Below are 57,671 nucleotides of genomic sequence, written 5' to 3' on the forward strand. Positions count from 1 at the left end.
TCATCCTCTGGACCCGCGTGACGCCGCCCCAGGGCCATTCCAGCGACATCGAGGTGGAGTGGGAGCTGGCCTCGGACGCCGACTTCAAGACCATCGTGACCTCGGGCAAGGCCATGGCGCGCGCCACCCAGGACTTCACCTTCAAGGCCGACGCCACGGGCCTCAAGCCCGCCACGCGCTACCACTACCGCTTTCGCTGCCAGGGCATGACCAGCGCCACGGGCCGCACGCGCACCCTGCCCGTGGGCGCGGTGCAGCAGGTCAAGCTGGCCGTGTTCTCCTGTGCCAACTACCCGGCCGGCTACTTCAATGTCTACGCGCATGCGGCGCGCCAGGGCGACCTGGATGCCACCGTGCACCTGGGCGACTACATCTATGAATACGCACGCGGAGGCTATGCCAATGGCAAGGCCGAAGCCATGCAGCGCCAGAGCCTGCCTGCCAACGAAATCGTCAGCCTGGCCGACTACCGCCAGCGCCATGCCCAGTACAAGAGCGATGCCGACCTGCAGGCCCTGCATGCGGCGGCGCCCATGATCGCCGTCTGGGACGACCACGAAATCTCCAACGACACCTGGATGCACGGCGCCGAAAACCACCAGCCGGCCACCGAGGGCGATTTCGAACTGCGCAAGGTAGCGGCGCTCAAGGCCTACCACGAGTGGATGCCCACGCGCAACGCGCAGCCCGAGATCATCTACCGCAGCTTCGCCTTCGGCGACCTGCTGGCGCTGCACATGCTGGACACGCGTGTCATCGGCCGCGACGAACAGCTGGACTATGCCGACTACTTCACCGCCCAGGGCCTGGACGCGGCACGCTTCACCTCCGACATGGCCAATCCTGCGCGCCAGCTCATGGGCGCCACCCAGACCCAGTGGCTGGGCCAGCAACTGGCGGCCTCCCAGGCCACCTGGCAGGTGCTGGGCCAGCAGGTGCTGATGGGGCGCATGGAGCTGCCGGCCCCCTTGCTGATGGACATCCTCAGCCCCGGCAGCGGTGTCTCGCTGCCGGCCTACGCGGCGCTGCTGGCCAAGGCGCAGGCCAACCCGGCCAGCCTGACGGCGGCGGAAAAGGCCATCCTGGCCCAGCCCAGCATTCCCTACAACCTCGATGCATGGGACGGCTACGCCGTGGCACGCGAGACCGTGCTGGCCACGGCGCGCAGCCTGGGCAGGAACCTGGTCGTGCTGGCGGGCGACACCCACAATGCCTGGGCCAGCGAACTGCGTGACCGCAGCGGGCAGGCCGTGGGCGTGGAGTTCGCCACCTCGTCCGTCAGCTCGCCGGGTTTCGAGGAATACCTGTCGGGCCAGGACCCGGCCCAGCTGCGTGGCGCACTGCTGCAATTCATCTCCACGCTCAAGTACTGCGATACCTCGCGCCGTGGCTACATGATCGTCACGGCCACGCCGCAGGCCTGCCAGGCCGAGTGGATCTACGTGGACACCGTGTTCAGCCGCCAATACCAGGCTGTGCGCGATGCGGCCTGGAAGGTGCTGCCCGGCCAGCCGGGCAAGCTGGTCCAGGCCTGAGTGCAGACTGGGGTACAGACCTGCGGGTCCGGGCAGGCCTCGGTAGTTTCCGCCATGGCAGCGGTGCCATGGCTGCGATAACTTTGGACCCGCTGATCCAGGAGGTCCAGGCATGCAGGCATCCCCCGCTCGCGAGAAAGCTTCCGACAACCCGGCGGGCACGCTGCAGGTGCAGCTGCTGCGCATGGGCGACCCCTGGCACTGGCTGGCCCTGGGCTGGCGCGATCTGCGGCGTGCGCCCGGCGTGGCGCTGTTCTACGGCCTGTGCTTCTGGGCCATGGCCCTGCTGATCGGCTGGGTGTTCCGCGCCAGCCCGGAATACAGCATGGCCATGGCCAGCGGCTGCCTGCTCATCGGCCCCTTCCTGGCCATGGGCCTGTACGACACCAGCCGCAGGCTGGAGCGGGGCTTGCCGCCCCAACTGAGCAACTCGCTGACCTGCTGGGACACGCAGATGGGCAGCATGGGCATGCTGGTCATGGTGCTGCTGGTGCTGGAGATGCTCTGGGCGCGCGCCTCCATGGTGGTCTTTGCCGTGTTCTTCGATACCGGCATGCCCACCACGGCCGGCATGCTGCAGGCCGTGGCGCGGCCCGAGAACTGGGAATTCCTGGCCATCTACCTGCTGGTTGGCGGCGCATTCGCGGCCCTGGTGTTCGCCAGCATGGTGGTGGCGCTGCCGGCCATGCTGGATCGGGGCAGCGACGCGCTCACGGCCTGCATCACGAGCATGCGCGTGGTCGGCCTGAACCTGGTCGTCATGCTGCAGTGGGCCGCGATCATCACCGTGCTGGTGGCGGTTGCCCTGTGGTGGTACGGCGCGGGCCTGCTGCTGGTGGGGCCTTTGCTGGGCTGTGCCAGTTGGCATGCATACCGCTGCAGCGTGGGCGATTCTGCCGAAGCTGCATCCCCTCCATCCTGAGGTTTTCCTGGCAGGCCCCGTCTTGCGGCTACAGTGGGGCTTGCAACAACAGAGGAGTCCACCTGTGGCGACACCCAATTACGCCTATGAAAAACGCCAGCGCGAACTGGCGAAGAAGCAGAAAAAGCTTGAAAAGGAGAAGGCCAAGGCCGAAAGAAAGCCCGACGACCATGAGGGCGGCGGCATAGCGGCGGAGGACCAGGCCTCTCCCGCAGCGGCGCATCCCGGCGGGGAAGGCCGCAGCAACTGACAGCCTGCCTGCCCTGTGCTCAGGGCAGCAGCCGGCTGAGCTGGGGCCAGACGTTGTCCAGCATGCGCGGCTGGGCCTTGGCCGTGGGGTGGATGCGGTCGGCCTGGAACCACTGGGCCGAATCGGCCGCGTCACCGATGCCGGCCAGCAGGAAGGGCACCAGCGGCACCTTCTGCTCCTGCGCCACCTTGGCAAACAACTGCTCGAACTGGCGCGTATAGCCGTTGCCATAGTTGGGCGGCACCTGCATGCCCACCAGCAGCACCTTGGCTCCGGCATCCCGGGCCGCGCGGACCATGGCGTCCAGATTGCCCTGCGTGCTTTGCAGCGGCAGACCCCGCAGCGCATCGTTGCCACCCAATTCGATCACCACCACCGATGGCTTGTGCTGCTTGAGCAAGGCAGGCAGGCGAGAGCGGCCGCCCGAGGTGGTCTCGCCGCTCACGCTGGCATTGACAAGCGGCACATTCTTTTGGCTCTCCTGCAGGCGCTTTTGCAGCAGTGCCACCCATCCCGTGCCACGGGCCAGCCCGTACTCGGCACTCAGCGAGTCGCCCAGCACCAGCAGCGGGCCCGCCTCGGCTGCCCATGCAGGCGTGGCCGTCCAAGTACCCAGCAGGCCGAAGGCCAAGCCGGCCGATATAAAGTGGCGGCGTCGGCGCATTGCGCGCAGCTTGTCTTGCATCGTCTTCCCATCCTCCATGTCACAAAGCACTGCCCAGCCCCTGATCGAAGTCGAGCATGTCTTCAAGTCGGTCAGCGATTCGACCGGAACACTGGATATTCTGCGGGATATCGATCTGCGTTTTGCCGCAAGGGAAACCGTGGCCATCGTCGGTGCCTCGGGCTCGGGCAAAAGCACGCTGCTGTCCATTCTTGCCGGCCTGGATACGCCCACGCGCGGCACGGTGCGGCTGCAGGGCCAGGACATGTTCGCGCTGGATGAGGATGCACGCGCCGCCGTGCGCGCGCAAAAGCTGGGCTTTGTGTTCCAGAGCTTCCAGCTGCTGGGCAATCTGACGGCGCTGGAGAACGTGATGCTGCCGCTGGAGCTGGCGGGCAGCCGCGAGGCCCGCCGCCGCGCCACCGAGATGCTGGAGCGCGTGGGCCTGGGCCAGCGCCTGGGCCACTATCCCAAGCTGCTGTCGGGCGGCGAGCAGCAGCGCGTGGCGCTGGCCCGTGCCTTCGTGGTCGAGCCCGCCGTGCTGCTGGCCGACGAGCCCACGGGCAGCCTGGACTTTGCGACCGGCGAAACCATCATGGAGCTGATGTTCGCGCTCAACCGCGAGCGCGGGACCACCCTGGTCATGGTCACCCATGACCGCGCCATTGCTGCGCGCTGCGAGCGTCGCGTGACCATCGAGGCCGGCCGCGTCGCCCGCATCGAAGAGGGACAGGCGCTGGCGGCCTGATCGGACGCCGGCATGGGGTGAAGCTCAGGCCGCCACGGCCTCACGGCGCCCGGCTGCCTCGCAGGCAGCTGCCGTGAAGATCACGTCGGTCGAGGAGTTCAGCGCGGTTTCGGCCGAGTCCTGGATCACGCCGATGACAAAGCCCACGCCCACCACCTGCATGGCCAGATCGTTGGAGATGCCGAACAGGCTGCAGGCCAGCGGAATCAGCAGCAGCGAGCCGCCGGCCACGCCCGAGGCGCCGCAGGCGCAGACCGCGGACACCACGCACAGCAAGATGGCGGTCAGCAGATCGACCTCGATGCCCAGCGTATGGGCCGCAGCCAGCGAGAGCACGCTGATGGTGACGGCGGCGCCGGCCATGTTGATGGTCGCGCCCAGGGGGATGGAGACGCTGTAGGTGTCCTCATCCAGGCCCAGGCGCTTGGCCAGCGCCAGGTTCACCGGAATGTTGGCGGCCGAGCTGCGCGTGAAGAAGGCCGTTACCGCGCTCTCGCGCAGGCAGGTCAGCACCAGCGGATAGGGATTGCGGCGCGTCTGCGTCCAGACGATGAACGGATTGACCACCAGGGCCACGAAGAGCATGCAGCCCAGCAGCACGGCCAGCAGGTGCGCGTAGTCCAGCAGCTTTTCCAGGCCCGACTGGGCAAAGGTGCCGGCCACCAGGCCGAAGATACCCAGCGGCGCCAGACGGATCACGCCCTGGATCACGCGGGTGATGGCCTGGCCCAGGTCCTGCATCACGGTGCGCGTGGACTCCGAGGCATGGCGCAGGGCCATGCCCATGGCCAGTGCCCAGGCGAGGATGCCGATGTAGTTGGCATTCATCAGCGCACGCACGGGGTTGTCGAAGGCGCTTTGCACCAGGGCCATCAGCACTTCGCCAATGCGCCCGGGCGCGCCCTGGGCCGGGGCGGCATCCTTGAACTGGATGGTGGAAGGGAAGGCCATGCTGGCCGCCACGGCGACCACGGCCGCCGCAAAGGTGCCCAGCACATACAGCCACAGGATGGGGCGGATCTGCGTGGCCTGGCCAGGCCGGTGGTTGCTGGTGGCCGAGACCACCAGCAGCAGCACCAGCACGGGCGCCACGGCCTTGAGGGCGGAGATGAACAGCGTGCCCAGCAGGGACACGGACCGGGCGGCCTCGGGCCAGAGCCAGGCCAGCAGGCCGCCAGCGACCAGGCTGATGGCGATCTGGCCGACCAGACTGGTGCGGGCAAGCCGGGCGAAGAGGGCTTTGAGCATGATGGTTGGCAAAGAAAAGGAAAAAACCCAAGCGATGGAAAAATGCAAAGCGGCATGCCCGTGGCTACGGTGCATGCCGCAATGTGCAGGGCTGCTGGAAGGCGGCCAAGCCGCGCAGTGTAGCGGCTACGTAAAAACCACAGGAGCCGTTGCGCGCAGACGGGCTTCGCAAGGCGGGGACCGGGGCACCGCTCAATTGGCGGGATAATTGCGCCCCATGTCGTCCCCCAAAGTTCTCTTCGGCTTCCACGCCGTCGGCGTGCGCATGAAGACCGCGCCCCAATCCATCATCGAGGTCTACTACGAGGCCACGCGCCGCGATGCGCGCATGCGCCAGTTCCTCGACCGCGCCAAGTCGGCCGGCGTCCGGCTGATCGAGGCCGACGGCGAACGCCTTGCCAAGCTGGCCGGCAGCCATGGCCACCAGGGCGTGGCCGCTCGCGTGGAGGCGGTGGCCCAGGTGCATTCGCTGGACGAATTGCTGGAGCAGCTGGAGGCTGACGGCATCAGCAAGCCGCTGCTGCTGGTGCTGGACGGCGTGACCGATCCGCACAACCTGGGGGCCTGCCTGCGCGTGGCCGATGGCGCCGGCGCCCATGCGGTGATTGCGCCCAAGGACCATGCGGTGGGCGTGAACGCCACCGTGGCCAAGGTGGCCAGCGGCGCGGCCGAGACCGTTCCCTATTTCATGGTCACCAACCTGGCGCGCACGCTCAATGAGCTCAAGGAGCGCGACATCTGGATCATCGGCACCAGCGACGATGCGCCCAAGACCCTGTACGAGGTGGACCTCACGGGCCCCACCGCCCTGGTGCTGGGCGCCGAAGGCGACGGCATGCGCCAGCTCACGCGCAAGACCTGCGACGAGCTGATCGGCATCCCCATGATGGGCGCCGTCTCCAGCCTCAACGTGTCCGTGGCCAGCGGCGTGTGCCTGTACGAAGCGCTGCGCCAGCGCGGCCAGGGCACCACGCCTGCCGTGTCTGCCGCCCCGGCTGACCAGATCTAGGCCGGCGCGCCGCTGGCGCCCGCACTTGCACCCTCGCCCGTGCCCAGTTCCACCACGCTCTCGAAGCCGCCCCAGAACATGCGTTTGGCGTCGAAGGGCATGGTGGCCGGGTCCATGGAGGCAATGCGCGGGTCCTTCATGACGGCGGCATTGATGCGGTCGCGCTCCGCGCGCGACGCATAGATGATCCATGAGAAGAACACGATCTCGCCTTCCTTGAGCTGCACGGCCTGGGGAAACGAGGTCAGCTTGCCCATGGGCACGTCATCGCCCGCGCATTCCCAGTACTGCAGCGCGCCGTATTCCATCCATACCTGGCCGGCGGCATGCGCCACCTCGCGGTAGGCCTGCAGGTTGGCCCGGGGCACGGGCAGTACGAATCCGTCGATGTAGTGCATGGCTCTCTCCTGGTGAAATCCGGCTTCAGAGCCGGGTCGCGAGTTCGGCCAGCTGGTCCGTGCACTGGCCCCAGCCGGTGTGAAAACCCATGGCTTCATGCCGGGCGCGGTCGGCAGCGCTCCAATGGCGCACCCGGGCGGTATAGCGGGTCTGGCCGCCTTCGGGGTCGAAACTGACGATGCCCGTCATGAAGGGCTTGTCGGCAGGCACCCAGCCTTGGGTGAAGGCGTCGGTGAAGACCAGGCGGCGATTGGGAATGACTTCCAGATAGACGCCGCTGCCGGGCATCTCCTGGCCTTCAGGGCTGCGCATGACGATGAGGCTGTGGCCGCCGGGCCGCACATCGTTGTCCACGCGGGATACGCTCCAGGGGCTGGGCGCGAACCATTGCTGGATCAGCGCGGGTTCGGTCCAGCAGCGGTAGAGCCTGTCGGCGGGAATGTCCAGCAGGCGCGTGAGCACCAGGTCGTTGGCGTGATCGGGAAGGTCTTGTGCTGTCATGGCGCTCCTCATTGCATGGAATGCAGGCCGATTCGGTTGCCCTCGGTGTCCACCACGACGGCGCAGTGCCCGTGGGGGCCTATGGAGAATTTGGCCTGCTCGATGCGCCCGCCTGCGGCCTCGACGCGGCCCTGTTCGATGGCACAGTCCTCGCAGCCGAAATAGACCAGGGTGCCGCCGCCGCCGGAAGGTGCGCCGTCCATCCGCACCAGCATTCCGCCCGCGCCGGGGCCTGTCATGTCCATCGGAAAGGACAGCATCTCCTGGCTGTCGGAGCCATCTGGCGCCGGCAGATGCTCCAGCTTTCCCTGGAAGACGGTTTCATAGAACCGGCGCGCACGCGCCATGTCCTGCACATGGATCTCGAACCAGACGACGGGATTGGCGTTCATGAAGACTCCTTCTTGGGTGACAGAGGCAATGTGTCGGCCGGCCTTGTTCAGGCCTCGCCCTTGACGTTGACCATCCAGGGTGTGTTGAAGCGGTCCGTCACCATGCCAAAGCCCGGCGACCAGAACGTGGCCTGGAAGGGCATGGTCACCTTGCCGCCTTCGGCCAGCGCGTTGAAGATGCGGCCGCCTTCGGTGGCATCGTCCACGCCGATCGAGATCCACATGCCCTGGGCCTGCTGGTAGCCTCCGCCACCGCAGTTGTCGGTGGCGTCCGAGGCCATCAGCGCCTGGTCCTTGATCTGCAGGTGGGCATGCATGATGAGCCCCTTGGCGGAATCGGGCATCTGCTCCATGCCCGGTGTCTCGCCGAAGGTGCTCTGGTGCACGATGGTGCCGCCGAACAGCCTGGCGTAGAAGGCAAAGGCTTCGGCGCAGTTGCCGTTGAAGTTCAGATAGGGGATGAATTGCATGGAACGCTCCTGAAGCGGATGGTGGCGAGGGGAGGGGGAGAGGAGTGGGAGGATGGGCGCAGGAGGCCTCAGTGGCCGTCATGTGCGCGCTCAAGAGCGGCGATGTCCAGCTTTTGCATGCCCAGCAGGGCCTGCATCACGCGCTGGGCGGCGGCCATGTCGGGGCCCCCCATCCAGCCCGCCATCTGGGCCGGGACGATTTGCCACGACAGGCCATGGCGGTCCTTGAGCCAGCCGCATTGACGCGCCGCCGGGTCGCCGTCCTCGGACAGGGCGCCCCAGTAGTGGTCTATCTCGTCCTGCGTATCGCAACTGACCATCAGCGAGACGGCCTCGTTGAAGCGGAACATCGGGCCGCCGTTGAGCGCCAGAAAGGGCTGGCCGTCCAGCTCGAATTGCACTGTCATCACGCTGCCGGCTGGCCTGCCGTGGATGTCGTGGCCGGCTTCGCCATAGCGGGCAATGGCCGTGATGCGGGAATCGGGAAAGACTTCCGTATAGAAGCGCGCCGCCTGCTCGCCCTGGTTGTCAAACCAGAGGCAGGGCTGGATGCGGCCGGTGTGCAAAGCCATGCTTGTCTCCTTGGTGACGGTGAAAACCGCTTTTTGCCGTTCGATGCCGGCTTTTTATCGATTTCTGCCCGGCGTGTGTACGCCGTTCACATATGCTAGGGACTAAAATGGACGCTGTCCACATCAGGTGCTGTCAGCTTCGGTGTCAAGCTGTAAATCGGCGGGGCAGGGCTGTCGTCCCTTGCGTTTGACGTGGTCATGCAGAAAAAAAAGGAACCAAAACAGTGACGCAGCGACGTGTCAGGCGTGAGTCATACCACCACGGCGACCTGCGCCAGGCCCTTGTCGAGGCTGGCCTGGCGCTGGCGCGTGAAGGTGGTCCCCAGGCCATCGTGCTGCGCGAGGCCACGCGGCGGGCGGGCGTGGCGCCGAATGCGGCCTATCGTCACTTTGCCAATCGCCAGGCCTTGTTTGACGCGGTGCGCGCTGCCGCGCTGGGCGCGCTGGCCGTGGCCATCGAGGCCGAAATGGCCCAGGCCCGTGCCTTGCCCGATGCGCTGCTGCGCTCGCGCGCCTTGCTGGCTGCCGTGGGCCGGGGCTACTTGGGCTTTGCCCAGACGGAGACCGGCTGGTTCCGCACGGCCTTTGCCTCCGTCGAGTACGACGTGGACCTGCCGCCCGACAACACGCGTGCGGCGGCCATGGGCCTGAACCCGTTCGAGCTGCTGGGCTACGCGCTGGACAGCATGGCCGAGGCCGGCGTGCTGCCGCCCGAGCGCCGGCCCCAGGCCGAGTTCCTGGCCTGGTCGGCCGTGCATGGCATGGCCTTGCTGGTGATCGATGGCCCACTGCGCCGTGCCACGCCCGAGCAGCGGCGGGCGCTGGCGCTGCGCCTGCTGGAGATGGTGGAAAAAGGCATTTGATGCGCCCTGGTGCGGCACTGCCGCACAATGGCCTGCTTTTTTTCCTTCGCCCTCCGATGCCCGACGAACCTTCCCCCACTGCGCTGCCTTCTACCGCTACTGAACTGCCCGGCCAGGGCGAGCTGCGCGAGCGCATTGCAGGTGCAGCGCACATGGCCGTGCTCACGGGCGCAGGCGTCAGTGCCGAATCCGGCGTGCCCACGTTCCGCGATGACAAGAACAGCTACTGGGCACAGTTCAACCCGCAGGACATGGCCAGCGAGGCGGGCTTTCGCGCCCACCCACGGCGCGTGTGGCAGTGGTATGCGCACCGGCGCGAGGCCGTGGCGGCAGTGCAGCCCAATGCAGGCCACCATGCGCTGGCGCAGTGGGCCTTGCAGCGCCCGGGCCGCATGACCCTGGTCACGCAGAACGTGGATGGCCTGCACCAGCGCGCGGGCAGCCCCGGCGTGCTGTGCCTGCATGGCGAGTTGATGCGCGACCGCTGGCTGGAGCGGCCCCGCGCCTGCTGCGACCTGGCCGGGCAGAACCCTGGCGAGCCTCCGCAATGCCCTGTTTGCGGCAACCTGGTGCGCCCGGGCGTGGTCTGGTTCGGCGAGTCCCTGCCCATGGGCGTATGGCAGGCCGCCGAGGCTGCCGTGCAGCGCTGCGATGTGCTGCTGGTGGTCGGCACCTCGGGCGCCGTGTATCCGGCCGCGGGGCTGGCTCGGATGGCGCGCCAGGCCGGCGCGCACGTGGCCGTCATCAACCCGGCACCTTCCGAGCTGGATGACGCAGCGCACCAGTGCCTGCGCGGCCCATCGGCCCGGATCCTGCCCGCGCTGCTGGCGGGCTGAGAGGCCCCGGGCCAGGGCGGGCAGGCTGCCCTGGCCTGCGCAGGTCAGTCCCTTGCGCCTTCTTCCTGACTGGCCTGGTTGAGCTCGGCCACGTCCTGAGCCGACAGCTGCAGGCGCGTGGCCTGCACCAGTTGCTGCAACTGGGCCAGCGAGGTCGCGCTTGCTATGGGCGAGGTCACAAACGGGCGCTGCATCTGCCAGGCCAGTGCCACGCACGCGGGCTGGCTGTCCAGGCGCGCGGCCACTGTGTCCAGGGCTTGCACAATGCGCAGGCCGCGTGGATTCAGGTAGGTGGCCACGGTCTTGCCACCGCGCGCACTCTTGGCTGCGTCTTCGCTGCTGCGGTACTTGCCTGTCAGAAAACCCGCCGCCAGCGCATAGAAGTTGATGATGCCCACCTGCTCGGCCGCGCACAGCGGCGCCAGATCGCGCTCCAGCACGGCGCGGTCGTACAGGTTGTACAGCGGCTGCAGGCTTTCGTAGCGCGGCAGGCCCAACTCGGCGCTGGTGCGCAGGGCCTCGGCCAGGCGCGGTGCACTGTGATTGGAGGCGCCAATGGCCCGCACCTTGCCTGCGGCAATCAGGTCGGCAAAGGCGCCCAGGGTGTCGGCCAGCGACACGTTGGCGTCATCGTCATGCGACTGGTACAGGTCGATGTAGTCCGTCTGCAGGCGCTGCAGCGAGGCATCCACGGCCTGGCGTATGTACTCGGGGCGCAGGCCCACCCGGCCCTCGCCCATGTCCTTGCCGACCTTGGTGGCCAGCACGATGTCGGCGCGCCGTCCGCTGCGCTTGAGCCATTTGCCGATCACGGACTCGGACTCGCCGCCCGCATGGCCCAGCGCCCAGCGCGAGTACACGTCGGCCGTGTCGATGAAGTTCATGCCGGCATCCAGCCAGGCGTCGAGCAGCGAGAACGACGTGGCCTCGTCCACGGTCCAGCCGAAGACATTGCCGCCAAAGCACAGCGGCGAGACCTGCAGGCCGCTGCGGCCCAGGGAACGAAGGGAAGGGGCTTGCGCCATGTACGGCTCCTTTTGACGAAAAAACCAGGGTAGTCCTCAGGACCTCTCAGATCCAGCCCAGCGCACCCAGCAACGCGCCCGCGCCCAGCAGCCACAGCAGGTGGATGCGCGTGCGCCACACCAGCAGGGCGCAGGCCAGGGTCAGCAGCCACAGGCGCCAGTCCTGGGCGGGGCGGCCGCTGGCGCTGCCCAGCAGCCAGCCCGTGGCCAGCAGCAGCCCGATGACCAGCGGCCCCATGCCCTGCTTGAAGGCACGCACGCCGCGCCGGTTCTTGTTGCGCTGGCCCCAGCGCGAGGCCTGCCAGGCCAGCAGGGAGCTGGGCAGCAGGATGCCGACCATGCAAATGGTCACGCCCAGCGCGCCAAAGGCCCATGCCAGCGGCCCGGTGCCCCCACCCGCATTCAGGCCCAGGTTCCAGCCCAGCAGGGCGATGAACAGCACATTGGGCCCGGGCGCTGCCTGGGCGATGGCGATGGAACTGCTGAACTGCGCCTCGCTGAGCCAGCCGTGGCCATCGACCAGGAAGCGGTGCATGTCGGGCGCCGTGGCAATGGCGCCGCCCACGGCCATCAGCGACAGCGTCAGGAAATACAGCAGCAACTGCAGCCAGTCGGCGGGCTGCAGGTTCAGGGCGATCTGGTGGGCGGCGTTCATGGGGCGAGCTTTCTCCAGGTCAGCACGCAGCCGGCACCGCCGACCACCAGCAGCACCCAGGCCAGCGGCACGCGCAGCACGGCCATGGCAATGAACGAGGCCAGCGCCAGGGCCGCGCTGCACCAGCGCCCCAGCGGGTGGCGGCTCAGCGTGCTGGTCAGCTTCAGCCCCATGCCCGCCACCAGGCCGGCCGCGACGGCACCCATGCCGCGCAGCGCCCCGGCCATGGCGGGGTGGCCGGCCAGCTGCGAATAGATCACGGTCAGCGTCAGCACCAGCAGCATGGGAAAGCACAGCATCCCGCACACGGCCACCACGGCGCCACGCCAGCCGAAGTAGCGCTCGCCAATGGTGATGGACAGGTTGACCACATTGGGCCCGGGCATGATCTGGGCCACGGCCCAGTCCTCCACGAACTCGTCGTTGGTCAGCCAGCGCTTTTTCTCGACCAGCTCGCGCTGCACCACGGCCAGCACGCCGCCAAAGCCCTGCAGGGCCAGCCAGGTGAAGGACCAGAACAGGTCGCGCAGGTTGGCGGGGGCAGGGCGCTGGGCAGGCGCATCGGCGGTGTCGTGTGGCGGGGAAGCCGGTGGCGGCGATGCGGGCATGTTCTGGCTTGTGTCTGGGCCGCCCGGGGCAGGGCCCGGGGACGGCATCGCTGTTGTCATGGGGTGGAACCGTGCGGGCCGATCCTGTCTCCGTGCGTGCCGCAGGGGCGGCACGCACGGCATATTAATCCTGCGCAGTGGCCTTGTCGGCAGCGGCCCCATCGGCAACGGCGATGGGGGCATTGCAAGCGCAGATGGCTTGCCGCCTGCGCGTGCCATGCCCTGTCCGCCGGCGTGCCTGAACAGGAGTAGATTCTTCCCACCCACAAAAACCAAGGATCTCCGACATGGACATGGATTGGAGCAAGGCGCTGCAGGAAAGCCTGGCCTGGCTGGCGGCGGCCTCAGTGATCACCGTCGTGGCCTTCGCGGCCGTGGCGCTGCTGCTGGTTCGATTCACCCGCTGGGGTCGGCAGTTCTGGCAGCTGGCCGGCCCGTTCCTGCACCCCAGAAACAGCTGGTGGCCGCTTCTGGTGTTCACCCTGCTGCTGGTGCTGGCCTTGATCTCGGTGCGCATGAACGTGCTGTTCTCCTATTGGTACAACGGCTTCTACAGCGCGCTGCAGGAGCTGGACCAGAAAGGCTTCTGGCGATTCCTGGGCATCTTCGCGGTGCTGGCCACCATCCATGTGATGCGCGAGCTGTTCAACTACTACGTGAACCAGGCGTTCCGCATCCGCTGGCGGGTCTGGCTCAATGAGCGCTTGACCACCGACTGGATGCGCGGCGATGCCTACTACCGCAGCCATTTCCTGGACGAGCCGGTGGACAACCCCGACCAGCGCATCGAGCTGGATGTGAACACCTTTGTCTCGAACTCGCTGACCCTGGCGCTGGGTGCCGTCAGCGCCGTCGTCTCGCTGGTGGCCTTCACGGGCATTCTCTGGGGGCTGTCCGCGCCCATTGCCGTGGCGGGCGTGGAGGTTCCGCGGGCCATGGTCTTTGCGGTCTACGTCTACGTGATCATCGCCACGCTGATCGCCTTTCGCCTGGGCCAGCCGCTGATCCGGCTGAACTTCCTGAACGAGAGGCTGACCGCCAACTTCCGCTACGCCCTGGTGCGCGTGCGCGAATACGCGGAGAACATCGCCTTCTACCAGGGTGCGGGCATCGAGCGCAACACGCTTTTGACGCGCTTCTCTGCATTGATCGCCAATGTCTGGGCCCTGGTCTACCGCAGCCTGAAGTTCGACGGCTTCAACCTCACCGTCAACCAGGTAGCCGTGGTCTTTCCATTTTTGCTGCAGGCACCGCGCTTTTTCAGCGGTGCCATCAAGCTCGGCGACGTCATGCAGACCTCGCAGGCCTTTGGCCAGGTGCAGGATGCGCTGTCCTTCTTCCGCACCTCCTACGACACCTTTGCCCAGTACCGCGCTGCCCTGGACCGCCTGTGCGGCTTTCTGGATGCCAATGCCCAGACCCGCGAACTGCCCCAGGTGGTCCACCGGGAGCAGCCCGGCGCCCTGGACATCGAGGGCCTGCAGGTCAGCCGCCCGGACGGCCACCACCTGCTCAACGGCCTGCAACTGACGCTCCTGCCCGGCCAGGCGCTGCTGATCAAGGGCCCCTCGGGCAGCGGCAAGACCACCTTGCTGCGGTCCATTGCCGGCCTGTGGCCGCACGCCGAAGGCACGGTGGGCCGCCCGGGCGGCCACCAGGCGCTGTTCCTGTCGCAGCGCCCGTATCTGCCGCTGGGCGACCTGCGCACGGCCATTGCCTATCCCATGGACGCCTCGCCGAAGGACGACGGCCGCCTTCAGCAGGCGCTGCGTCAGGTCAGCCTGGCCCATCTGGCCGACAAGCTCGATGTCAACCAGGACTGGTCCCGCATCCTGTCGATTGGCGAGCAGCAGCGCCTGGCCTTTGCCCGCGTGCTGTTCAATCGGCCCGCCATCGTCTTTCTCGATGAATCCACCTCGGCCATGGATGAGGGCCTGGAGCATGCGCTGTACACGCTGCTGCGCGAGCAGATGCGCTCGACCATGCTGGTGAGCGTGGGCCACCGCAGCACGCTGGCGGGTTTCCATACCCACGCGCTGGCGGTCGATGGCAATGGCGGGTGGGCGCTGTCGGAAGGAAGTGCACCGCAAAGCGCGCCTCGGGCTTGATCCGCGTGCGGCCCTGTGCCGCGCGCGATCAATCATCCATGGGCAAGGGGCCGCAGTTGCCCAGGTCGGACGGCGGCTGCTCGGGCAACTGGCGTACCGCATCGCGCAGGGCGGTGCGCAGGCCCTCTTCGAGCACGGGGTGGTAGAAGGGCGCACGCAGCAACTCGTGCAAGGTCAGCTGCTGCTGCACGGCCAGGGCCAGCAGATGGGCCAGATGCTCGCCGCCCGGCGCGCACATTTCCGCGCCCAGCAGCAGGCCGCTGGCCGGGTCCGCATAGACATGGAGGAGGCCCGCGTTGCGCTGCGCAGCGCGTGCACGCCCCTGGTGTGCGAAATCCACCCGGCCCACCACGAAGTCCTGCCCCAGCAGCGCTTTCATGGGCTGGCCCACGACGGCCGCGTTGGGCGAGCTGAAGACGATGGACAGCGGCGCGCGCCGCTCAAAGCAGGCCAAGTTCTCTGCCATGGCGTTGGTGCCGGCGATATGGCCTTCGTCCACGGCCTCGTGCAGCAAGGGGCGGTCGCCGTTGGCGTCGCCAGCCAGGAACAGCGGCAGCTCGCCGACCTGCAGTGTCTCGCGGCTCACGGGCGGCTGCCCATGCTCGTCCAGCTCAAGCCCCAGCGTCTCCAGCCCCAGGCCTTCCAGCTGCGGGCGCCGGCCCATGGCGGCCACCACGTGGTCCACGACGATGCGGGTGTCGCCTGCACGCACGACGATGCTGCTGTCCGGGCCCTTGCTCAACTGCACTTCATGGTCGGTGATCACCGTCATCTCTTTCTCAAGCAGATGCCGCAATGCGTCGGTGACATTCGGGTCGGACAGGCCCGCCAGCTTCGGGCCGCGTCCCAGTGCGGTGACCTCCAGTCCCAGCCGCGCCAGCGCCTGTGCAATCTCCACGCCCAGCGGACCCAGGCCGACGACGGCCACGCGCGGGCCCAGTGTCTTGCGTTCGAACAAGGTGTCGGTGGTCAGGATGCGCTTGCCAAAGCGCTTCCATTCCTCCGGCACCACGGGGCTGGAGCCTGGAGCGAGGATGAGCTTGCGCGCAGCCAGCACCTTGCCGTTGACCTCGATGCGATTGGCCGCCAGCAGCCGGGCACGCCCGTCAACGGCCCGCCAGCCCAGGCCCTCCGTAGCCTCGATCGTGCTCGCCACGAACTCGTCGCGCAGCTTGCGCACGCGGCGCAGCACGGCGGGCAGGTCCAGCTGCAGTCCGCTCGCGCCGCGTATGCCGAAGGCCTCGAAGTGATGGCGGGCATGGAAGGCGTTGGCCGCCTCGATCAGCAACTTGGACGGCATGCAGCCTACCCGCGCGCAGGTCGTGCCCCAGGGGCCGTCGTTGACGATGGCGAAATGCTCAGTGTGCTTGCGCACCTCGCGCAGAGCCGACAGTCCGGCCGAGCCGGCGCCGACGATGATGACGTCCAGAGCGGTGGTGGGTGGGTTTTTCATGCGGTCATTCCTTTGATCGCGGTCCCCTGAAGGGCGCCGTTTCCATGCCCGGCCTAGTCTGCATTTGCCCGCTGCGGGTGTGCGTAGGTCAATCCCCGAAATCGCCGGCCCGCCGTCCGCAGCGTTTGCACCAGGTCGCAGCGGGTGACTCGCGCCTCCCATCGACTCTTCCATCAGCCCCCGCAAGGTGGCCAGCGCCGGTGCCTCGCTGCGCTGGCGCAGCGTGACCAGGCCGAAGCGCGCTACGCCAAGCTCACCCTCACCGGCGTGGGAGGGCACGGTGCCATGCCGCACGGCAGAACCCATCGTGGCGGCCGCCAGCATCGTCGTGGCCTTGCAGGCCATCGGTTCGCGCAACATGGATCCGCTGCAATGGGCGGTGGTGACCGTGGGAGCCATCCACGCAGGCAGGGCCGACAACGTGATTGCCCACAGTGCCGTGCTGGAGTTGAGCGTGCGTGCGTCGGATGCCGCCGTGCGCAGGCGGCTGCAGCAGCGCATTCGCGATCTGGCGAGTGTGCAGGCCGAGGGCTTCGGCGCGCAGGCGCAACTCGACTGGCCGCCCGGCTATGCCGTGTTGGTCAGCACGCCCAGGGAGACGGACTTCGCGCGCCAGATCGCGCTGGAGCTGCTGGGTCCGGAACATGTCACGCTGCAGGCGCAATGGCGAGGCAAGCGAGCAAGGCGCCTGCATGGTGCACAACCCGGGCTATGTCTTCAACGACGACAACATCGTCGTGGCCGCCGCCCATTGGGTGCTGCTGGCTGGTTGAACTGCTTCAGCCCGGCGTATTTCATTCGCCATGGTGGATTTCCATCCACCCCACGCGCCCCTGGCCACCGTCATTGAGGCGGCCTACAAAACCTTCGGCCTGCGACTGCGGCAGGCGCAGATCGAACTGCACCAGCGAGCCATGCTCGACCTGGATCAGTTCGGCGCCTGCCGCATCGATCTCGCGGCGCACCAGGCCTTCCAGCGCATAGGGCACGGCGCAGCGCAGCGATTGCATGCGCTGCAGTGTCACTTTCTCGGCGGTCAGCAGGGCCTGGGCCACGGCATCGGTGTAGGCGCGCACCAGGCCGCCCGCACCCAGCTTGACGCCGCCGAAATAGCGCACCACGGTGGCCAGCACGCCTTCCAGGTCCTGGTGGCGCAGCACGTCCAGCATGGGGCGGCCTGCCGTGCCGCTGGGCTCGCCGTCATCGACGGCAGCCGACTGGCCGCCTGCCAGCAGAGCCCAGCAGACATGGGCGGCGCCGGGGTGCTCGCGCCATAGCGCATCGACCACCGCCTGGGCGCTGGCGCGATCGGCCATGGGCTGCACGCAACCGATGAAGCGGCTTTTCTTGATGATGAGTTCGCTGTGCGCGGGCGCGCGGAGTGTCTGTGGCATGGAGGCCGGCAAGCTTACCCTATCGTCCCTGGGCCCGGGTTTGGTGCATGGATTCATTACGCCTTTATTACGAAGCGCTACACATTTGTGAGCATGCGTACCTTGTGTTATTTCAGCTTCAGAGGGTTGCATCCAGGTTTGTCCTACAGAAATCGTGAAGGATTCGCAGTAAGCTTTCTGTCAAGGAGGCGCAACCATGAACACCCCACCTTCCCGCGATCCCGTTCTCACCGAACACACCTTTGGCCGCGATCATTTCAGTCCCCCGCCCATGGCGCTGGAGCAAGCTGGTCAGGACCATGAAGCCGCTGGCGGCGGCATTCCTCTGGATCTGGACCAGCGCATACGCAACGTCGGCGAATGGTGATGGCAGGTGCCGCCTGGCCAAGGGCCTGCAGCGGCATCAGTGCTGTCAGTGCTGTCAGGTCCGGCTGGACCGTGCAGCGGCCCGCCGACAGGCGGTGACCATCAAGCGAACAGGCCGCGAACCAGGCGCAGCAGGCTCTTGCCTCGCTGCGCTGGATTTATCATTTCCACATACCCACCCAGGCCGGCTGCGCAAAGCGCCGGCCTTTTTGCATTCCTGCAGGAACCATGAGCATTGATACCGGCCGCAGCCATTGGCTGCTGGCGCCTGCCTCCGCCAGCGACGCCAGCCTGCCCGTGCCCCTGGGCGATGTGACGGCGCTGCTGGAGCAGGTGGGCCGCTCCAGCGGCAGTAGCGACGAGGTGGCCGGGCAGTTGCTGCATTTGCTGGGCCGGCACGTGCCGCTGGCGCAGTGCACCATCTTCTCGTTCCAGGGCCGATCGCGGCCGCGCATCGTGGGTTTTGGCGACCGGGCACGCACGGGGGCGCTGCCCATGATTTCGCAGGACTACAGCAAGCGCTTCTATCCGCTCGATGGCGCACAGCGCGTGATGCAGGCCGAGCTTGCGCGGCAGCAGCGCGACCCCCAGGCTCCCGCGCGCGTCTGGCTGCATCGCCAGCGCCCTGGCGATGTCAGCCATCCCGAATACCGCCATGTCTGCTACGGGTTGCCGCGCCTGGTGGAACGGCTCTCGCTGCTGACCCTGCAGCCTGGCGCACGGTGGCTGGCGGTGAACCTGTACCGGGGCGAGGAGCACGGCTGCCTTGATGCGCAGTCCATTGCACGCATCGAAGCCTTTGTGCCCCTGGTCATGCAGGCCATGCGCCTGCACTATGCGGGCCAGGCGCTGCAGGACGATTTGGCGGGGTTGGTGCTGGCGCGCCTGGCCGGGCGCTTTTCCCATCTCACGCAGCGTGATCTCGACGTGGTGCGCTGCGTGATCGAGGGGCTTGATGCCGAGCGGCTGGCGCAGCGCCTGGGCATCACCGTGTCCAGCGCGCGAACCTATCTCAAGCGGGTCTGCGCCAAACTGGGCGTGCAGGGGCAGCGTGAGCTGTTTGCCTTGTTGATGGCGCCCGAGGCGCTGTCCTGAGCCCAGGGGCAGGCGTCTCGGTATGTCCCCATCCGGGGACATCGCCATGGCCGGTGCTGCCTACACTGCGCCCTGAACAAGACGCACGACGGAGACCCCCATGCACCAGCCCCATGCCCAGCCCAGGCAGTCCATCTACTACCGGTACCAGGTGCATCGGCCCTGGCTGCCATCGGAGCATCCGGGGGTGCAGCGGCACCCTGTCGTCATCGTCGGAACGGGGCCGGTAGGCCTGACCACGGCACTGGAGCTGGCGCGCCACGGGCAGCGATGCGTGCTGCTGGAGTCCGAGCTGCAGGTATCCGAAGGCAGCCGCGCCATCGTCTTCACACGCCGCTCCATGGAGATCCTCCAGCAGGTGGGCGTGGCCGGGCGGGTCAACGACAGCGGGCTGCCATGGCGCTTTGGCAACTCCTTCTACCGGGGCCAGCGCGTGTTTCGCATGGAGGCACCGCACAGCGAGGACGACCGCTTCTTCCCCATGACCAACCTGCAGCAGCAGTTCCTGGAGGAGTACCTGGTCGATGCCGTGCTGGCCCATCCGCTGATCGAGTTGCGCTGGGGCAACCGCGTGGAGCGGGTGGAGCAGGCTGGCGAAGGCGCGGCTGCAAAAGCGCGGCTGCAGGTGGACACGCCCGAGGGGCCGTACGCGCTGGAAGCCGACTGGCTGGTCGCCGCCGATGGCGCACGCTCGGGCATACGCACGGCCATGGGCCTGGTCATGGAAGGGGCGTCGTACGAAGGCCGCTTCGTGATTGCCGACATCCGCATCGACCTGCCGCTGCCCACCGAGCGACTGGCCTTCTTCGATCCGGTGTGGAACCCCGGCAACACCATCCTCATGCACCGCGAGCCGCACGGCATCTGGCGCGTGGACTACCAGTTGCCTGCGGGCGAAGATCCGCAGCAGGCACTGCAGCCCGAATCGCTCAAGGCGCGCATCGACGCGCAACTGGAGATGATCGGCTTTGGCGGCACCCCCTGGGAGATGGACTGGAGCTCGGTCTACTCGGCACGCGCGCTGACCTTGCCGGACTATGTGCACGGCCGCGTGGTCTTCACGGGCGATGCGGCCCACCTGCTGCCCATCTTCGGGGTGCGCGGCGCCAACACCGGTTTCCAGGACGCCCAGGCCCTGGCCTGGCGCCTGGCCCTGGTGGCGCGCGGCGTGGCGCCGGCCCGGTTGCTGGACAGCTACAGCAGCGAGCGCGTGGGCGCGGCGCGCGAGATTGTCGAAGAGGCCGGCAAGAGCACGCGCTTCATGGCGCCGCCTTCGCGCGGCTTTCGGCTGCTGCGCGATGCCGTGCTGTCGCTGTCGCTCACCCAGGCCTTCGTGCGCCCGCTGTACCACTGGCGTACATCACGCCCCCATGAGTACGCCTGCTCGCCCCTCAACAGCAGGGACGACGACAACCATTTGTTCAAGGGCGGCCCCGCCCATGGCGCGCCGCCGCAGAACGTGTGCCTGGCGCCGGACGACTATTTGCTGGACCACCTGGGCGGCGGCTTCGACCTGCTGTATTTCACCGATGGCTCGGCCGTGCCGCCCGCGTTGAGCGAGGTTGCCCGCGTGGTGCGCGGCCGCGGCGTGGGCCTGCGCATCGTGGCCATCTCCAGCCAGGCGGAGCCGGAGCCGCAGCCAGTTCAGGGCGCCGACCTGACCCTTTCCGATGGTCAGGGCCGCTGCCGCGAACGCCATGGCGTGCCTGCCGATCCACCTTCTGGCGCCGCCTACCTGCTGCGGCCCGACCAGCATGTCTGCGCACGCTGGCTGGCGCTGGATGCACGGCGCCTGCAATCCGCACTCGACAACGCCACCTGCACGCAAGGAGCCCAGGCATGAGCCAAGCACCCACATCGCCCGACACGCTTGAATCGCCCGGCACCCTGGATATCGCCGGTCTGGAGGCCGTCTACGACCAACTGGCCACGGCCATTGATGCGGCAGGCCCGCAGCAATCCGAGCTGTTTCTGGTCAAGCTGGCGCTGCTGGCAGCCGAGCGGCTGGGCAGCGCCCAGCAGTTCTCCGAGCTGGTGCAGGCGGCGCAGCAGGATCTCCAGCCTAGGGTAAACCGCTAGCCCTGCGGGGTGGTTGCGTGGCCGGCGCTGGCTAACATCGGCCCGGAATCAAGGATGCCACGACCCCATGGATGTGCTGAGCGAAGTTCTCGATATTTGCCGGTCAGAGCGCGCCGTGACGGCGCGTTTTGCGCTGACCGCGCCGTGGAGCCTGAAGTCCACCGGCGTCACGGGCGCCATGATCCGCATGGCGCGCGGCGCGCCTTACTGGATACAGGTGGAGGGCATGCAGCCGCTGCGGGTCGAGCCCGGCGATCTGGTCATGCTGCCCATGGGTGCGGCACATGTGGTGGCCTCGGATCTGGGCATGGCCTGCGAGCTGTTCTCGCGGCTGATCTCCCGCCATGCCGAAGGCCCGCAGGACGAGAATCCGCTGGTCTTCAGCCATGGCGGCGGGGGCGAGGCGACCGACATGTTTTCGGCCCTGCTGTGGTTTTCAGCCTATTGCCGGCATTCGGTATTCCGCATCCTGCCGCCGCTGATCCACATCCGCGCAAGCGATCTGCCGCTGGCCGATTGCCTGGCCACCACCATGCAGTCGCTCACGCTGGAGACCCTGGCTCGGCGCCCGGGCTGGCGCCTGTCGGCCGCGCGCATGGGCGAGCTTTTGCTGGTCAACATCCTGCGCGAGCACCTGGCGCGCGAGGCTGCCGTGGGTGAAGGCTGGCTGCGAGGCCTGGGCGATGCCTGCATTGCCCGTGCCATTGTCTGCATGCACCGTGAGCCGCAGCGCAGTTGGAGCGTGGAGACGCTGGCGGCCGAGGCCGGCATGTCGCGCACCCGCTTCAGCATGCGCTTCAAGCAGCTGGTGGGCGCCACGCCCATCGGCTACCTGACGGCGCACCGCATGGCGCTGGCCGCCCAGCAGATGGAGGCCGGCGGGCTGTCATCGGCCCGCATTGCGGAGAATGCGGGCTACGACTCTCCCAAGGTGTTTGCGCGGGCCTTCCGCCGCTGGTCCGGGCATACGCCCAAGGCCTATCTGGCGCAGGAGGCCGCGAAGAGGTCGGGCTGGCAGCAGCAGGAGGGCCATATCAGAGGGCTGGAGCAAGACCCTTAGCCAGCAGGGTTGACTGCTGAAACGTACACTGGCCGGTTCCTTCCGCACAGGCTCCCAGAAGCCGAACCGCCCATCATGAACGCCCCCGTTGACGTTTCCTTTTTCCATCGCGCTGCCAAGCCGCTGACCAGCTACCGACCGTACTGGGCCAAGCGCTTCGGCACGGCCCCGTTCCTGCCGATGAGCCGGGCCGAGATGGACCAGCTTGGCTGGGACAGCTGCGACGTGATCCTGGTGACGGGCGATGCCTATGTGGATCACCCCAGCTTCGGCATGTCGGTGATCGGCCGGGTGCTGGAGGCGCAGGGCTTTCGCGTGGGCATCATCGCCCAGCCCGACTGGCAGAGCGCCGAGGCCTTCAAGGCCCTGGGCCGTCCCAACCTGTTCTGGGGCGTGACGGCGGGCAACATGGATTCGATGATCAACCGCTACACGGCCGATCGCAAGATCCGCTCCGACGATGCCTACACGCCGGGCGACGTGGGCGGCAAGCGCCCCGACCGCGCGGCCATTGTCTACAGCCAGCGCTGCCGTGAGGCATACAAGGACGTGCCCATCGTGCTCGGCGGCATCGAGGGCAGCCTGCGCCGCATCGCCCACTACGACTACTGGAGCGACAAGGTGCGCCGCTCCATCGTGGTGGACAGCAAGTGCGACATCCTGCTGTACGGCAACGCCGAACGCGCCCTGGTCGAGGTGGCCCACCGCCTGGCCGCGCGCGAGCCGGTGGAAAGCATTACCGATGTGCGCGGCACGGCCTTCTTCCGCCGCGAGTCGGAAGCGGGCTGGTTCGAGCTGGACTCCTCCGTGGTGGACGAGCCCGGCGTGGTCGAGCCCCACATCAACCCCTACATGACCACCAGCGAGCAGGCCGAGGCCCAGGGCCAGTCCTGCTCCAAGGAAGAGGGTGATGCCGCCGCGAAGCCGGACGGTGCCTCGGTCGCCGCCGTTCAGACCATCCAGTTCGTACCCAATCCGTCGCTGCGCGGCAAGGGCAAGCAGCCGCCGCGCGACAAGACCGTGCTGCGCCTGCCCAGCTACGAGCAGGTCAAGGCCGATCCCATCCTCTACGCTCACGCCAACCGCGTGCTGCACCTGGAGACCAACCCCGGCAATGCACGTGCCCTGGTCCAGGCCCACGGCGAGGGCGTGACCGCGCGCGATGTGTGGCTGAACCCGCCCCCCATCCCGCTGACCACGGCCGAGATGGACTGGGTCTTCGGCCTGCCCTATGCGCGCAGCCCCCATCCCAGCTATGCCGACGCCAGCGGCAGCCATGAGGGCGAGACCAAGATCCCCGCCTGGGAGATGATCCGCACCTCGGTCAACATCATGCGTGGCTGCTTCGGCGGCTGCACCTTCTGCTCCATCACCGAGCATGAGGGCCGCATCATCCAGAGCCGTTCCGAGGAGTCCATCATCCAGGAGGTCGAGGACATCCGCGACAAGGTCAAGGGCTTCACCGGCACCATCTCCGACCTGGGGGGCCCTACGGCCAACATGTACCGCCTGGGCTGCAAGAGCCCCGAGATCGAGGCCGCCTGCCGCAAGCCCAGCTGCGTGTTCCCGGGCATCTGCCAGAACCTGCACACCGACCACGCTCCGCTGGTCAAGATCTACCGCCGCGCGCGCAATCTGCCGGGCATCAAGAAGATCCTGATCGGCTCGGGCCTGCGCTACGACCTGGCCGTGAAGTCGCCCGAGTACGTCAAGGAACTGGTCCAGCACCATGTGGGCGGCTACCTGAAGATCGCGCCCGAGCACACCGAGTCCGGGCCGCTGACCAAGATGATGAAGCCGGGCATAGGCAGCTATGACCGCTTCAAGCAGATGTTCGAGCAGTTCAGCGAGGAAGCGGGCAAGAAGCAGTACCTGATTCCGTACTTCATCGCGGCCCACCCGGGCACCAGCGACGAGGACATGATGAACCTCGCCATCTGGCTGAAGAAGAACGGCTTTCGCGCCGACCAGGTGCAGACCTTCTATCCCAGCCCCATGGCCACGGCCACGGCCATGTACCACTCGGGCCGCAACACGCTGACCAAGGTGCGCCGCGAGATGCGCGACGTGAACGAGGAGTCGGTGGACATCGTGCGCGGTGAAAAGCGCCGGCGCCTGCACAAGGCCTTTCTGCGCTACCACGATCCCAACAACTGGCCGCTGTTGCGCGAGGCCCTGAAGGCCATGGGCCGTGCCGACCTCATCGGCAACGGCAAGCAGCACCTGATCCCCACCTTCCAGCCCCTGGTCGATGGCGGCTACCAGAGCGCGCGCCGCAAGAACAGCACCCAGGGCACGGGCGTGGCCGCGCGTGCCGTGGTATCCCAGCAAGGCAAGGCCTACGCCCTCAACAAGGCCGGCGGCAAGAATGCCGGGCCGGGCAAGGTGCTGGCAGAGTCGCGCGAGCCTGCGGGCGATGTGCGTTTCCGTTCCAGTCAGCCCCAGCCGGGCCGCATGCTGACCCAGCACACGGGTCTGCCGCCGCGACCCGGTGTGGGCGGTCCTTCCCGTTCTGCGGGCGCTGCCGGTTCGGGCCGCAAGGCGGCGCCGGGCGGTCGCAAGCCGCGCTGACGCGCCTTTGCCTCTAGCTGGCGGCCGGCGCCAGCGTGCCCTGCCATTCGCGGCGGGCAGCATGGGCGCCGCTTTCGAAGTACTGGGTGTCCAGCGGCACGGGCCGTGCCAGGGCAAAGCCCTGGGCATAGTCCACGCCCACGGCCTGCAGGGCCTGGGCGATTTCCCGGCTTTCCACATACTCGGCCACCGTACGCTTGCCCAGGATATGGCCTATGCGGTTGATCATCTCCACCATGGCGTGGTTGCTGGGGTCCTGGAGCATGTCGCGCACAAAGCCGCCGTCGATCTTCAGGTAGTCCACGGGCAGCTGCTTCAGATAGGTCAGCGAGGACATGCCCACGCCGAAGTCGTCCAGCGCAAATCGGCAGCCCAGCGTGCGCAGGGCCTGGATCAGCCTGGTGGCACTGGACAGGCTGGCGATGGCGCTGGTCTCGGTGATCTCGAAGCACAACAGCTGCGGCGCGATGCCGTGCGTGCTCAGCTGCGCCTGCACGAAATCCAGCAGTCCGTCGTCGTCGAGGCTGGGGCCTGACAGATTGATGGCGCAGGTGTCGATATGGCGCAGTGCGGCCGGATGCTGGGCCAGCGTGGCCAGCGTTCTGGCGATCACCCAGCGGTCCACCGTGGGCATGATGCCGTAGCGCTCGGCCGCGGGAATGAAGGTGGCCGGCGAGATGATCTGGCCCTGCTCGTCGCGCAGCCGCAGCAGCACCTCGAAATGCAGGCCGCGCTGGCCGTCGGGCTGCAGCGGTGCAATGCTTTGGGCGTACAGGCAAAAGCGCTCCTGCTCCAGCGCCGTGCGTATGCGCGTCACCCATTCCATTTCGCTGACGTGGCGCGTGTACTCGCCATCATCGCTGCGGTAGACATAGATGCGGTTGCGGCCGCGCTCCTTGGCGCGGTAGCAGGCCATGTCGGCCATGCGCAGCAGGTCCTGGGCCGATTGCACTTCGCCGCCTATGTGCACGAGGCCGATGCTCAGCCCCGTGCGCAGCACCTGCTTGCCCCAATGAACGTGCAGGGCCTCGGCAGCCTGGCGCAGCTTTTCGGCAATGCGCAGGGCGGGCTCGGGCGGACAGTTCTCCAGAAGAACGCCGAACTCGTCGCCGCCGAGGCGGGCAAGGGTGTCCGTCTCGCGCAGATTGTGCAGCAGCAGACGGCTGACCTCGCACAGCATTTCGTCGCCCGCCGGATGGCCGCAGGTCTCGTTGATGAGCTTGAACTGGTCCAGGTCCATGTACAGCAGGGCTGCGGGCCGCAACCTGTGCTGGCCCTGGTTGAGCAGGCGCTGCAGGCGCCGCTCGAATTCCACGCGGTTCTCCAGCCCGGTCAGACCGTCGTGGCTGGCATGCCATGACAGCTGGTCCAGATACTGCTGCTCGCGCGAGACATCCCTGAGCACGATCACCGCACCCGCCGGGCGCTCCCCGCCGCCGCTGATGGCCGAGCCCATGAGCTTGACCGGCACGATGCTGCGGTCATGGCGCCGCAGCCAGCGCGTGTGCTCCTCGCGCAATTGCTGGCCCGACAGCAAATGTGCCAGCAGGCTTTCCGCGGTCTGGGTGGTATCAATGCTGTTGAAATGCAGGCCCTTGGCCAGGTGCCGGCCCTTGAGCTGCTGCTCGCTGTTGCCCAGCAGGCCCAGCGCGGCGGGATTGGCATAGTCCACCACGCCCTGGGCGTCCGTGGTGATCACGGCGTCGCCCAGCGAGGCCAGCGTGGTCTGGGCCCTTTCCTTTTCGGTCAGCAGGTCGTTTTGCACCTGCTGGCGCTGCTGCAGCATGCGCCGCGTATGCCAGAGCGCCACCAGGATCAGCGCCACGCCCAGCACCAGGTGAATGCCCTGCAGCCACATCACCATCTGCCGGGAGCTGCGGCCCAGCGAGGCGCTGAACTGCTGGGTGGCGGGTGTGACGCCGGCATTGATCTGCTCGATCTCGCGCTTCCAGGTGATGACGTCCTCGGCGCTCACGCTTCCCACGGTGTGACGCTGCTCTATCTCCTGCGCCAGCCGGTCGAGCTGCTGCAGGTACTGGTCGCCCTGTTTCCAGTAACGATAGGGCTCCTCCAGCAGTTCGACATGGCGAAAAGTCTGCATCAGCCAGATCAGCGCGTCGGCATCGTCTGGGTGGTTGCCCCCCAGCAGAATGCCGGCGCGCGCGTCTTTGATCCTTGCCGGCACATCGTCCAGCGCCATGCGGGCCTGCCAGTCGCCTGCAGGAACGACCATGGCCTGCTCGAAGCGTGCCAGGTCACGCGCCGAGCCACTGTCCACATATCGACTCAGGGCGTAGATGGCATCTTTCTGCGCCTTGGACCACAGGCTTTCCCCGGCCACGAAGGCCCGCACCGCAGACACCAGGTACAGGCTGCCACTGGCCATGAATACCAGCACCACGACCACCAGCACCAGGGGCCAGATGCGCTGCACCAGCTGCAGTACCGGCACATGGGCTGGGGGCTGGCTTTGCATGGGCGGAGCAGGGCAGGGTTGGCCGTGTGGGCGGCTCAGGCGCTGGCGCCAATGCGCCGCAGGGCTGGCGCCGAATGGCTAGGTGGCTGACGCATCCCGGATATCCGGGCGGTTGATGAATGTTCTCGAACCATGGGGCTGCCTCCAGATAAGCCGATTATGGGTGTTTCCAGATGTGTTCGGGTTGTCCGGTTGTATGCGCAACTCCGATTTAAGAGGAGCGGGCTATCGCGGTAAAGAGGGTCATTGGCAGCAGTGTGCCCGTATGCTGCGGCCAGCCATGACCTGCGCGGCTTGTAGGTTGCGGGCAGGTGGTGCTTTTCGGTATCGGCCTACAAGCGAGGCAGTGCCGAGGGCTGGTTGGGAAGAGGGTGCAGGGGCAGATCGTGCTGCTCGGCCAGGTCTGCCAGCTCGGCGCAGGACAAGGGGGCCAGGAAGGCCTGCAGGGCGGCATGCATGGCGGGGCTGCGCATGCTGGCGATGCTGCCATCGCCATTCACCGACGCCACGGCGCACAGGCGGGCCGCGAAATGCGGCTCCAGGGCTGCCACGGCCACCGATCCATCGGCGCAGGCGTAGACGCGATAGCCTGCGTGCGCGCCGCCCACATCGCCATCGGGCCGGGTCAGGCCCCAATGCCAGGGCAGGGCCAGCCACTGCGCGGCCTGGGCCAGGCCTGCTTCCTGGAGACTGCCGCGGCCGCTGCGCTGGCGCAGCAGCCAGGCCTTGAGCACGGCTTCGCTGGCCATCAGTGCACCGGCCATGTCGGCAAACAGACTGGGTGGCATGGCGCCTTTCTGTACCAGACCTGCCTCGGCCTGATAGGTCAGGTCATGGCCCGGCACATCGGCCAGGGCTCCCGCGCTGCCGACGATGCGCACCAGCGACAGCTGCGGATGGCGCTGCTGCAGCGACGCCCAGTCCAGCCCCAGCTTGGCCAGTGCGGCGGGGCGGAACGAGGTGAGCAGGATGTCGGCGCTGTCCAGCGCCTTGCGCAGCGCGGCCTGTCCGTCCTCGGTCTTGAGCTGCGCCTGCCAGACGGCGATGCCCTGGTGCATGTCGGCATAGGCCTGCGGGCTGTACAAAGCCATCGGGTCCGCTCCGGCAGGCCCTGGCTGCGCAGATGGCGGCTCCAGCTTGCTGCACTGCGCGCCCATGTCCGCGCAGCGCATCAGGGCTGCAGGTCCGGGCAGGTTCAGGGCCAGACTCAGGATCCGGACGCCGGACAGTGGCAGCCCGTCGGGGCAAGAGGTGGAGGCAGCGAGGCAGGCGTGATCAGGCATGGGAATGGAGTGTCTCGTTCTTCATTCGATGTTTCGGCTGCCCGCATGATCGCACCGGTGTTCGCGCAGACCTGGCGCATACCGGACTGCGAGGATGCAAAACCCGCCCGCACAAAGAAAATGCCGCCAGGGCAGGGCGCGCCGGCGGCATGCTTTGCAACCCGGCGCAGGGCCGGGTGGCAGGGTGACGGTCAGACCACCTTGGCGATCGACTGGCAGACGTAGTCGATGTTCTTGCTGTTCAGCGCGGCCACGCACATGCGGCCCGTATCCGTGCCGTAGACGCCGAACTCGGTGCGCAGGCGCACCATCTGGTCCTTGCTCAGGCCGGAGTAGCTGAACATGCCGATCTGGGTGGTGATGAAGCCCATGTCCTGCTGGACACCGGCAGCCTTCAGGCCGTCAACCAGCTTCTGGCGCATGGCCTTGATGCGCACGCGCATCTCGCCCAGTTCCTTTTCCCACAGGGCGCGCAGCTCGGGGTTGTTCAGCACGGCGGCCACCACGGCGCCACCATGGGTGGGCGGGTTGGAGTAGTTGGTGCGGATCACGATCTTGAGCTGGCTCAGCACGCGGGCCGCCTCTTCCTTGTCGTTGGCCACCACCGACAGTGCGCCCACGCGCTCGCCGTACAGGCTGAAGCTCTTGGAGAACGAGGTCGAGACGAAGATGTTCAGGCCGGCAGCCACGAACTTGCCGATCACGGCGCCGTCTTCGGCAATGCCGTGGCCAAAGCCCTGGTAGGCCATGTCGAGGAAGGCCACCAGACCCTTGGCCTTGACGGCGGCGATCACCTGGTCCCACTGCTCGGCCGTGATGTCATAGCCGGTCGGGTTGTGGCAGCAGGCGTGCAGCACCACGATGGTGCCGGCGGCTGCCGCGTTCAGGTCGGCCAGCATGCCTTCGAAGTTCACCTTGCGGTTGACTGCGTCGTAGTAGGCATAGGTGCCCACTTCGAAGCCGGCATTGGTGAAGATGGCCTTGTGGTTTTCCCAGCTCGGGTCGGAGATCAGCACCTTCGCGGCGGGGCTGATCTTCTTGAGGAAGTCGGCGCCGATCTTCAGGCCGCCGGTGCCGCCGATGGCCTGCACCGTGGACACGCGGCCGGACTTGACGACGTCGGACTCGGCGCCGAACACCAGGCCCTTGACTGCGGCATCATAGGCAGCGATGCCGTCGATGGGCAGGTAGCCGCGGGCCGTGGGCTTGTCCATCATCGCCTTCTCGGCGGCCTGCACGCATTCGAGCAGGGGCAACTTGCCGTTGTCGTCGAAGTACACGCCCACGCCCAGATTCACCTTGCTGGGGTTGGTGTCGGCAGCGAACTGCTCGTTCAGACCCAGGATGGGGTCGCGGGGGGCCATTTCGACGGCGGTAAACAGAGACATGAAGCGTCCTTGGGATGTCTTGGGAGGTGGAAAAAACGCGGCTAGCCCCAAGCTACGGTAGGCTTTCGGGTTAACCCATGAATTCTAGCGATCTCGCCGGCCGATACTCACTTTTGCGAACCCACGTCATGCACGAAGTCTCTGATTCCTCCCCAGCACCTGAGGCCTCCGGCCAGTTCGTGCATTTCGCGGACTCCCCCTTCGAGCTGTTCCAGCCCTATCCGCCGGCCGGCGACCAGCCTGCAGCCATCGAAAAGCTGGTCGAAGGCATCCAGGACGGTGAATCGTTCCAGACCCTGCTGGGCGTGACGGGCTCGGGCAAGACCTTCACCATGGCCAACGTGATTGCCCGCCTGGGCCGCCCGGCCATCGTCTTTGCGCCCAACAAGACGCTGGCAGCGCAGCTGTACAGCGAATTCCGCGAGTTCTTTCCCAAGAACTCCGTCGAATACTTCGTCAGCTACTACGACTACTACCAGCCCGAGGCCTATGTGCCACAGCGCGACCTGTTCATCGAAAAGGACAGCGCCATCAACGAGCACATCGAGCAGATGCGGCTGTCGTGCACCAAAAGCCTGATGGAGCGGCGCGACGTGGTCATCGTCGCCACGGTCTCGGCCATCTACGGCATCGGTGAGCCCGAAAGCTACCACCGCATGATCATGACGCTGCGCACCGGCGACCGCATCAACCAGCGCGATGTCATCGCGCAACTGATCCGCATGCAGTACCAGCGCAACGACCAGGACTTCAGCCGGGGCAAGTTCCGCGTGCGCGGCGACACCATCGACGTCTTCCCCGCCGAGCACTCCGAGCTGGCCATCCGCATCGAACTTTTCGACGACGAGGTCGAAAGCCTGCAACTGTTCGATCCGCTGACGGGCCGTGTGCGCCAGAGCATCCCCCGCTTCACCGTCTACCCCAGCAGCCACTACGTCACGCCGCGCGACAAGGTGCTGGCCGCCGTGGAAACCATCAAGCTGGAGCTGGCCGAGCGGCTCAAGCAACTGGTGGGTGACGGCAAGCTGGTCGAGGCCCAGCGCCTGGAGCAGCGCACGCGCTTCGATCTGGAGATGCTCACCGAGGTCGGCCACTGCAAGGGCATCGAGAACTACACCCGCCACCTCTCAGGCGCCGCACCCGGCGAGCCGCCCAGCACCCTGACCGACTACCTGCCCGGCGACGCCCTCATGTTCCTGGACGAGAGCCACCAGATGATCGGCCAGCTCAACGCCATGTACAGCGGCGACCGCTCGCGCAAGACCACGCTGGTGGAATACGGCTTTCGGCTGCCTTCTGCACTGGACAACCGGCCGCTCAAATTCGAGGAATTCGAGCGGCGCATGCGCCAGGTCATCTTTGTCTCTGCCACGCCGGCAGACTACGAAAAGACCCACTCGGGCCAGGTCGTGGATCAGGTCGTTCGGCCCACAGGCCTCATCGATCCTGAAATCGAAGTGCGCCCGGCCACCAATCAGGTGGACGACGTGCTGCAGGAAATCCGCCTGCGCGTCGAGCGCACGGAGCGCGTTCTCATCACCACGCTGACCAAGCGCATGGCCGAGCAGCTCACCGACTACCTGAGTGAAAACGGCGTCAAGGTGCGCTATCTGCACTCCGACGTGGAAACCGTGGAGCGCGTGGAGATCATTCGCGACCTGCGCCTGGGCGTCTTCGACGTGCTCGTGGGCATCAACCTGCTGCGAGAGGGTCTGGACATCCCCGAAGTCTCGCTGGTCGCCATCCTCGATGCCGACAAGGAGGGCTTTCTTCGCGCCGAACGCAGCCTCATCCAGACCATCGGCCGCGCGGCGCGCAACCTGCATGGCAAGGCCATTCTCTATGCGGACCGGGTCACGGAGTCCATGAAGAAGGCCATTGGCGAGACCGAGCGCCGTCGCGCCAAGCAAATAAGCTTCAACGAGGAAAACGGGATCGAACCCAAGCAGATTGTCAAGCGGGTGAAAGACCTGATTGATGGTGTCTACAGCGAAAAAAGTGGCAAGGAAGCGGAACGCCTGCAGGCCAATCAGCTCGAAAGAGCGCGTGTCGAGGACATGTCTGAAAAAGATGTGGCCAAGGAAATCAAGCGTCTGGAGAAGCAGATGCTCGAACATGCGCGCAGCCTGGAGTTCGAACAGGCTGCGCGGGTGCGCGATCAGCTGGCACTGCTCAAGGAGCAACTGTTCGGGGGTTCTTCCGCGCAGGTTTCCTGAGGCGGTGTCTTGTCTGAAGACTGTTGGCTCTTGTTACCCGACAAAATTGATGGGGAATGTGGTACACTAAGGGTCAACACTCAACAACAACAAAAACTTCGATGAAAAGAAGGGCTCTGAACCTTTTGAACAGGACGGAGTAAGGGCGGAGACTGAGCCCAACTCCAGTCAAATCGCTGGAGCGGGTGTTTCTGTAACGTACAAGCCTGACTGAAGGAGCTCGTAATGCGTCTCACCACCAAAGGCCGTTTTGCGGTCACTGCCATGATCGATCTGGCCCTGCGCCAGAACAACGGCCCTGTCACGCTGGCTGCCATCAGCCAGCGGCAACAGATTTCCCTGTCGTATCTCGAACAGCTGTTCGGCAAGCTGCGCCGCCATGAACTCGTCGAGTCCACGCGTGGACCTGGCGGCGGCTACACACTTGCCCGCAAGGCTGGCGACATCACCGTGGCCGACATCATCGTCTCCGTGGACGAGCCCATTGACGCCACCCAGTGTGGCGGCAAGGAAAATTGCCTGGGCGAAGCCGGCCGCTGCATGACGCACGAGCTGTGGGCTGCACTGAACCAGCGCATGGTCGAGTTCCTCGATTCCGTGACGCTGCAAAAGCTCGTGGACGAACAACTGGCCAAGGGCATCCAGATCGAGGACAAGCCCGTGGTGCGCCGCGCGATTTCCACGGCTCCCGTGGTCAAGCCCATCCGTGTGAATGCTCCGAACTCGGTATTCGCGCTGGGCAACGCCTTCGCCAAGTCCTGATCGACTTTTGACACCCTGAGGGCAGGGCACCGCCGCGCATGGCTGTGTGGCGCGGTGTTGTCCGCCTGGATGGATTCACCGGAGTTCATCGCCTTCCCGATTTTTGCCAGCCGGAACTTTGATAAGAGCCAGTCATGGACATGACCCCGCATTTCCCCATCTATCTCGACTATGGTGCGACCACCCCCGTGGACCCTCGCGTGGTGGACGCCATGATTCCTTGGCTGCGTGAGCATTTCGGCAACGCCGCATCGCGCAGCCATGCCTGGGGTTGGGAAGCCGAGGAGGCCATCGAGAAGGCCCGCGGCCAGGTCGCGGACCTGATCGGCGCGGATCCCCGTGAGATTGTCTGGACCAGCGGCGCCACCGAATCCATCAATCTCGCCATCAAGGGCGCAGCTCATTTCTACCAGGGCAAGGGCAAGCACCTGATCACGCTCAAGACCGAGCACAAGGCCGTGCTCGACACCATGCGTGAACTCGAGCGCCAGGGCTTTGAGGTGACCTACATGGACGTGCAGCCAGATGGCCTGCTCGACATCGAGGCATTCAAGGCCGCACTGCGCCCGGACACCATTCTGGTCAGCGTGCTCTTCGTGAACAACGAGATCGGCGTCATCCAGGACATTCCCGCCATCGGCGCGCTGTGCCGTGAGAAGGGCATCCTGTTCCATGTGGATGCTGCGCAGGCCACGGGCCGCGTGGAGATCGACATGTCCAAGCTGCCGGTGGATCTGATGAGCATGACCGCACACAAGACCTATGGCCCCAAGGGCGTGGGTGCCCTGTATGTGCGTCGCAAGCCACGTGTGCGTCTGGAAGCGCAGATCCACGGTGGTGGCCATGAGCGCGGCATGCGCTCGGGCACGCTGCCCACGCATCAGATCGTCGGCATGGGCGAGGCCTTCCGCATTGCCAAGGAAGAGATGGCTGAAAGCAACGCCAAGGCCTACGCGCTGCAGCAGCGTCTGCTCAACGGCTTGAAGGATCTGGAGCAGGTCTTCATCAACGGCAGCATGGAGCACCGTGTGCCGCAGAACCTGAACATGAGCTTCAACTTCGTCGAAGGCGAGTCGCTCATCATGGGCATCAAGGGTCTGGCGGTGTCCTCGGGATCGGCCTGTACATCGGCCAGCCTGGAGCCCAGCTATGTGCTGCGTGCACTTGGCCGCAGCGACGAACTGGCGCACAGCAGCCTGCGCATGACGATCGGCCGCTTCACGACCGAAGAGGAAATCGACTACGCGATCAGCACCATCCGCACCAATGTGGTCAAGCTGCGCGAACTCAGCCCGCTGTGGGAGATGTTCAAGGACGGCATCGACCTCAGCACCATCCAATGGGCGGCTCACTGAGCATTGGCAGGCACGCGAATCAAGTATTGAAGAGGTAGACATCATGGCTTATTCCGACAAAGTGGTAGACCACTACGAAAATCCCCGCAACGTGGGCTCGTTCGACAAGAACGACGAATCGGTGGGCACCGGCATGGTCGGCGCTCCTGCCTGCGGCGACGTGATGAAGCTGCAGATCAAGGTCAACCCCGAAACCGGCGTCATCGAGGATGCGCGTTTCAAGACCTATGGCTGCGGTTCCGCGATTGCCTCGTCTTCGCTGGTGACCGAGTGGGTCAAGGGCAAGACGCTGGATGAGGCGGCTGCGCTGAAGAACAGCCAGATCGCCGAAGAGCTGGCTCTGCCTCCCGTCAAGGTGCACTGCTCCATCCTGGCCGAAGACGCCATCAAGGCAGCAGTCGATGACTACCGTGCCAAGCGCACTGCGGTGGTGGCCGCCTGATATGGCGATCTCGCTGACCGATTCTGCGGCCCGCCATGTGAGCCGCTACCTGTCGCGCCGCGGCAAGGGCATCGGCGTGCGCCTCGGGGTCAAGACCACGGGCTGCTCTGGCCTGGCCTACAAGCTGGAGTATGTGGACGAGCAATTGCCCGAGGACGTGATCTTCGAGGACCACGGCATCAAGGTGCTGGTCGACCCCAAGAGCCTGGCCTATATCGACGGCACGGAGCTGGATTTCGTGCGTGAGGGCTTGAACGAAGGCTTCAAGTTCCACAACCCCAACGAGCGTGATCGCTGCGGTTGCGGCGAGAGCTTTCGCATCTGACCGGCATCTGCCGGGTGGCCGGGCCCTTGTGGCCTGGCGGCATGCCCGGCAGGCCCTGATTTTTTCTACTCCCTCAAGAGGCCGCCATCGCTTCGGTGCTGGCGGCTTTTTATCGACATGAACCTGCAATCGGACGATTTCGAGCTGTTTGCGCTGCCGCGCCAATTTGCGCAGGAGCGCAGCACCATTGATGCGCGCTGGAAGGAATTGCAACGCGAGGCCCACCCCGACCGCTTCGCTTCGCAGGGAGCTGCTGCGCAGCGCGTGGCCATGCAATGGTCGGTGCGCATCAACGAGGCCTACCAGCGGCTGAAAGAGCCGCTCAGGCGCGCAGCCTATCTCTGCGAGTTGCTGGGCGCCCCCGTGCGTGCCGAGGACAACACATCCATGCCCACGGCCTTTCTGATGCAGCAAATGGAGTGGCGCGAGGCGTTGGAAGAGGCGCAGGACGAGGCTGCCCTGGATGCGCTGGACGACGAGGTGCTGCAGGCGAGAAAGAGCATGCTGGCCGAATGCGGACGTCAGCTGGATGAGCTGCACGATGCGCAGGCGGCTGTGCAGCAGGTCAGAGCCCTCATGTTTGTTGCGCGATTTGCGCAGGACATAGAGCGTCGCCGCGATCAACTGGGACAATAGCCCGCGACCCGTACCTCCCACGAGAGACCCTCATTCACAAGGCAGGCCGGCTGGCCCGGACCTGCAATTTCCCCGAGTATTTCCATGGCGCTTTTGCAGATTTCCGAACCCGGTCAGTCCCCCGATCCCCACCAGCGGCGCATTGCCGTGGGCATCGACCTGGGCACCACGCATTCGCTGGTCGCAGCTGTCCGCAATGGCGTGGCCGAATGTCTGCCGGATGACCAGGGCCGGGTGCTGCTGCCTTCTGTCGTGCGCTATCTGCCCCAGGGCCGCCGCGAGATCGGCCACGCCGCCCAGGCTGCACTGTCTACCGATGCGGGCAACACCATTGCCTCGGCCAAGCGCTTCATGGGCCGCACGCTGGCTGACATCGATGCGCCGGAAAAGCTGCCTTACCGCTTTGCGGAGCAGGAGGCAGGCCGCGGCGTGATCGGGATCGAGACCGTCGATGGCACCAAGACAGCCGTGGAGGTCAGCGCCGAGATCCTGGCCACGCTGCGCTTTCGCGCCGAGGACACCTTCAATGACGATATCCATGGCGCGGTCATCACCGTGCCTGCCTACTTTGACGACGCGCAGCGCCAGGCCACCAAGGATGCGGCAAAGCTCGCCGGCATCAACCTGCTGCGCCTGATCAACGAGCCCACGGCTGCCGCCATTGCCTACGGCCTGGACAATGGCTCCGAAGGGGTCTACGCGGTCTACGACCTGGGTGGCGGTACTTTCGACATTTCTGTCCTGCGCCTGTCCCGGGGCGTGTTCGAGGTCGTCTCCACTGGCGGCGACTCGGCCCTGGGGGGCGACGACTACGATGCGGCCCTGGCCGAGTGGGTGGCGCAGCAGGCCGGCGTGGTTCCCCAGACGGCCGAGGACAAGGCCCGCTGGCGCATGGCGGCGCGCCTTTGCAAGCAGGCATTGACGGATGCACAGGTCGCAACGCTCACGGCCGAGCTGTCTACCGGCGCCGTGCATTTCGACGTAAAGCGCAGCGATTTCGATGCGAGCACCGCCCATCTGACAGCACGTTCGCTGGCGGCCGTGCGCCGTGCACTCAAGGATGCGGGCCTGGCACGCGATGAAGTGCAGGGCGTGGTGCTGGTCGGCGGTTCCACCCGCATGCCCCAGGTGCGCGAGGCCGTGGCCGAGTTCTTTGGCCGCGATCCCCTCATCAACCTCAACCCCGACGAAGTCGTCGCGCTGGGCGCAGCCATCCAGGCCAACCAGCTCGCTGGCAATAGCTCCAGCGGCGACATGCTGCTGCTCGACGTGATTCCTCTGTCCCTGGGCGTGGAGACCATGGGCGGCCTTGTCGAGCGGATCATCAGCCGCAACGAGACCATTCCCACTGCCCGTGCCCAGGACTTCACCACCTACAAGGATGGTCAGACGGCCCTGGCCGTCCATGTGGTGCAGGGCGAGCGCGACCTGGTGGCGGACTGCCGCAGCCTGGCGCGTTTCGAGCTGCGCGGCATTCCGCCCATGGCGGCCGGCGCGGCCCGCATTCGTGTGACCTTCACCGTGGATGCCGACGGCCTGCTGTCGGTAGGTGCGAAGGAGCAGACCAGCGGCGTCGAGGCCCATATCCATGTCAAGCCTTCGTACGGCCTGTCGGATGACGAGGTTGCCCGCATGCTGCAGGACGGCTTTGCCACGGCCCAGCAGGACATGCAGGCCCGCGCACTGGTGGAGGCACGTGTCGACGCCGATCGCATGCTGATGGCCACCGAGAGCGCTCTGCAGGCCGATGGCGATGTGCTCGCCGCGGACCAGCGCGCAGCCATCGATACGCTGATCGACTCCCTGCGCGCCAGCGTGGGCTCCGAGGATGCCGCCGTCATCGAGGCCGCAACGCAAGCGCTGGCCAAGGGCACGGAGTCCTTTGCCGCCGAGCGCATGAACCGCAGCATCCAGCAGGCCCTGGCCGGCAAGAGCGTGCAATCCCTTTCCTGATTTCTGATCCGACAGCAGATCCGTCATGCCCGTTATCAAAATACTTCCCCACGCCGAATACTGTCCCCAGGGAGCCGAAATCGAGGCGCCCGCCGGAACCTCGATCTGCGAGGCCCTGCTGGACAACAACATCAAGATCGAGCATGCCTGCGACATGAGCTGCGCCTGCACCACCTGCCATGTGGTGGTCAAGGCGGGCTACAACTCGCTGAACGAGGCCGAGGAAGAGGAAGAAGACCTGCTGGACCGTGCCTGGGGTCTGCAGCCGCAGTCCCGCCTGTCCTGCCAGGCCATCCTGGCACGCGAGGACGTGACCATCGAGATTCCCAAGTACTCGCTCAATCACGCCAAGGAAAACCACTGAGGGCCAGCACATGTCGCGTCAAATCATTCTCGACACTGAAACCACTGGCCTGTCAGCCGACAACGGCGACCGGCTCATCGAGCTGGGCTGCGTGGAGATGGTCAACCGCAAGCTGACCGGCAACAACCTGCATCTGTATTTCAATGCGGGGCGCGACAGCCATCCGGACGCGCTGCGCGTGCACGGCATCACCACCGAATTCCTCAAGGACAAGCCGCGCTTCGAGCACAAGGTCGAGGAGATCTGGGAATACCTGCAGGGCGCCGAGCTGATCATCCACAACGCGCCCTTTGACCTGGGGTTCCTGAACAAGGAACTTGAGCTCGCCAACCGCCCGCCGATCCTCCAGTGCGTGAGCGGGGTCATCGACACCCTGGTCATGGCCAAGGAGATGTTCCCTGGCAAGCGCAACTCGCTCGATTCGCTGTGCGATCGCCTGGAGGTGGACAATTCCGGGCGCACGCTGCACGGCGCGTTGCTGGATGCGGAGTTGCTGGCCGATGTCTATATCAACCTCACGCGGGGCCAGGAGGCCCTGTTGATGGCGGAGGAGCCTGTCCAGTCCGAGGGTGGGCTGGTGGTGGCGCAGGTGGATCTGGCCAGCTTCAAGCTGCGCGTGGTGCACGCCAATGATCAGGAACTGGCCGCACACGAGGATGTGATGGTGCAGATGGACAAATCGAGCGGCGGCAAGACAATTTGGCGCGGCTTCGAAAATCAGTCCTAGAAGTTATGACATAATCTAAGTCTTGTCGCAGTAACGACATATGGGTGATTAGCTCAGCGGTAGAGCACTGCCTTCACACGGCAGGGGTCACATGTTCGATCCATGTATCACCCACCATTTTTTCCAAGGAAGTTGGCCTCGCAGCCGGCTTCGCGGGTGATTAGCTCAGCGGTAGAGCACTGCCTTCACACGGCAGGGGTCACATGTTCGATCCATGTATCACCCACCATTTTTTTTCCAAGGAAGTTGGCCTCGCAGCCGGCTTCGCGGGTGATTAGCTCAGCGGTAGAGCACTGCCTTCACACGGCAGGGGTCACATGTTCGATCCATGTATCACCCACCATTTTTTTTCCAAGGAAGTTGGCCTCGCAGCCGGCTTCATGGGTGATTAGCTCAGCGGTAGAGCACTGCCTTCACACGGCAGGGGTCACATGTTCGATCCATGTATCACCCACCAATTCCACAACCCCGTGAATCCAGGATTTGCGGGGTTTTTCTTTTTCCAGTGCTCCTGCTGCGACCTTGTCGGTTGGCTGGAGCGGCTGCGTGCCTGCGCCGGCCCATCGGCCTGTATCATTGACAGAGAATCATTCTCAATACCGACGTCACCGACAGGCTCCAAGAAGATGCAAGTGCGACGCACCGCCGGGGATCTCATCGAGATCGGCATGCCCGAACCGCACGCGTTGTCGCACGACGACGTGATGCAATGGCCGGCCTACATGGGGCAGGGCGCGACGCGACTGTGCGCGCTGGACGAAGGCCTACTGCTGGGGGTGACCCAGGGCAGCCTGCACCGGCCCACCCGTATCGCGGCCGAGCAGCCCAGCTGCCTGGTCAACCTGTGCTTCGTGGTGGACGGCAAGCTCGGCGCCGAGCCCGAGGCGCCCCTGCCCGCGCTGCGCGGCGGCGCGGGCGCCGCCTTTGCCTGGCTGCTGCCGCAGACCAGCTGGACCACCGAGCTGTCGCAATGCCACCGGCTGGCGGCGGTGGACCTGTCGGTGTCGCGCGAGTTTGTGCTGGGCTGGGCCGAGAGCTGGCAGCTGTCCCTGCCCGACGCCTGGCGCCGCGCCGTCGAGGGCCGCGACGTATCGCTGATCGAGGCCGGCGGCATGCCGCCGGCCATGCTCGGCCATGCGCGCCGGCTGGTCGCGCAGGAAGGACAGACGCCGCTGCAGCGCCTGCGCCGCGAGTCCATGGTGCTGGAGCTGCTGTCGGACTACCTGTTCGCGCGCATCGACGCCCAGCGCCGCACGCCGGCCCGGCGCAAGCTGGCGCCCCTCGAACTGGAGCAGGCGCTCGATGCGGCCTCGCGCCTGGCGCACCGGCTGCAGGACCCGCCCGGCGTCAACGAGATCGCGCGCGAGGTCGGCCTGTCCGGCTCGCGGCTGAAGCTGGCGTTCGCCCAGCTCTTCGGCTGCGGCGTCTACGGCTATGTCAAGGCGCTGCGGCTGGAGGCCGCGCGCTGCGCGCTGATCGAGGGCCAGCAGGTCAAGGCGGCCGCGCTGTCGGTGGGCTATACGCGGGCCGGGCATTTCGCGCGGCAGTTCCGCGAGCGCTTCGGCATCGTGCCGGGCCGCTATGGCAGCTGAGGCCGACGCGCCCCTCGCGCCCGTCGCGCGGGTGCTGCCCAGCGGACTGCGGCTGCGCCTGCTGCCGGCGCATGGCGCCGCCGCCCTGGACTGCGCCGGCCTGGCCGCGCTGTTCGTGCGCGCGGGGGCGCTGCAGGTGGACGGTGACGCCGTCTGCGCGGGACAGGCTTGGTTCGGGCGCACGCGGCAGGTCACGGGCCTGGTGCTGCCGCCGCAGTCGCCGCCCCTGGATGCGCTGCTGATCGATACACCCGGCTGTGTGCGCTTCGACGATGCGTCATGGTCCGCGCAGGCGGGCCTGCGCAGCATCGACGCGGAATCGGCCGTGGCCATCGAGCGCATCGTGGCGCGGCTGGCGCAGCCCGATGCGGCCAGCGCGCTGGCCTGCCATTTCGCGGCCATGCGCCTGCTGACCACGCCGGCGGCCTGTGCCGACCCACGGCCCGCGCCCGATGCCCGCGTGCTGCGTGCCGCCGCCATCCTGCGCACGCGCATGCAGGACCCGCCCGGCATCGAGGCGCTGGCGCGCGAGGTCGGCCTGAGCCCGGCGGCGCTCAAGCGCGCCTTTCCTCTCGCCTTCGGCAGTCCGCCCTATGCCTGGCTGCGCCGCGAACGGCTGATTGAGGCGCGGCGGCTGATCGAGCAGACGACGCTGCCCATCGCCGACATCGCCCATGGCGTGGGGCTGGCCGCCGGCGGGCATTTCGCGGCGGCCTGCCGCGCGCTGTTCGGCAAGGAGCCGCGCGCGCTGCGCGAAGCGGTTCAGGCCCCTGATGGAGCCGCGCAGAACACTGGGAGCCGGGTGCGCGCCGAATAATCGGCAGGCGGAATCGCCGCGACCTGAACCCAAGGAAGCCATGCCCTGCCTCTGCGAGAAAGCCCTCAGACAGACCCTTGCCACATTGCTGCTCGCCGGATCGGCGCTGGCCCATGCGCAGGGCGCACCGGCGGCCCCGGCTGAGGCCGCCGGCCCGGCCGCCACGGCCCAGCCCAACGCCCGCGACATCGTGCAGCGCGCACGCCAGGCCGACACGCACCGCGATGTCTATCGCCGCTACCAGATGACCATCGAGCGCGACGGCGTGGTGCTGCGCCGGGGCCTGGAGAGCTATTCGGCGCGCCTGGCCGACGAGAGCCGCGGCCTGCTGGTGTTCCACGAACCCACCGATGCGCGCGGCATCAAATACCTGACCTGGAACTACGACGACATCGCGCGCGACGACGACATGTGGATGTTCCTGCCCAGCGAGCGCATCGTGCGCCGCATCGCGGGCAGCGCGCGGCGCGGGTCCTTCATGCGCAGCGATCTGCTCAACGAGGACCTGCAGGACCGCAGCGTGGACGACGACACGCACCAGTGGCTGCGCCGCGAGGCCTGCGGCGAGGCCATGTGCCAGGTGATCGAGTCGCGGCCGGTGCGCGCCGACGTCTCCGAATACTCGCGCCGCGTGACCTGGGTACGCGAAGACCTGTGGCTGCCGGTCAAGGTCGAGTACATGGACCGCGCGGGCCAGCTGATCAAGACCGCCAGCTACCTGGACTTCCAGCGTTTCGGCGATGCCTGGAGCCGCACCCGCACCGTGGTCACCTCGGCCGACGGCCGCTCGCGCACCGTGCTGCTGGCACAGGAAACACGCATCAACGGCGGCCTGCCGGCGCGCCTGTTCGAGCACGCCAGCCTGCGCTGAATGGTGGCTATCGCCACCAAAAGTCCGTGGACCGACACTAACTCTCCGCCGGCCGCGTGCCTCGCGCTGTCGCCCCGGCAGTCCTCTGAGCACAATCTGCGTTGATTGAGAATTGTTCGCAATTGATGTGCATTTTGTGTGGTGAGGAGCCGAGATGAATCAGAGCAAACCCGGGCGCGCAGCCTTCCCGAAAAACCGCCTGCGCATGCGGCCGCTGGCGCTGTCCCTGCTTGCCGGACTGGCCGCGGCCGGCAGCCTGGCGCGGGCGCAGGAGGCGGCCGCGCAGGACCCCGAGGCCCAGGGCCTGCCGGACGTGCAGGTCACGGCCCAGAAGGTGCTGCAGGACAACCAGAGCGTGGGCGCCAGCGTCTACGTGCTCAGCGGCGCCGATGCCCGCGAGCAGGGCATCACCAGCACCAGCGACCTGATCGGCCGCATCGGCAGCCTGCACAACCTGCAGGCGGGCAGCACGCCGCTGCTGTCCATCCGGGGCATCGGCCAGCGGCTGAACACGCCCGGCGTCGGGCTGTATGTGGACGACGTGCCCTACCTGGACCATTTCGCCTTCCCCGCCAATCTGCAGCTGTTCGACATCGAGCGCATGGAGGTGCTGCGCGGGCCCCAGGGCACGCTGTACGGCGGCAACACCATGGGCGGGGTGCTCAACATCGTGACGCGCCAGCCCGATGGCCAGTTGCGCGGCGAGGGCCGCGTGAGCCTGGGCAACCATGGCCTGCGCCAGGCCAGTGCCGACCTGAATGTGCCGATCAACCAGGAAAACCTGTTCCTGGGCATCTCGGCGGCCTCGGTCCAGCGCGACGGCTACACCCGCAACACCTACCTGGGGCGCGATGCCGACCCGCTGGACGAGCGCGGCCTGCGCCTGCGCCTGCGCTATTTGCCCAACGACCGCCTGGACATCACCCTGGGCCTGGAAGTGGCGCGCATCCGCGACGGCTACTACGACAAGACCGCCGCCACCGGCCGCCGCCTCGAAGACACCCGGCCCCACCAGGTGGCCTACGACTTCCCGGGCCGCGACGACAAGGACCTGCGCAGCGCCTCGCTGCGGGTGCGCTACGACACGGATCTGTTCACCCTGACCTCGATCACCGGCCTGCGTGACAACAAGTACACCTTCACGGGCGAGTTCGACGGCACGCCCCAGCCCATGGCCAATGACGTCTATGCGGTCCAGCAGCGCCAGTGGACGCAGGAGCTGCGCCTGGGTTCGCGCAATCCCCAGGCCACCGGCCTGTCCTGGCTGGGCGGCGTCTTCCTGTTCAACGACCGGCGCCGCGGCAACGACCGGCTGGCCATGGTGCCCATGGGCGTGGAGACGCTCACCGGCAGCCTGTACCGCACGCGCGGCACGGCCTTCTTCGGCAATGCCGAGTACTGGTTCACGCCGCGCTGGGGCGTGCAGGCCGGCCTGCGCCATGAGCGCGAGACGGTCTCCTTCGGGGCCGAATCCGCCTCCTACATGGGCGGCACGCAGGTGGCCGCCACGCCGGCGCAAAGCCATGCGCGCTCGTTCTCGCAGACCGCGCCCAAGGTCGGCGTGATGTTCAAGCCCGCCGACAGCAGCCTGCTGTACGGCACCGTGACCAAGGGCTACCGCAGTGGCGGCTTCAACACCGTCGTGCTCAGCGAGGCCGACCGCGCCTATGCGCCCGAGACCAATATCAACTACGAGGCCGGCCTGAAGCTGGCCTCGCAGGACAAGCGCCTGCAGCTCAACGCCGCCGTCTTCCGTACCAATGTCGACAACCAGCAGATCGGCCAGTCGCTGGGCGTCGGCCCCGAGGTGACCCGCAACGCCGGCAAGTCCCGCCACCAGGGCCTGGAGTTCGATGCGGCCTACCTGCTGCCCCAGGGCTGGCAACTCTCCACCTCGCTGAGCTATCTGGACGCCAAGTTCCGTTCCTACCGCGATGCCGTGGCCGGCACCGACTACACCGGCAACCGCGTGCCCTTCGCGCCCGGGCGCATCGTCTCGGCGGCGGTCCAGAAGCGCCACCTGCTGGGCAACGGCCTGCAGCTGGTGGGGCGCGCCGAGGTGAGCCATGTCGGTGACGTCTACTACGACGCGGCCAACCAGATGAAGGGCAAGGCCTTCAGCCTGGTCAACCTGCGCCTGGGCATCGAGGACAAGCGCTGGTCGGCTGCCCTGTGGGTGCGCAACCTGACGGACCGCAAGTACATCCGCGACGCGGCGGTCAACCCGCTGACCCTCGCCCCCCAGGTCGCCTTTGGCGCGCCGCGCACGGTGGGCATCGACGTGGCCGTCAAGTTCTGACCGCTGCCCGGTCCCGCCGCCGCGCGGGCCCATGACCGGCTGCGGCGGCCTGCCGCAGCCCGGCCCGAGATTCATTTCGCTTCACGACGGAGAACACAGGAATGTCTGATGCAGACAAGGGCCTGGGCGAGGTCCTGCGCGCCCGGGTGAGCGCCGCCCCCGGCAAGACCGCGCTGCGCTTTCTGCGCCAGGGCGAGGCGCAGACCGAAGCCGCCAGCTACGAAGCGCTTTACGGCCGCGCCGCGTCCCTGGCGCAGGCGCTGGCCGCCCGCCAGGCGCGGGGCAGCCGCGTGCTGCTGATGTACGAGGCGGGCATCGACTTCGTGGTGGCCTTCTGGGCCTGCGTGCAGGCCGGCATGGTGGCCGTGCCCGTGCCGCTGCCCAAGCCCAACCGCAGCCTGCGCTGGTACGAGCACATAGTGCAGGATGCGCAGATCGCCTGCGTGCTCGGCGAAGGCGCGCTGCAGGCGCGGCTGGCCGCCGCCCTGCAGGCCAGCGCGCCGCTGCGCGCGCTGGCCTGGCTCGCCGAGGAGCAGGGCGGGCACCCGGCGCTGGCGCCCGTCGCCGCGCGTGGCGACGACCTGGTGCTGCTGCAGTACACCTCGGGCTCCACCGGCGCACCCAAGGGCGTGCGCGTGTCCCACCGCAACCTGCTTGCCAACGAGGCCATGATCCAGTCGCGTTGGGGCAACCATGCGGCCTCGGTGATCGTCAGCTGGCTGCCGCATTTCCATGACATGGGGCTGATCGGCAAGATCCTGCAGTCGCTGTATGTCGGCGCCGAGCTGGTGCTGATGCCGCCGGCAGCCTTCATCCAGCGGCCCGCGCGCTGGCTGGAGGCCATCTCCCGCCACCGGGGCAGCAACAGCGGCGCCCCCAATTTCGCCTACGAGGCCTGTCTGCGCGACATCGACGAGCGGCAGCTGGCGGGGTTGGACCTGTCGAGCTGGCAGGTCGCCTGGAGCGGCGCCGAGCCGGTGCGTGCGCGCACCCTGCAGGCCTTTGCCCGGCGCTTTGCGGCCTGCGGCCTGCGCGCCGAGGCGCTGAGCGGCTCCTACGGCCTGGCCGAGGCCACGCTGATGGTCACCAGCGCCCATCCCGGCCCCACGCCGTTGCTGCGCGTGGACGCGGCGGCCCTGCAGCACGGCCGTCTCCAGGTGCTGGAGCGCGCGCAGCCCGGCCAGCCGGGCCTGGACTGCGCGGACGGCGATGCCTGGCTGGCGGGCTGCGGCCCCTGGATGCCCGACCACCGCCTGCGCATCGTGGACCCCGCCACCGGCGCGCCGCGCGCCGACGGCGAGGTCGGCGAGGTCTGGTTCGCCGGTGCCAGCGTCTCGGACGGCTACTGGGGACAGGCCCAGGCCAGCCAGCAGGCCTGCCATGCGCGCCTGGCCGATGCGGCCGGGGACGCCACTCCCTATCTGCGCACCGGCGACCTGGGCTTCATCGACCCGGGCAACGAAGGCGCCGGCCAGCTCTACATCGTCGGCCGCATCAAGGACATGCTGGTGATCCGGGGTGTCAACCATGCGCCGCAGGACATCGAACACAGCGTGGCCCGCTGCGATGAAGCCTTCATGCCCGACGGCTGCGCGGCCTTTTCCGTGGTGGCCGATGGCCAGGAGCAGCTGGTCGTCGTGCAGGAGCTGCGCCGCAGCCACATGCGCCAGGTCGATGGCGCCGCGCTGCTGCGCCGGGTGCGCGAGGCGGTGGCGGCCCGGCATGCGCTGCAGCTGTTCGCGCTGTGCCTCATCGCGCAGGCCCACCTGCCCAAGACCACCAGCGGCAAGGTGCAGCGCCAGCTGTGCCGCACGCTGTTCCTCGAAGACCGGCTGGACTGCGCCTACGCCTGGCGGCGCGGCGCGGTCGATGCCCAGCAGGCGCTGTGCGCGGACGCGGGCCAGCAAAGCCGGCGCTACGGCGCGGTCGGCCTGCCCGGTGCCGCCGCAGTGCACGACGAAGCGGCCACGCTCGAATGGTTGCAGCAGTGGCTGCAGTCGCATTGCGACGTGGAGGCCGGCGGCGTGGACGCCGAACTGAGTTTTTCGGCCTTCGGCATGGACTCGGCGCTGACCGTGCGCATGGTCGATGCCCTGGCCCGGTGGCGTGGCATCGAACTGGAGGCAGAGGTCGCCTGGAACTACCCGTCGCCGGCCCTGCTGGCCTCGCATCTGGCGGCCTTGCCGCATCCCGCAGCCCGCGCACCGCACGAGAAGGTTCCCGCATGACGCTCCCCCGCGACGAAGACATTGCCATCGTTGGCGCGGCCTGCCGCTTTCCCGGCGGCGTGCACGATCTGGACAGCTACTGGGCCCTGCTGCAGGCGGGGCGCGATGCGCTGGCGCCCGTGCCGCCCCAGCGCTGGGACCAGGCGGCCCTGTTCGATGCCGATCCCGAGGCCGCCGGCAAGAGCTATGCCGCCGAGGCCGGCTTTGTCGAGGAAGTCGATCGCTTCGACGCGGGCTTCTTCGCCATCGCGCCCGATGAGGCGGCGGCCATGGACCCGCAGCACCGCCTGCTGCTGGAGACCGCCTGGCATGCGCTGGAGTCGGCCGCCCTGGCGCCCGATGCAGCCTTCGGCGCCCGCACCGGCCTCTTCGTCGGCCTGTGCTCGGACGACTATGCGCAGCTGTCGCTGCAGATGCACGAGCTGCCGGCGGCCTCCATGCACCAGCAGCTCGGCGGCATGCGCGCGCTGGCGGCGGGCCGCGTGGCCTACCACCTGAACCTGCAGGGGCCGGTGATGCAGCTGGACACCACCTGCGCCTCGTCGCTGCTGGCCGTGCACCAGGCCTGCCGCAGCCTGCGCAGCGGCGAGACTGACTGCGCGCTCGCCGGTGGCGTCAACCTGCTGCTGTCGCCGGCCCCCATGGTGGCGCTGAGCCGCCTGCGCGCGCTGTCGCTCAGCCAGCGCTGTCGCGCCTTCGATGCCGCGGCCGACGGCTATGCGCGCGGCGAGGGCGTGGCCCTGGTGGTGCTCAAGCGGCTGGCGGACGCGCAGCGCGCGGGCGATCCCGTCATCGCCGTGATTCGTGGCTCGGCCGTCAACCATGATGGCGCCAGCAATGGCCTGACGGCGCCCAACGGGCTGGCGCAGGAGCGCGTGATCGCCGCCGCGCTGCGCGATGCGGCGCTGCAGCCGTCACAGGTCAGCTATGTCGAAGCCCATGGCACGGGCACGCTGATGGGCGATCCCATCGAGGTCGGCGCACTGGCGCGCGCCTACGGACCGGCGCGCGGCGTGGCGTCCGCGCCGCTGTGGATCGGTTCCGCCAAGTCGAACATCGGCCACCTGGAGGCGGCGGCCGGGATGGCCGGCCTGCTCAAGCTGTGCGCGGCCCTGCAGCACCGGCAACTGCCGGCCAGTCTGCATGTGCAACGGCTGAACCCGCATGTGCCCTGGGACCGCATCCCCGTGCGCGTGCTCACCGAGCGCCAGGACTGGAGCGCGCCGCGCCGCGCGGCGGTCAGCGCCTTCGGGCTGAGCGGGACCAATGTGCACATGGTGCTCGAGGAGGCCCCCGCCGACGCGGCGGCGCAGCCGCCCGCCGGCGCCCCTCCGGCCCTGTGCCTGCTGCCCCTGTCGGCGCGCACGCCCGAGGCCCTGCAGGCGCTTGCCAGGCGCTACCGCGACCGCATGGCCGAGGGCGGCGGCACGGACCTGTGCACGCTGTGCTTCAGCACCGCCACCGGGCGCAAGGCCCTGCCGCAGCGCCTGCTTCTGGCGGCCGATAGCCTGGCGCAGGCCGTGGCGCGGCTCGACGCCTGGCTGGCCGCCCCGGCCGCAGCCACCGGCGTGTGGACCGATGCGGCCGCGCTGGATGCCGGCGCCTTGCCGGCCGCGCTGCGCGATGCCGGTCAGGCCTGGCTGCGCCGCAAGCCCGTGGACTGGGCCGCCTGCTTCCCGGGCCACCAGGGCCGCCGCTGCGCCCTGCCGCGCTATCCGTTTGCGCGCGAGCGCCATTGGCTGGCGCGCCAATGGCCGTTCGCCGGCGCGGCCGTCCCGCAGGCCGCCAGCAACCTGGCGTATGCACTGCAGTGGCAGCCCTGGAGCGCCACCCCCGGCGCCCAGGCGCCGGCCTGCCTGTTGCTGAGTGCCGACACCGCCTGCGCACAGGCGCTGGCCCGGGCTCTGCAGGCCCAGGGCGCGCCCTTCGTGGCGCATGCCACGGTGCAGTCGCTGCCGCAGGACAGCCAGGCAGGCCACTGCGTCTGGCTGGCGCCCGAGGGGCAAGCGCTCGAAGCCGTGCTGGACGAACTGGCTGCCGTGGCGCAATGGGTGCAGGCGCAGCCCGCCGCGCTGCGGCTGTGGGTCGTCACCGGCCAGGCCTGGGCCGACGCGCCGGACCTGAACAGCGCCGCGATCTGGGGCTGGGCGCGTTCGGTGCGGCTGGAACTTGGTCCGCGCTGGGGCGGCCTGGTCGATCTGCCGGCCGGCGAGGACCGCCAACCGCTGGACGCGCTGGCCGCCTGCCTGGCCAGTACCACGGCGGAGGACGAATTCGCCATCCGCGCAGCGGGCCGCGCGGTCGAGGTGCCGCGTCTGGATGCCGCGCCGCCGCCGGCTGCCGCCGCCGCCTTCGCCTGCGACCCGGCCGGCAGCTATCTGCTGACCGGCGGCCTGGGCGCGCTGGGCATGGCGCTGGCGCAGGAGCTGGTGCAGGCCGGCGCGCGCCACCTCGTGCTGGCCTCGCGCGAAGGGCCGCAGCGCCTGCTGCGCGACGCGGCCTGCGCCGGGCGCGTGGCCACCTGGCGGGCGCGCGGCGTGGCCGTGGACGTGCTGGGCCTGGATGTGTCCCGGGCCGATGCGGTGGCGGATTGCCTGGCGCAGCTGGCGCGCGACGGCCGCCGGCTCAAGGGCATCGTGCATGCGGCCGGCGCGCTCGACCAGGCCGGCCTGTCGGAACTGGGCCGGGACGGCGCCTGGGGCGTCGGCTGGCGCGCCAAGGTGGACGGCGCGCGCCATCTGGACCGGCTCAGCCGCGCTGCCGCACTCGACTTCTTCTGGCTGTGCTCCTCGGTCACCGCGCTGTGGGGCATGCGCACGCTGGCGGCCTATGGCGCGGGCAATGCCTTCCTCGACGCCATCGCCGCGCAACGCCGCGCCCAGGGGCTGGCGGGCCTGTCGCTGCGCCTGGGCCGGCTGGAGATCGCCGGCCTGATGAGCGACAGCGACGCCGCCGTGCTGGACGCCATCGGCATTGCGCCGATGCGCCTGCCCGCGCTCATGGCCGGCATCCGCCAGGCGGCGGGCGCGGCCGATGCCGTGGCCACCCTGGTCTCGGCCGACTGGCCGCGCTTTGTGCGCCACCGGCGCGAGCAGGGCGCGGCCACGCTTTTCGAGCGGCTGGCCGCCGGGCCGGCCGAACCCGCTGAGTCGGCCGAAGCACCGGCCGTCGCCCCCGGCGCCACGCACCCGGCCGGCGAGCGCCGCGACTGGCTGGCCCGGACCCTGGCCGAGGCCATGAAGCTGCCCGTGGCGCGCATCGAGGAGGCGTCCAACCTGTTCGAGCTGGGGCTCAACTCCGTGATGTCGGTGCTGGTGCGCCAGCGGCTGGAAGCCGCCTGGGGCTTGCGCACGGCACCCACGCTGCTGTTCGAGCAGCCCAGCCTGGACGCGCTGTGCGCTTGGCTCGATGCGCGGCTGCAGGCACCGGTTCCCGTGCCGATGCCCGCCGTGCCCGCCGTGCCGGTCGCGGCCGCCGCGCCGCGCACCGTCTTTTTGTTCAGCGGGCAAGGCTCCATCCATGCAGGCATGGGCCGCAGCTTCTATGCCGGCGAGCCGGGCTTTCGCCGCACCGTCGATGCATGCTGCGCCCAGCTGCAGGCGGAGTTCGGCCTGGACCTGCGCGAGCGCCTGTTCAGCACCGATCCCGAGGCGCTGGCCCACACCGGCGAGGCGCAGCCGGCGCTGTTCGTCATCGGGCTGGCGCTGGCCCGCATGTGGGAGGCGCAGGGCGTGCGTGCCGACCTGCTGATCGGGCACAGCGTGGGCGAGTTCGCCGCCGCCTGCCTGGCCGGCGTGTTCTCGCAGTCCGACGCGCTGCGCCTGGTGATGGCGCGGGCGCGCCTCATGCAGGCCCTGCCCGAGGACGGCGGCATGTGCGCGGTGTTCGCTGCGCCCCAGGCCCTGGACGGCGTGCTGGCGCGCTGGCCGCAGCTGTCGCTGGCGGCCGTCAACGCGCCGCGCCAGGTGGTGCTGTCGGGCGAGCGCAGGGCGCTGGCGGACTGCGTGCAAGCGCTGCAGCAGGCCGGCCTGGTCTGCCAGCCGCTGAGCGTGCGCCATGCCTTCCATTCGCCGTCCATGCAGCCCATGCGCGAGGCCTTCGCGGCCGTGGCGCGCACGCTGGCCTACCAGCGGCCGCAGCGCGCCCTGATCTCCACCGTCAGCGGCCGGCGCGCCGGCGACGACATGGCCGGCGCCGACTACTGGGTGCGCCATGTCGAGGCCACCGTGCAGTTCGCCGATGCGCTGCGGCTGGCGCTGCACGAGGGGGCAGGGCGCTTCATCGAGATCGGCCCGCGCAGTGCGCTGACCGGCCTGGCCCAGGAAATCGTCGCCGAATCCGGGGACCAGGCCACCGCCGGGCATGCGGGCGACGCGTCGCCACGCCACCAGTTCCTGGCCACGCTGGCGCGCGAGGAGGGCGCCTTCGAGGCCTGGCAGGCCGCGCTGGCGGCGCTGCGCCCCGCCGCCACGGCCCTGCCGGTGCTGGTGCCCGAGCCCGCGCAGCGCCACCAGCCCTTCCCCATGACGCCCATGCAGCATGCCTACTGGCTGGGCCGCCATGCGGCGGTGGCCGGCGGGCAGGTCGCCATCCACATGTACCTGGAGCTCGATGTGCCGGCGCTCGACGTGGCGCGCATGGAGCGGGCCTGGAACGCGCTGGTGGCGCGCCACGACATGCTGCGCGCCATCGCGCGGCCCGACGGCTCCCAGCAGGTGCTGGCCGAGGTGCCGGCCGTGGTGCTGGCCTGCCATGACGCGAGCGGCGCCGATGCGGCGCAGCGCGAGGCCCACCTGGCCTCGGTGCGCGCCGCGCTGTCGCACCGCAATGCGGCGCTGGACCGCTGGCCGCTGTTCGAGCTGCGCGTGACGCACCTGCCCGAGGCCGTCTCGCGCCTGCATTTCAGCCTCGACGGCTGGTGCCTGGACGGCTGGAGCTACCAGATCCTGTTCCATGAGCTGCACCGGCTCTACACCGATCCGCAGGCGGCGCTGCGCCCGCTGGGTCTGGGCTTTCGCGACTATGTGCTGGGGCTGCGCGCACTCGAACAGGGGCCGGCCCATGCCCAGGCCTGGCAGCGCTGGCAGCAGCGCCTGCCGCAGCTGCCGCCGCCGCCGCGCCTGCCCCTGTGCGAGGCCGGCGACCCAACCGGGGGAGCGGTCGGCGCGCGTCCCGGCTTCGGCCGCTGGCAGCGCCAGCTGGACCGCACCGTCTTCGCCGGCCTGCAGCAGCGCGCGGCGCGCCATTCGCTGACGGCAGCCACGGCCATGCTGGCCGCCTACGGGCGGGTGCTCAGCCGCTGGAGCGAGTCCACCGATCTCACGCTCAACGTACCGCGCTTCAACCGCCAGCCGCTGCACCCGGACGTGCCGCGCCTGGTGGGCGAGTTCGCCTCCTTCACCCTGCTGGCCGTGCGCCGCCGGGCCGGCGAGGACTTCGCCACGCAGGCACGCGGCCTGCAGGCGCAGCTGTGGGAAGACATGGAAGGCCTGCCCGTGGCCGGCGTCACCCTGCTGCGCGAACTCAACCGCCTGCACCGGCTGCAGGCCCTGGAGGAGGGTGCGGAGCCGGCCGCCGCGGGCGCGCCCGTGCTCATGCCCTTCGTGTTCACCAATATGCCCGAGGAGGCGCTGGACGGCGAGCACATCGGCCTGCTCGACGCCTGGGGCGACGACGGGCGCGTCAACGACTTCATCACGCAGACGCCCCAGGTCTGGATCGACTGCCAGTACCACCTGCGCGACGGCGGGCTGTTCGTGTTCTGGGACGCGCTGCAGGCGCAGTTCGCGCCAGGCCTGCTCGACACCCTGTTCGACGCCTATGTCGGCCTGCTGCAGCGGCTGGCCAGCGACGACGCTGCCTGGACCGCCATCGATCCGCTGCCCCTGCCGCCGCCGCAGGCGCAGGTGCGCGAGCGCGTCAACGGCCTGGTCGCCGCGCTGGCGCCGGACCGGCTGCACGCACGCTTTGTGCGCAGCGCGCGCCAGCATCCCGAGCGCCCCGCCGTGCTGGGCCAGGGCGCGGCCATGAGCTATGGCGAGCTGCATGTCCAGGTGCGCGACATCGCCGCGCGCATCCTGCAGGCCCTGGGCCGGCGCCCGGACGCTGCGCCGGCGCCCGTGGTGGCGGTGGTCATGCCCAAGGGCTGGCAGCAGGTGGCCGGCGTGCTCGCGGTGCTCGCGGCCGGTGCCGTGGTGCTGCCGCTCGATGCCGACCTGCCGGCCGCGCGCCTGGCCTGGATGCTGGGCGATGCGGGCGCGGACCTGGTGCTGGTGCGCGCGCAGGGGCCGGCCGGCCTCGCGGACCCGGCTGACCCGGGTCTGCCGCAACTGGTCGTCGAAGATCGCCTGACGCACAGCGACGCCGGCACGGACTGGCCCGTGCGCCCGCACGACGGCCTGGCCTGCATCATCTACACCTCGGGCTCCAGCGGCGAGCCCAAGGGCGCGCGCATCGGAGAGCCGGGCCTGGTCAACGCCATCGACTACACGCTGCAGCGCTTTGGCATCGACCACCAGGCCCGCCTGCTGGCCCTCACTCCGCTTCACCATGACATGGCCTGCTTCGACCTGTTCGGCGCTCTGAGCGTGGGTGCGGCCATCGTCATGCCCGAGCCGGCGGGTGCCAGGGACCCCGGCCACTGGCTGCAGCTGATGCGCTCGCATGGCGTCAGCGTGTGGAACAGCGTGCCCGCCATGCTGGAGATGCTGCTCAGCCATGCCCGCGCCGACGAGGCCCTGGTGCGCCAGGCCTGCACCCGGCTGGCCACGGTGTTCCTGGGCGGCGACTGGATCGCGCTCACGCTGCCCGCGCGGCTGCGGCAGCTGAGCCCGGCCGCCCAGGTGGTCAGCGTGGGCGGCCCCACCGAGACCACGCTGTGGAACGTGATGCATGCCGTCGAGGGCGTCGCGCCCCACTGGCGCAGCATTCCCTACGGCCGGCCGATCGCCAACACGCGCTACCACGTGCTGGACGCGCTGCTGGAGGAGCGGCCCGACGGCGTGGTCGGCGAGATGCATGTCTGCGGCGTCGGCGTGGCGCGCGGCTATGTGGGCGATCCCGCGCGCAGCGCCGCCGCCTTCCTGCGCCACCCGCGCACCGGCGAGCCCATGTACCGCACCGGCGACCTGGGCCGCTACGGCGCCGACGGCACGCTCGAATTCATGGGCCGGCGCGACCGGCAGGTCAAGATCTCGGGCGTGCGCATCGAGCCCGCCGAGGTCGAGGCCGCGCTGCTGCGCCACCCGGGCGTGGCGGCGGCGGCGGTGGTCATCGCCGGCGAGGGCGCGCGCCGCCAGCTGGCCGCGGCCTGGGTGGCCCATGCCGGCCTGGCGCCACAGGCCGAGGCGCTGCGCGGCCATGCCGCCGCAGTGCTGCCGCCGGCCCTGCGGCCTGCGGTCTGGCTGCCGCTGCCGGCACTGCCGCTGACGGCCAACGGCAAGGTGGACCGCCGCGCCATCGCCGCGCTGGCGCTGGCCCAGACCGCGCAGGCCCGGCCGGCCGCGGCCCCGGGCCAGGCCCTGGCGCCGCGCATGAGCGCCGTGCAGCAGCACATCACCGCGCTCTGGGCCGAACTGCTGCAGCGCCCGGGCGTGGGCCTGGGCGAGAACTTCTTCGAGGCTGGCGGCAATTCGCTGCTGGCCACCGAACTGTTCGTGCGCCTGAAACAGGCCTATCCGCAGCTGGCCTCGGTGGTGACGCTCTATGAGCACCCTACCGTCGAGGCCCTGGCCGCGCACCTGCAGCCCGGTGCCGCGCCGCCGCTCAGCGGTGGCGCGCTGCCGGCCGCCGCCTCGCGCGGCGAGCGCCGGCGCGCGCTGCACCGGGGCGTAGCGACGCCCGGCGTACCGACGCCCACGCCTTCCGATTCCCCGCCAGCCGGCGCCACCGGCGCGCTCCCCTCCATCCACCTCCCATTGCTGCCATGACTCCAGAGCACAGCGCAAGCTACCAACTTCCCTCATTGAACGGCACGGTCGCCATCATCGGCATGGCCGGCCGCTTTCCGGGCGCCGACGACGTGGACACGCTGTGGCGCCATGTCTGCGCGGGCCGCGACGTGCGCGGCGGCGGCGAGGTGCCGGGCGCGGGATCGGGCTACCTGCTGCAGGGCATGGAGGACTTCGCGGCCGAATTCTTCGAGGTGCCGCCGCGCCAGGCCAGCCTGCTGGACCCGCAGCACCGGCTGTTCCTCGAAGTGGTGTGGCATGCGCTCGAAGACGCGGGCTATGTGCCCGACCGCTGCCCCGGCCATGTGGGCATCTATGCGGGCGCCAACTTCAACAACTACCTGTTCAATGTGGCCGACCACTTCGACCTGGAGGCCATCGACACTTACCTGGAGGCGATGATCGCCAACGACAAGGACTACCTGACCTCGCGCGTGGCCCACAAGCTGGGCTTCAGCGGGCCGGCGGTGAGCGTGTCCACCTCGTGCTCTACCTCGCTGGTGGCGATCGCCACGGCCTGCCAGAGCCTGCTGGACCTGCAGTGCGACATGGCGATCGCCGGTGGCACCGGCCTCAATGTGCCGCAGCAGCGCGTCTACCGGGACTACCAGGAAGGCGGCATGTCGCGCGATGGCGCCTGCCATGCCTTCGACGCCGATGCCACCGGCGTGGTCCACGGCAGCGGCCTGGGCGTGCTGGTGCTCAAGCGCACCGAGGACGCGCTGCGCGACGGCGATGCCATCGTCGCCCTGGTGCGGGGCTTCGCGGTCAACAACGACGGTGCGCGCAAGGTCGGCTACGCGGCCCCCAGCGTCGAAGGGCAGGCCGAGGTGCTGGCCGAGGCGCTGGCCATGGCCGGCATCGACGCCGACTCGGTGGGCTACATCGAGGCGCATGGCACGGGCACGCCGGTGGGCGACCCCATCGAGTTCGCGGCGCTGTCCCGGGTCTATGGCGCGCAGGGGCCCAAGCGCTGCGCGCTGGGCTCGATCAAGAGCCATGTCGGCCACCTGGGCGCCGCCGCCGGCGTGGCCGGCAGCATCGTCGCCGCGCTCGCGCTGCAGCGCGCCACCCAGCCGCCGATGCTGCACTACCGGCGCCCCAATCCCGCCATTGACCTGGCTGCCAGCCCGTTCGAGGTGCTCACGCAGGCGCGCGACTGGCCGCGCCAGGACGCGCCGCGCCGCGCCGCCGTCAGCTCCTTCGGCATCGGCGGCACCAATGCCCATGTGGTGCTCGAAGAGGCGCCGCCGCTGCTGGACCGGCCTGCGGCCGATGGCATGCAGCTGGCGGTGCTGTCGGCACGCAGCCCCGAGGCGCTGGAGCGTATGGCGCAGCGCCTGGCCGACCACCTGCAGGCCCGGCCCGATCTGCGGCCGGCCGACATCGCCTTCACCCTGGCCCAGGGCCGCAAGACCTTCCGCCACCGCCGCAGCCTGGCCTTCGACAGCGTGGCCGACCTGGCCGGCCAGTTGCGCAAGCCCGGACGCGCCGCCGCCGCCGAGGCGCCCCAGGCCGTGGCCTTCATGTACCCCGGCATCGGCGCCCAGCATGCGGGCATGGGCGCGGCCCTGTACCGCCAGGCGCCGGTCTACCGCGAGGCCATCGACCGCTGCGCGGCGCTGCTGCAGCCCCGGCTGGGGCGCGACATCCGCAGCGCGCTGCTGGCGGATGGCGAGGGCGGCGCGGCCGACGCGGTGGCGGCCGACCTCGCCGATGCGCCCTTCGGCATGGCCTGCGTGGTCGCGGTCGAGATCGCACTGACGCAGCTGTGGCGCAGCCGTGGCGTGCAGCCGGCCTGCCTGATCGGGCACAGCCTCGGCGAATATGCCGCTGCCTGGGCCGCCGGGGTGTTCACGCTGGAGCAGGTGCTCGAAATCGTGGTGCTGCGCGGCGAACTGATCCGTGGCACGCAACAGGGCGCCATGCTGGTGGTGAGCCTGGACGAGCCCGCGCTGCGCGAGCGGCTGCCGGCCGGCCTGTCCATCGCCGCCGTCAATGCCGAGCGCATGTGCATGGTGTCGGGCGCGGCGCGCGACATCGCCGATTTCGAGGGCGCGCTGTGCCGGGACAAGGTGGTCATGCAGCGCCTGGGCGTGGACCGCGCCGCGCACTCGGCCCTGCTCGACCCGGTGCTCGACGCCTTCCGGGCCGCCGTCGCGGCCATGCCCCTGCAGGCTCCCACCGTGCCCTTCCTGTCCAACCTCAGCGGCACCTGGATCACGGCCGGCGAAGCCACCAGCGCCGACTACTGGGTGCGGCACATGCGCGAGACCGTGCGCTTCGCCGACGGCGTGGCGGTGCTGCTGGACGGCGGGCGCCATGCGCTGCTCGAACTCGGCCCCGGCCGTGGCCTGGCGACGCTGGCCAGGCGCCATGCGCTGGCGCGCCGCAGCCACTGCATCCTGGCCAGCCTGCACGGCGGCGAGAAGGCCGGCGACGACGCGCGCGCCTTTGCCCAGGCCCTGGGCGCGCTGTGGTGCTCGGGCGCCGCCGTGGAGACCGCGCAGCTGCTGTCCGGCGCGGCGGCACGGCGCGTGGCGCTGCCCGGCTATCCCTTCGAGCGCCAGCGCCACTGGCTGGAGCGCCGCGCCGCGGCCCCGGCAGTGGTCCCAGCAGTGGTCCCAGCAGTGGCCGCGCTGGACAAGCGCAGCGACATCGACCGCTGGTTCTATGCACCGTCCTGGCGCCAGGCGCCCGCGGCGCTGGCCGACACGCCGGCGCCGCGCGGCGTGGAATGGCTGTTCGGCGTGGAAGGCGAATGGCTGGACGCGCTGGATGCAGCCCGTCGTGGCGAAGGCCATACCGTGCTGCATGTCGAAGCCGGCGCGGCCTGGGAGCGCGTCAGTGCCTCGCATTACCGCGTGCGCCCCGACAGCGACGAGGACCACCGCCGCCTGTTCACCGCCGCGCTGGCCGACTATGGCGCGCCGGCCCGCATCGTCCATGCCTGGGCGCTGGCGCCGCTGGCCGCGCCGGGCGCGCAGGACGAGGCCCTGGACGCGCCCGCGCACCAGCGCGGCCATGCGGCCCTGCTGTGCCTGGCGCGCGCGCTGTCGGCGCACGGGCTGTCGGGCGCGGGCACCGGCATCGTGGTGCTGTCCAGCCAGGTGTTCGGCGTGACCGGTCAGGAGCGGCTGCTGCCTGAGAAGGCCACCCTGCTCG

General features: G+C 68.5%; 45 protein-coding genes, 4 tRNA genes and 1 pseudogene (2 of these 50 only partly in view). 35 read left to right on the forward strand and 15 right to left on the reverse strand.

Features of this window, described 5'->3' with window-relative positions:
• The 3 genes from A9976_RS29665 to A9976_RS29675 all read left to right on the forward strand — a co-directional run.
• Positions 1-1,535, forward strand: partial view of an alkaline phosphatase gene (locus A9976_RS29665; protein WP_183021934.1) — the 3' portion only. Its footprint begins 217 nt before the window's first position; 1,535 of the gene's 1,752 nt are visible here — the last part of the coding sequence; the start codon falls outside the window, past its left edge; its stop codon occupies positions 1,533-1,535.
• Between the two features lie 112 nt (positions 1,536-1,647).
• Complete coding sequence (locus A9976_RS29670; protein WP_183021935.1) at positions 1,648-2,457, forward strand: DUF2189 domain-containing protein; 810 nt, start codon at positions 1,648-1,650, stop codon at positions 2,455-2,457.
• Between the two features lie 64 nt (positions 2,458-2,521).
• Complete coding sequence (locus A9976_RS29675) at positions 2,522-2,707, forward strand: hypothetical protein (RefSeq protein WP_183021936.1); 186 nt, start codon at positions 2,522-2,524, stop codon at positions 2,705-2,707.
• 19 nt (positions 2,708-2,726) lie between these two features.
• Here the strand turns inward: A9976_RS29675 and A9976_RS29680 are convergent, their stop codons facing one another.
• Positions 2,727-3,392, reverse strand: a complete 666-nt coding sequence (locus tag A9976_RS29680) for an arylesterase (protein ID WP_183021937.1) — start codon at positions 3,390-3,392, stop codon at positions 2,727-2,729.
• A gap of 16 nt (positions 3,393-3,408) precedes the next feature.
• Between A9976_RS29680 and A9976_RS29685 the strand changes: the two genes are divergently transcribed.
• Positions 3,409-4,119: an ABC transporter ATP-binding protein gene (locus A9976_RS29685; protein ID WP_183021938.1), complete on the forward strand. Its 711-nt coding sequence runs from the start codon at positions 3,409-3,411 to the stop codon at positions 4,117-4,119.
• 24 nt (positions 4,120-4,143) lie between these two features.
• On the opposite strand, the gene sstT is transcribed toward A9976_RS29685, so the two are convergent.
• Positions 4,144-5,367, reverse strand: a complete 1,224-nt coding sequence (sstT, locus tag A9976_RS29690; protein WP_183021939.1) for a serine/threonine transporter SstT — start codon at positions 5,365-5,367, stop codon at positions 4,144-4,146.
• 217 nt (positions 5,368-5,584) lie between these two features.
• Here sstT and rlmB point away from each other — a divergent pair, with 217 nt between their 5' ends.
• Complete coding sequence (gene rlmB / locus A9976_RS29695) at positions 5,585-6,376, forward strand: 23S rRNA (guanosine(2251)-2'-O)-methyltransferase RlmB (protein WP_012205857.1); 792 nt, start codon at positions 5,585-5,587, stop codon at positions 6,374-6,376.
• Here the strand turns inward: rlmB and A9976_RS29700 are convergent.
• From A9976_RS29700 to A9976_RS29720, 5 genes are all read right to left on the reverse strand, one after another.
• The gene (locus tag A9976_RS29700; protein WP_183021940.1) at positions 6,373-6,774 is read right to left on the reverse strand and encodes a DUF1428 domain-containing protein; all 402 of its coding nucleotides are present in this window, start codon (positions 6,772-6,774) and stop codon (positions 6,373-6,375) included. The two genes, rlmB and A9976_RS29700, sit on opposite strands and share 4 nt — an antisense overlap.
• 25 nt (positions 6,775-6,799) lie before the next feature.
• On the reverse strand, positions 6,800-7,276 hold the full coding sequence (locus tag A9976_RS29705) for an SRPBCC family protein (RefSeq protein ID WP_183021941.1): 477 nt from the start codon (positions 7,274-7,276) through the stop codon (positions 6,800-6,802).
• An 8-nt stretch (positions 7,277-7,284) separates the two neighbouring features.
• Positions 7,285-7,668: a VOC family protein gene (locus A9976_RS29710; RefSeq protein ID WP_013802186.1), complete on the reverse strand. Its 384-nt coding sequence runs from the start codon at positions 7,666-7,668 to the stop codon at positions 7,285-7,287.
• A gap of 47 nt (positions 7,669-7,715) precedes the next feature.
• Positions 7,716-8,138, reverse strand: a complete 423-nt coding sequence (locus tag A9976_RS29715; RefSeq protein ID WP_034394280.1) for a VOC family protein — start codon at positions 8,136-8,138, stop codon at positions 7,716-7,718.
• Between the two features lie 68 nt (positions 8,139-8,206).
• Positions 8,207-8,710 carry a VOC family protein gene (locus A9976_RS29720; RefSeq protein WP_183021942.1) on the reverse strand — a complete coding sequence of 168 codons (504 nt, stop codon included), beginning with the start codon at positions 8,708-8,710 and terminating at the stop codon, positions 8,207-8,209.
• Positions 8,711-8,934: 224 nt separating this feature from the next.
• On the opposite strand from A9976_RS29720, the gene A9976_RS29725 reads away from it, so the two are divergent.
• Positions 8,935-9,573 (forward strand): TetR/AcrR family transcriptional regulator, encoded by a 639-nt coding sequence (locus A9976_RS29725; protein WP_183021943.1) that lies wholly within the window; start codon positions 8,935-8,937, stop codon positions 9,571-9,573.
• A gap of 56 nt (positions 9,574-9,629) precedes the next feature.
• A complete protein-coding gene (locus A9976_RS29730; RefSeq protein ID WP_259649365.1) occupies positions 9,630-10,409 on the forward strand; it encodes an NAD-dependent deacylase in 780 nt (259 codons plus the stop codon).
• A gap of 44 nt (positions 10,410-10,453) precedes the next feature.
• Here A9976_RS29730 and A9976_RS29735 read toward each other — a convergent pair whose 3' ends face one another.
• The 3 genes from A9976_RS29735 to A9976_RS29745 are packed head-to-tail and all read right to left on the reverse strand — an operon-like array spanning position 10,454 to position 12,697.
• Positions 10,454-11,434 (reverse strand): aldo/keto reductase, encoded by a 981-nt coding sequence (locus tag A9976_RS29735; protein ID WP_183021944.1) that lies wholly within the window; start codon positions 11,432-11,434, stop codon positions 10,454-10,456.
• 46 nt (positions 11,435-11,480) lie between these two features.
• Positions 11,481-12,089 (reverse strand): chromate transporter, encoded by a 609-nt coding sequence (locus A9976_RS29740; protein WP_183021945.1) that lies wholly within the window; start codon positions 12,087-12,089, stop codon positions 11,481-11,483.
• Positions 12,086-12,697, reverse strand: a complete 612-nt coding sequence (locus A9976_RS29745) for a chromate transporter (protein ID WP_183021946.1) — start codon at positions 12,695-12,697, stop codon at positions 12,086-12,088. Before A9976_RS29745 ends, A9976_RS29740 begins: the two co-directional genes overlap by 4 nt.
• 287 nt (positions 12,698-12,984) lie before the next feature.
• Between A9976_RS29745 and A9976_RS29750 the strand changes: the two genes are divergently transcribed.
• The gene (locus A9976_RS29750; RefSeq protein ID WP_183021947.1) at positions 12,985-14,805 is read left to right on the forward strand and encodes an ABC transporter ATP-binding protein/permease; all 1,821 of its coding nucleotides are present in this window, start codon (positions 12,985-12,987) and stop codon (positions 14,803-14,805) included.
• A 28-nt stretch (positions 14,806-14,833) separates the two neighbouring features.
• On the opposite strand, the gene A9976_RS29755 is transcribed toward A9976_RS29750, so the two are convergent.
• Complete coding sequence (locus A9976_RS29755) at positions 14,834-16,258, reverse strand: dihydrolipoyl dehydrogenase (protein WP_183021948.1); 1,425 nt, start codon at positions 16,256-16,258, stop codon at positions 14,834-14,836.
• 171 nt (positions 16,259-16,429) lie between these two features.
• Between A9976_RS29755 and A9976_RS29760 the strand changes: the two are divergent.
• A pseudogene (locus A9976_RS29760) lies at positions 16,430-17,031 on the forward strand (peptidase dimerization domain-containing protein); the annotation flags it as partial.
• A gap of 21 nt (positions 17,032-17,052) precedes the next feature.
• On the opposite strand, the gene A9976_RS29765 reads toward A9976_RS29760, so the two are convergent.
• The gene (locus A9976_RS29765; RefSeq protein WP_183021949.1) at positions 17,053-17,652 is read right to left on the reverse strand and encodes a YigZ family protein; all 600 of its coding nucleotides are present in this window, start codon (positions 17,650-17,652) and stop codon (positions 17,053-17,055) included.
• Between the two features lie 196 nt (positions 17,653-17,848).
• On the opposite strand from A9976_RS29765, the gene A9976_RS29770 reads away from it, so the two are divergent.
• The 6 genes from A9976_RS29770 (at position 17,849) to A9976_RS29795 (ending at position 24,823) form a co-directional block, all read left to right on the forward strand.
• Positions 17,849-18,019, forward strand: coding sequence for a hypothetical protein (locus A9976_RS29770; RefSeq protein WP_012205835.1), 171 nt, complete (start codon positions 17,849-17,851; stop codon positions 18,017-18,019).
• A gap of 227 nt (positions 18,020-18,246) precedes the next feature.
• The gene (locus A9976_RS29775) at positions 18,247-19,113 is read left to right on the forward strand and encodes a helix-turn-helix transcriptional regulator (protein ID WP_183021950.1); all 867 of its coding nucleotides are present in this window, start codon (positions 18,247-18,249) and stop codon (positions 19,111-19,113) included.
• A 100-nt stretch (positions 19,114-19,213) separates the two neighbouring features.
• On the forward strand, positions 19,214-20,956 hold the full coding sequence (locus A9976_RS29780) for an FAD-dependent monooxygenase (protein WP_183021951.1): 1,743 nt from the start codon (positions 19,214-19,216) through the stop codon (positions 20,954-20,956).
• Positions 20,953-21,192, forward strand: coding sequence for a DUF2783 domain-containing protein (locus tag A9976_RS29785; RefSeq protein ID WP_183021952.1), 240 nt, complete (start codon positions 20,953-20,955; stop codon positions 21,190-21,192). The genes A9976_RS29780 and A9976_RS29785 overlap by 4 nt, the downstream gene beginning before the upstream one ends.
• 67 nt (positions 21,193-21,259) lie before the next feature.
• Entirely contained in the window at positions 21,260-22,252 is a 993-nt protein-coding gene (locus A9976_RS29790) for an AraC family transcriptional regulator (protein ID WP_183021953.1), read from the forward strand.
• Between the two features lie 75 nt (positions 22,253-22,327).
• Positions 22,328-24,823: a YgiQ family radical SAM protein gene (locus A9976_RS29795; protein WP_183021954.1), complete on the forward strand. Its 2,496-nt coding sequence runs from the start codon at positions 22,328-22,330 to the stop codon at positions 24,821-24,823.
• 13 nt (positions 24,824-24,836) lie between these two features.
• Here A9976_RS29795 and A9976_RS29800 read toward each other — a convergent pair whose 3' ends face one another.
• The 3 genes from A9976_RS29800 to A9976_RS29810 form a co-directional block, all read right to left on the reverse strand.
• Positions 24,837-27,299, reverse strand: a complete 2,463-nt coding sequence (locus A9976_RS29800) for an EAL domain-containing protein (protein WP_183021955.1) — start codon at positions 27,297-27,299, stop codon at positions 24,837-24,839.
• 332 nt (positions 27,300-27,631) lie between these two features.
• A complete protein-coding gene (locus A9976_RS29805) occupies positions 27,632-28,582 on the reverse strand; it encodes a CoA transferase (RefSeq protein ID WP_183021956.1) in 951 nt (316 codons plus the stop codon).
• Between the two features lie 191 nt (positions 28,583-28,773).
• Positions 28,774-29,970, reverse strand: a complete 1,197-nt coding sequence (locus tag A9976_RS29810) for an amino acid aminotransferase (RefSeq protein WP_012205827.1) — start codon at positions 29,968-29,970, stop codon at positions 28,774-28,776.
• Between the two features lie 128 nt (positions 29,971-30,098).
• Here A9976_RS29810 and uvrB point away from each other — a divergent pair, with 128 nt between their 5' ends.
• The 20 genes from uvrB to A9976_RS29910 form a co-directional block, all read left to right on the forward strand.
• Entirely contained in the window at positions 30,099-32,186 is a 2,088-nt protein-coding gene (gene uvrB, locus A9976_RS29815) for an excinuclease ABC subunit UvrB (protein WP_183021957.1), read from the forward strand.
• A 225-nt stretch (positions 32,187-32,411) separates the two neighbouring features.
• On the forward strand, positions 32,412-32,948 hold the full coding sequence (gene iscR, locus A9976_RS29820; protein WP_012205825.1) for a Fe-S cluster assembly transcriptional regulator IscR: 537 nt from the start codon (positions 32,412-32,414) through the stop codon (positions 32,946-32,948).
• A 134-nt stretch (positions 32,949-33,082) separates the two neighbouring features.
• Positions 33,083-34,303: an IscS subfamily cysteine desulfurase gene (locus A9976_RS29825; RefSeq protein WP_096916439.1), complete on the forward strand. Its 1,221-nt coding sequence runs from the start codon at positions 33,083-33,085 to the stop codon at positions 34,301-34,303.
• A 43-nt stretch (positions 34,304-34,346) separates the two neighbouring features.
• On the forward strand, positions 34,347-34,745 hold the full coding sequence (gene iscU / locus A9976_RS29830) for a Fe-S cluster assembly scaffold IscU (protein ID WP_012205823.1): 399 nt from the start codon (positions 34,347-34,349) through the stop codon (positions 34,743-34,745).
• Position 34,746: 1 nt separating this feature from the next.
• The gene (gene iscA, locus A9976_RS29835; RefSeq protein WP_012205822.1) at positions 34,747-35,070 is read left to right on the forward strand and encodes an iron-sulfur cluster assembly protein IscA; all 324 of its coding nucleotides are present in this window, start codon (positions 34,747-34,749) and stop codon (positions 35,068-35,070) included.
• A 117-nt stretch (positions 35,071-35,187) separates the two neighbouring features.
• Positions 35,188-35,706: a Fe-S protein assembly co-chaperone HscB gene (hscB, locus tag A9976_RS29840; protein WP_012205821.1), complete on the forward strand. Its 519-nt coding sequence runs from the start codon at positions 35,188-35,190 to the stop codon at positions 35,704-35,706.
• A gap of 84 nt (positions 35,707-35,790) precedes the next feature.
• On the forward strand, positions 35,791-37,659 hold the full coding sequence (hscA, locus tag A9976_RS29845; protein WP_183021958.1) for a Fe-S protein assembly chaperone HscA: 1,869 nt from the start codon (positions 35,791-35,793) through the stop codon (positions 37,657-37,659).
• Positions 37,660-37,684: 25 nt separating this feature from the next.
• Positions 37,685-38,023, forward strand: a complete 339-nt coding sequence (fdx, locus tag A9976_RS29850) for an ISC system 2Fe-2S type ferredoxin (protein ID WP_013802212.1) — start codon at positions 37,685-37,687, stop codon at positions 38,021-38,023.
• A 10-nt stretch (positions 38,024-38,033) separates the two neighbouring features.
• Positions 38,034-38,750 carry a DNA polymerase III subunit epsilon gene (gene dnaQ / locus A9976_RS29855; RefSeq protein WP_183021959.1) on the forward strand — a complete coding sequence of 239 codons (717 nt, stop codon included), beginning with the start codon at positions 38,034-38,036 and terminating at the stop codon, positions 38,748-38,750.
• 42 nt (positions 38,751-38,792) lie between these two features.
• Positions 38,793-38,867: transfer RNA gene (locus A9976_RS29860), tRNA-Val, on the forward strand.
• Positions 38,868-38,904: 37 nt separating this feature from the next.
• Positions 38,905-38,979, forward strand: a tRNA-Val gene (locus tag A9976_RS29865).
• A 39-nt stretch (positions 38,980-39,018) separates the two neighbouring features.
• Positions 39,019-39,093: transfer RNA gene (locus A9976_RS29870), tRNA-Val, on the forward strand.
• 39 nt (positions 39,094-39,132) lie between these two features.
• Positions 39,133-39,207, forward strand: a tRNA-Val gene (locus A9976_RS29875).
• A 169-nt stretch (positions 39,208-39,376) separates the two neighbouring features.
• The gene (locus tag A9976_RS29880; protein ID WP_183021960.1) at positions 39,377-40,342 is read left to right on the forward strand and encodes an AraC family transcriptional regulator; all 966 of its coding nucleotides are present in this window, start codon (positions 39,377-39,379) and stop codon (positions 40,340-40,342) included.
• Positions 40,332-41,159 (forward strand): AraC family transcriptional regulator, encoded by an 828-nt coding sequence (locus A9976_RS29885; RefSeq protein WP_183021961.1) that lies wholly within the window; start codon positions 40,332-40,334, stop codon positions 41,157-41,159. The genes A9976_RS29880 and A9976_RS29885 overlap by 11 nt, the downstream gene beginning before the upstream one ends.
• 40 nt (positions 41,160-41,199) lie before the next feature.
• A complete protein-coding gene (locus A9976_RS29890) occupies positions 41,200-42,030 on the forward strand; it encodes an outer membrane lipoprotein-sorting protein (RefSeq protein ID WP_183021962.1) in 831 nt (276 codons plus the stop codon).
• 154 nt (positions 42,031-42,184) lie between these two features.
• Positions 42,185-44,329: a TonB-dependent receptor gene (locus A9976_RS29895; protein WP_183021963.1), complete on the forward strand. Its 2,145-nt coding sequence runs from the start codon at positions 42,185-42,187 to the stop codon at positions 44,327-44,329.
• A 101-nt stretch (positions 44,330-44,430) separates the two neighbouring features.
• Positions 44,431-46,557, forward strand: a complete 2,127-nt coding sequence (locus A9976_RS29900; RefSeq protein WP_183021964.1) for an AMP-binding protein — start codon at positions 44,431-44,433, stop codon at positions 46,555-46,557.
• Positions 46,554-54,485, forward strand: a complete 7,932-nt coding sequence (locus A9976_RS29905) for a non-ribosomal peptide synthetase/type I polyketide synthase (RefSeq protein ID WP_183021965.1) — start codon at positions 46,554-46,556, stop codon at positions 54,483-54,485. The genes A9976_RS29900 and A9976_RS29905 overlap by 4 nt, the downstream gene beginning before the upstream one ends.
• Positions 54,482-57,671, forward strand: partial view of a type I polyketide synthase gene (locus A9976_RS29910; RefSeq protein WP_183021966.1) — the 5' portion only. Its footprint extends 1,454 nt past the window's final position; the window shows 3,190 of its 4,644 coding nt (coding positions 1-3,190); its start codon is at positions 54,482-54,484; its stop codon lies off the right edge, out of view. Before A9976_RS29905 ends, A9976_RS29910 begins: the two co-directional genes overlap by 4 nt.

Source organism: Delftia sp. UME58 (genome assembly GCF_014170385.1).
In the GTDB taxonomy this organism is placed as follows: Bacteria; Pseudomonadota; Gammaproteobacteria; order Burkholderiales; family Burkholderiaceae_C; genus Comamonas; species Comamonas acidovorans.

Bases quoted from the DNA above. Each gene is read 5' to 3' on its own strand.
- A9976_RS29670 (WP_183021935.1), top strand. From the start codon at position 1,648: ATGCAGGCATCCCCCGCTCGCGAGAAAGCTTCCGACAACCCGGCGGGC.
- A9976_RS29680 (WP_183021937.1), bottom strand. From the start codon at position 3,392: ATGCAAGACAAGCTGCGCGCAATGCGCCGACGCCGCCACTTTATATCG.
- A9976_RS29685 (WP_183021938.1), top strand. From the start codon at position 3,409: ATGTCACAAAGCACTGCCCAGCCCCTGATCGAAGTCGAGCATGTCTTC.
- sstT (WP_183021939.1), bottom strand. From the start codon at position 5,367: ATGCTCAAAGCCCTCTTCGCCCGGCTTGCCCGCACCAGTCTGGTCGGC.
- rlmB (WP_012205857.1), top strand. From the start codon at position 5,585: ATGTCGTCCCCCAAAGTTCTCTTCGGCTTCCACGCCGTCGGCGTGCGC.
- A9976_RS29700 (WP_183021940.1), bottom strand. From the start codon at position 6,774: ATGCACTACATCGACGGATTCGTACTGCCCGTGCCCCGGGCCAACCTG.
- A9976_RS29705 (WP_183021941.1), bottom strand. From the start codon at position 7,276: ATGACAGCACAAGACCTTCCCGATCACGCCAACGACCTGGTGCTCACG.
- A9976_RS29710 (WP_013802186.1), bottom strand. From the start codon at position 7,668: ATGAACGCCAATCCCGTCGTCTGGTTCGAGATCCATGTGCAGGACATG.
- A9976_RS29715 (WP_034394280.1), bottom strand. From the start codon at position 8,138: ATGCAATTCATCCCCTATCTGAACTTCAACGGCAACTGCGCCGAAGCC.
- A9976_RS29720 (WP_183021942.1), bottom strand. From the start codon at position 8,710: ATGGCTTTGCACACCGGCCGCATCCAGCCCTGCCTCTGGTTTGACAAC.
- A9976_RS29730 (WP_259649365.1), top strand. From the start codon at position 9,630: ATGCCCGACGAACCTTCCCCCACTGCGCTGCCTTCTACCGCTACTGAA.
- A9976_RS29735 (WP_183021944.1), bottom strand. From the start codon at position 11,434: ATGGCGCAAGCCCCTTCCCTTCGTTCCCTGGGCCGCAGCGGCCTGCAG.
- A9976_RS29740 (WP_183021945.1), bottom strand. From the start codon at position 12,089: ATGAACGCCGCCCACCAGATCGCCCTGAACCTGCAGCCCGCCGACTGG.
- A9976_RS29745 (WP_183021946.1), bottom strand. From the start codon at position 12,697: ATGCCCGCATCGCCGCCACCGGCTTCCCCGCCACACGACACCGCCGAT.
- A9976_RS29750 (WP_183021947.1), top strand. From the start codon at position 12,985: ATGGACATGGATTGGAGCAAGGCGCTGCAGGAAAGCCTGGCCTGGCTG.
- A9976_RS29755 (WP_183021948.1), bottom strand. From the start codon at position 16,258: ATGAAAAACCCACCCACCACCGCTCTGGACGTCATCATCGTCGGCGCC.
- A9976_RS29765 (WP_183021949.1), bottom strand. From the start codon at position 17,652: ATGCCACAGACACTCCGCGCGCCCGCGCACAGCGAACTCATCATCAAG.
- A9976_RS29770 (WP_012205835.1), top strand. From the start codon at position 17,849: ATGAACACCCCACCTTCCCGCGATCCCGTTCTCACCGAACACACCTTT.
- A9976_RS29775 (WP_183021950.1), top strand. From the start codon at position 18,247: ATGAGCATTGATACCGGCCGCAGCCATTGGCTGCTGGCGCCTGCCTCC.
- A9976_RS29780 (WP_183021951.1), top strand. From the start codon at position 19,214: ATGCACCAGCCCCATGCCCAGCCCAGGCAGTCCATCTACTACCGGTAC.
- A9976_RS29785 (WP_183021952.1), top strand. From the start codon at position 20,953: ATGAGCCAAGCACCCACATCGCCCGACACGCTTGAATCGCCCGGCACC.
- A9976_RS29790 (WP_183021953.1), top strand. From the start codon at position 21,260: ATGGATGTGCTGAGCGAAGTTCTCGATATTTGCCGGTCAGAGCGCGCC.
- A9976_RS29795 (WP_183021954.1), top strand. From the start codon at position 22,328: ATGAACGCCCCCGTTGACGTTTCCTTTTTCCATCGCGCTGCCAAGCCG.
- A9976_RS29800 (WP_183021955.1), bottom strand. From the start codon at position 27,299: ATGCAAAGCCAGCCCCCAGCCCATGTGCCGGTACTGCAGCTGGTGCAG.
- A9976_RS29805 (WP_183021956.1), bottom strand. From the start codon at position 28,582: ATGCCTGATCACGCCTGCCTCGCTGCCTCCACCTCTTGCCCCGACGGG.
- A9976_RS29810 (WP_012205827.1), bottom strand. From the start codon at position 29,970: ATGTCTCTGTTTACCGCCGTCGAAATGGCCCCCCGCGACCCCATCCTG.
- uvrB (WP_183021957.1), top strand. From the start codon at position 30,099: ATGCACGAAGTCTCTGATTCCTCCCCAGCACCTGAGGCCTCCGGCCAG.
- iscR (WP_012205825.1), top strand. From the start codon at position 32,412: ATGCGTCTCACCACCAAAGGCCGTTTTGCGGTCACTGCCATGATCGAT.
- A9976_RS29825 (WP_096916439.1), top strand. From the start codon at position 33,083: ATGGACATGACCCCGCATTTCCCCATCTATCTCGACTATGGTGCGACC.
- iscU (WP_012205823.1), top strand. From the start codon at position 34,347: ATGGCTTATTCCGACAAAGTGGTAGACCACTACGAAAATCCCCGCAAC.
- iscA (WP_012205822.1), top strand. From the start codon at position 34,747: ATGGCGATCTCGCTGACCGATTCTGCGGCCCGCCATGTGAGCCGCTAC.
- hscB (WP_012205821.1), top strand. From the start codon at position 35,188: ATGAACCTGCAATCGGACGATTTCGAGCTGTTTGCGCTGCCGCGCCAA.
- hscA (WP_183021958.1), top strand. From the start codon at position 35,791: ATGGCGCTTTTGCAGATTTCCGAACCCGGTCAGTCCCCCGATCCCCAC.
- fdx (WP_013802212.1), top strand. From the start codon at position 37,685: ATGCCCGTTATCAAAATACTTCCCCACGCCGAATACTGTCCCCAGGGA.
- dnaQ (WP_183021959.1), top strand. From the start codon at position 38,034: ATGTCGCGTCAAATCATTCTCGACACTGAAACCACTGGCCTGTCAGCC.
- A9976_RS29880 (WP_183021960.1), top strand. From the start codon at position 39,377: ATGCAAGTGCGACGCACCGCCGGGGATCTCATCGAGATCGGCATGCCC.
- A9976_RS29885 (WP_183021961.1), top strand. From the start codon at position 40,332: ATGGCAGCTGAGGCCGACGCGCCCCTCGCGCCCGTCGCGCGGGTGCTG.
- A9976_RS29890 (WP_183021962.1), top strand. From the start codon at position 41,200: ATGCCCTGCCTCTGCGAGAAAGCCCTCAGACAGACCCTTGCCACATTG.
- A9976_RS29895 (WP_183021963.1), top strand. From the start codon at position 42,185: ATGAATCAGAGCAAACCCGGGCGCGCAGCCTTCCCGAAAAACCGCCTG.
- A9976_RS29900 (WP_183021964.1), top strand. From the start codon at position 44,431: ATGTCTGATGCAGACAAGGGCCTGGGCGAGGTCCTGCGCGCCCGGGTG.
- A9976_RS29905 (WP_183021965.1), top strand. From the start codon at position 46,554: ATGACGCTCCCCCGCGACGAAGACATTGCCATCGTTGGCGCGGCCTGC.